This is a genomic window from Aquabacterium sp., from assembly GCF_016234775.1.
Lineage (GTDB): Bacteria > Pseudomonadota > Gammaproteobacteria > Burkholderiales > Burkholderiaceae_C > Aquabacterium.
Window position 1 is genome coordinate 1 of sequence record NZ_JACRAH010000062.1, and the last position, 57,426, is coordinate 57,426.

Annotated in this window: 49 protein-coding genes, 2 pseudogenes and 2 riboswitches (1 of these 53 only partly in view); of the genes and pseudogenes, 27 read left to right on the top strand and 24 right to left on the bottom strand. The window is 62.1% G+C overall.

Going from position 1 to position 57,426, the window contains the following annotated elements; translation table 11 throughout:
- From HY836_RS17605 to ppsA, 4 genes and pseudogenes are all read right to left on the bottom strand, one after another.
- Positions 1-110 (bottom strand): annotated as a pseudogene (locus tag HY836_RS17605) (30S ribosomal protein S18); the annotation flags it as partial.
- A gap of 30 nt (positions 111-140) precedes the next feature.
- On the bottom strand, positions 141-431 hold the full coding sequence (gene priB / locus HY836_RS17610) for a primosomal replication protein N (RefSeq protein WP_290678832.1): 291 nt from the start codon (positions 429-431) through the stop codon (positions 141-143).
- A 64-nt stretch (positions 432-495) separates the two neighbouring features.
- The gene (rpsF, locus tag HY836_RS17615; RefSeq protein ID WP_290678835.1) at positions 496-861 is read right to left on the bottom strand and encodes a 30S ribosomal protein S6; all 366 of its coding nucleotides are present in this window, start codon (positions 859-861) and stop codon (positions 496-498) included.
- A 193-nt stretch (positions 862-1,054) separates the two neighbouring features.
- Positions 1,055-3,469, bottom strand: a complete 2,415-nt coding sequence (ppsA, locus tag HY836_RS17620) for a phosphoenolpyruvate synthase (RefSeq protein WP_290678838.1) — start codon at positions 3,467-3,469, stop codon at positions 1,055-1,057.
- A 251-nt stretch (positions 3,470-3,720) separates the two neighbouring features.
- Between ppsA and HY836_RS17625 the strand changes: the two genes are divergently transcribed.
- Entirely contained in the window at positions 3,721-4,539 is an 819-nt protein-coding gene (locus tag HY836_RS17625) for a pyruvate, water dikinase regulatory protein (RefSeq protein WP_290678841.1), read from the top strand.
- On the opposite strand, the gene HY836_RS17630 is transcribed toward HY836_RS17625, so the two are convergent.
- The 7 genes from HY836_RS17630 to HY836_RS17660 form a co-directional block, all read right to left on the bottom strand.
- Positions 4,533-7,181: an ATP-binding protein gene (locus HY836_RS17630; RefSeq protein ID WP_290678845.1), complete on the bottom strand. Its 2,649-nt coding sequence runs from the start codon at positions 7,179-7,181 to the stop codon at positions 4,533-4,535. The two genes, HY836_RS17625 and HY836_RS17630, sit on opposite strands and share 7 nt — an antisense overlap.
- Before the next feature lie 316 nt (positions 7,182-7,497).
- Positions 7,498-10,404, bottom strand: a complete 2,907-nt coding sequence (gene gcvP / locus HY836_RS17635) for an aminomethyl-transferring glycine dehydrogenase (protein ID WP_290678848.1) — start codon at positions 10,402-10,404, stop codon at positions 7,498-7,500.
- 35 nt (positions 10,405-10,439) lie between these two features.
- A complete protein-coding gene (gene gcvH / locus HY836_RS17640) occupies positions 10,440-10,814 on the bottom strand; it encodes a glycine cleavage system protein GcvH (protein WP_290678851.1) in 375 nt (124 codons plus the stop codon).
- Positions 10,815-10,911: 97 nt separating this feature from the next.
- Entirely contained in the window at positions 10,912-12,027 is a 1,116-nt protein-coding gene (gcvT, locus tag HY836_RS17645; protein WP_290678855.1) for a glycine cleavage system aminomethyltransferase GcvT, read from the bottom strand.
- A gap of 84 nt (positions 12,028-12,111) precedes the next feature.
- Positions 12,112-12,250: riboswitch (glycine riboswitch) on the bottom strand.
- Between the two features lie 26 nt (positions 12,251-12,276).
- Positions 12,277-12,390: riboswitch (glycine riboswitch) on the bottom strand.
- 104 nt (positions 12,391-12,494) lie between these two features.
- On the bottom strand, positions 12,495-13,775 hold the full coding sequence (locus tag HY836_RS17650; protein ID WP_290678858.1) for a TRAP transporter large permease: 1,281 nt from the start codon (positions 13,773-13,775) through the stop codon (positions 12,495-12,497).
- 11 nt (positions 13,776-13,786) lie between these two features.
- Positions 13,787-14,386, bottom strand: coding sequence for a TRAP transporter small permease (locus HY836_RS17655; RefSeq protein WP_290678861.1), 600 nt, complete (start codon positions 14,384-14,386; stop codon positions 13,787-13,789).
- A 68-nt stretch (positions 14,387-14,454) separates the two neighbouring features.
- On the bottom strand, positions 14,455-15,456 hold the full coding sequence (locus HY836_RS17660) for a TRAP transporter substrate-binding protein (protein ID WP_290679040.1): 1,002 nt from the start codon (positions 15,454-15,456) through the stop codon (positions 14,455-14,457).
- Between the two features lie 167 nt (positions 15,457-15,623).
- Here HY836_RS17660 and HY836_RS17665 point away from each other — a divergent pair, with 167 nt between their 5' ends.
- The 3 genes from HY836_RS17665 (at position 15,624) to HY836_RS17675 (ending at position 19,476) form a co-directional block, all read left to right on the top strand.
- Positions 15,624-17,636: a sensor histidine kinase gene (locus tag HY836_RS17665; protein ID WP_290678864.1), complete on the top strand. Its 2,013-nt coding sequence runs from the start codon at positions 15,624-15,626 to the stop codon at positions 17,634-17,636.
- A complete protein-coding gene (locus HY836_RS17670; RefSeq protein WP_290678867.1) occupies positions 17,633-18,262 on the top strand; it encodes a response regulator in 630 nt (209 codons plus the stop codon). The genes HY836_RS17665 and HY836_RS17670 overlap by 4 nt, the downstream gene beginning before the upstream one ends.
- Before the next feature lie 122 nt (positions 18,263-18,384).
- Positions 18,385-19,476, top strand: a complete 1,092-nt coding sequence (locus HY836_RS17675) for a putative solute-binding protein (protein WP_290678870.1) — start codon at positions 18,385-18,387, stop codon at positions 19,474-19,476.
- A gap of 44 nt (positions 19,477-19,520) precedes the next feature.
- Here the strand turns inward: HY836_RS17675 and HY836_RS17680 are convergent, their stop codons facing one another.
- Positions 19,521-20,159, bottom strand: coding sequence for a riboflavin synthase subunit alpha (locus HY836_RS17680; RefSeq protein WP_290678873.1), 639 nt, complete (start codon positions 20,157-20,159; stop codon positions 19,521-19,523).
- A gap of 270 nt (positions 20,160-20,429) precedes the next feature.
- On the opposite strand from HY836_RS17680, the gene HY836_RS17685 reads away from it, so the two are divergent.
- Positions 20,430-24,014, top strand: a complete 3,585-nt coding sequence (locus HY836_RS17685; protein WP_290678876.1) for an indolepyruvate ferredoxin oxidoreductase family protein — start codon at positions 20,430-20,432, stop codon at positions 24,012-24,014.
- Positions 24,015-24,026: 12 nt separating this feature from the next.
- Here the strand turns inward: HY836_RS17685 and HY836_RS17690 are convergent, their stop codons facing one another.
- Positions 24,027-24,623, bottom strand: a complete 597-nt coding sequence (locus HY836_RS17690; protein WP_290678878.1) for a DUF2314 domain-containing protein — start codon at positions 24,621-24,623, stop codon at positions 24,027-24,029.
- Positions 24,624-24,725: 102 nt separating this feature from the next.
- Between HY836_RS17690 and HY836_RS17695 the strand changes: the two genes are divergently transcribed.
- Positions 24,726-25,760: a DMT family transporter gene (locus HY836_RS17695; protein WP_290678881.1), complete on the top strand. Its 1,035-nt coding sequence runs from the start codon at positions 24,726-24,728 to the stop codon at positions 25,758-25,760.
- Here the strand turns inward: HY836_RS17695 and ybiB are convergent.
- The 4 genes and pseudogenes from ybiB to HY836_RS17715 form a co-directional block, all read right to left on the bottom strand.
- On the bottom strand, positions 25,700-26,692 hold the full coding sequence (ybiB, locus tag HY836_RS17700; protein ID WP_290678884.1) for a DNA-binding protein YbiB: 993 nt from the start codon (positions 26,690-26,692) through the stop codon (positions 25,700-25,702). The genes HY836_RS17695 and ybiB overlap by 61 nt on opposite strands.
- Before the next feature lie 63 nt (positions 26,693-26,755).
- Positions 26,756-29,617, bottom strand: coding sequence for a nitrate reductase (locus HY836_RS17705; protein ID WP_290678888.1), 2,862 nt, complete (start codon positions 29,615-29,617; stop codon positions 26,756-26,758).
- A gap of 200 nt (positions 29,618-29,817) precedes the next feature.
- Positions 29,818-30,624 (bottom strand): type IV pili methyl-accepting chemotaxis transducer N-terminal domain-containing protein, encoded by an 807-nt coding sequence (locus HY836_RS17710; RefSeq protein WP_290678891.1) that lies wholly within the window; start codon positions 30,622-30,624, stop codon positions 29,818-29,820.
- Positions 30,625-30,670: 46 nt separating this feature from the next.
- Positions 30,671-31,924, bottom strand: a pseudogene (locus tag HY836_RS17715) (NAD(P)/FAD-dependent oxidoreductase); the annotation flags it as partial.
- A 208-nt stretch (positions 31,925-32,132) separates the two neighbouring features.
- Here HY836_RS17715 and HY836_RS17720 point away from each other — a divergent pair.
- A complete protein-coding gene (locus tag HY836_RS17720) occupies positions 32,133-33,869 on the top strand; it encodes a bifunctional protein-serine/threonine kinase/phosphatase (RefSeq protein ID WP_290678894.1) in 1,737 nt (578 codons plus the stop codon).
- Positions 33,870-34,026: 157 nt separating this feature from the next.
- Here HY836_RS17720 and HY836_RS17725 read toward each other — a convergent pair whose 3' ends face one another.
- Complete coding sequence (locus HY836_RS17725) at positions 34,027-35,286, bottom strand: nitrate/nitrite transporter (RefSeq protein ID WP_290678897.1); 1,260 nt, start codon at positions 35,284-35,286, stop codon at positions 34,027-34,029.
- A 232-nt stretch (positions 35,287-35,518) separates the two neighbouring features.
- Between HY836_RS17725 and dcd the strand changes: the two genes are divergently transcribed.
- The 4 genes from dcd to HY836_RS17745 all read left to right on the top strand — a co-directional run bounded on the left by dcd (position 35,519) and on the right by HY836_RS17745 (position 38,360).
- Positions 35,519-36,088, top strand: a complete 570-nt coding sequence (gene dcd / locus HY836_RS17730; protein ID WP_290678900.1) for a dCTP deaminase — start codon at positions 35,519-35,521, stop codon at positions 36,086-36,088.
- A gap of 297 nt (positions 36,089-36,385) precedes the next feature.
- Positions 36,386-36,781 carry an iron chaperone gene (locus tag HY836_RS17735; protein ID WP_290678903.1) on the top strand — a complete coding sequence of 132 codons (396 nt, stop codon included), beginning with the start codon at positions 36,386-36,388 and terminating at the stop codon, positions 36,779-36,781.
- A gap of 47 nt (positions 36,782-36,828) precedes the next feature.
- Entirely contained in the window at positions 36,829-37,686 is an 858-nt protein-coding gene (locus HY836_RS17740) for a 3',5'-nucleoside bisphosphate phosphatase (RefSeq protein WP_290678906.1), read from the top strand.
- A 47-nt stretch (positions 37,687-37,733) separates the two neighbouring features.
- Positions 37,734-38,360 (top strand): L-threonylcarbamoyladenylate synthase, encoded by a 627-nt coding sequence (locus tag HY836_RS17745; protein ID WP_290678909.1) that lies wholly within the window; start codon positions 37,734-37,736, stop codon positions 38,358-38,360.
- Here the strand turns inward: HY836_RS17745 and HY836_RS17750 are convergent.
- Both HY836_RS17750 and plsY read right to left on the bottom strand, forming a co-directional pair.
- On the bottom strand, positions 38,321-38,746 hold the full coding sequence (locus tag HY836_RS17750) for a glutaredoxin domain-containing protein (RefSeq protein ID WP_290678912.1): 426 nt from the start codon (positions 38,744-38,746) through the stop codon (positions 38,321-38,323). The genes HY836_RS17745 and HY836_RS17750 overlap by 40 nt on opposite strands.
- A 21-nt stretch (positions 38,747-38,767) precedes the next feature.
- The gene (gene plsY, locus HY836_RS17755; RefSeq protein ID WP_290678914.1) at positions 38,768-39,403 is read right to left on the bottom strand and encodes a glycerol-3-phosphate 1-O-acyltransferase PlsY; all 636 of its coding nucleotides are present in this window, start codon (positions 39,401-39,403) and stop codon (positions 38,768-38,770) included.
- Positions 39,404-39,565: 162 nt separating this feature from the next.
- On the opposite strand from plsY, the gene HY836_RS17760 reads away from it, so the two are divergent.
- The 11 genes from HY836_RS17760 to HY836_RS17810 all read left to right on the top strand — a co-directional run bounded on the left by HY836_RS17760 (position 39,566) and on the right by HY836_RS17810 (position 48,758).
- Positions 39,566-40,309, top strand: a complete 744-nt coding sequence (locus HY836_RS17760; RefSeq protein ID WP_290678917.1) for a hypothetical protein — start codon at positions 39,566-39,568, stop codon at positions 40,307-40,309.
- A 50-nt stretch (positions 40,310-40,359) separates the two neighbouring features.
- Entirely contained in the window at positions 40,360-41,454 is a 1,095-nt protein-coding gene (locus HY836_RS17765; protein WP_290678920.1) for an AI-2E family transporter, read from the top strand.
- 15 nt (positions 41,455-41,469) lie between these two features.
- Complete coding sequence (locus HY836_RS17770; protein ID WP_290679044.1) at positions 41,470-42,240, top strand: DnaA regulatory inactivator Hda; 771 nt, start codon at positions 41,470-41,472, stop codon at positions 42,238-42,240.
- Positions 42,237-42,908 carry an HAD family phosphatase gene (locus HY836_RS17775; protein ID WP_290678923.1) on the top strand — a complete coding sequence of 224 codons (672 nt, stop codon included), beginning with the start codon at positions 42,237-42,239 and terminating at the stop codon, positions 42,906-42,908. The genes HY836_RS17770 and HY836_RS17775 overlap by 4 nt, the downstream gene beginning before the upstream one ends.
- A complete protein-coding gene (gene pcnB / locus HY836_RS17780) occupies positions 42,905-44,461 on the top strand; it encodes a polynucleotide adenylyltransferase PcnB (protein ID WP_290678926.1) in 1,557 nt (518 codons plus the stop codon). Before HY836_RS17775 ends, pcnB begins: the two co-directional genes overlap by 4 nt.
- A gap of 68 nt (positions 44,462-44,529) precedes the next feature.
- On the top strand, positions 44,530-45,009 hold the full coding sequence (folK, locus tag HY836_RS17785; protein WP_290679047.1) for a 2-amino-4-hydroxy-6-hydroxymethyldihydropteridine diphosphokinase: 480 nt from the start codon (positions 44,530-44,532) through the stop codon (positions 45,007-45,009).
- A gap of 414 nt (positions 45,010-45,423) precedes the next feature.
- Complete coding sequence (gene rpsU, locus HY836_RS17790) at positions 45,424-45,636, top strand: 30S ribosomal protein S21 (RefSeq protein WP_012346814.1); 213 nt, start codon at positions 45,424-45,426, stop codon at positions 45,634-45,636.
- A 134-nt stretch (positions 45,637-45,770) separates the two neighbouring features.
- Complete coding sequence (locus HY836_RS17795) at positions 45,771-46,217, top strand: GatB/YqeY domain-containing protein (protein WP_290678929.1); 447 nt, start codon at positions 45,771-45,773, stop codon at positions 46,215-46,217.
- A 100-nt stretch (positions 46,218-46,317) separates the two neighbouring features.
- The gene (locus HY836_RS17800) at positions 46,318-46,668 is read left to right on the top strand and encodes a TIGR01244 family sulfur transferase (protein WP_290678932.1); all 351 of its coding nucleotides are present in this window, start codon (positions 46,318-46,320) and stop codon (positions 46,666-46,668) included.
- Between the two features lie 12 nt (positions 46,669-46,680).
- On the top strand, positions 46,681-47,211 hold the full coding sequence (locus HY836_RS17805) for a TRAP transporter small permease subunit (protein ID WP_290678935.1): 531 nt from the start codon (positions 46,681-46,683) through the stop codon (positions 47,209-47,211).
- Positions 47,211-48,758, top strand: coding sequence for a TRAP transporter large permease subunit (locus HY836_RS17810; protein WP_290679050.1), 1,548 nt, complete (start codon positions 47,211-47,213; stop codon positions 48,756-48,758). Before HY836_RS17805 ends, HY836_RS17810 begins: the two co-directional genes overlap by 1 nt.
- Before the next feature lie 75 nt (positions 48,759-48,833).
- Here HY836_RS17810 and HY836_RS17815 read toward each other — a convergent pair whose 3' ends face one another.
- From HY836_RS17815 to pmbA, 3 genes are all read right to left on the bottom strand, one after another.
- Complete coding sequence (locus tag HY836_RS17815) at positions 48,834-49,193, bottom strand: hypothetical protein (RefSeq protein ID WP_290678938.1); 360 nt, start codon at positions 49,191-49,193, stop codon at positions 48,834-48,836.
- A 158-nt stretch (positions 49,194-49,351) separates the two neighbouring features.
- Positions 49,352-50,434: a TRAP transporter substrate-binding protein gene (locus HY836_RS17820; protein ID WP_290678941.1), complete on the bottom strand. Its 1,083-nt coding sequence runs from the start codon at positions 50,432-50,434 to the stop codon at positions 49,352-49,354.
- Positions 50,435-50,619: 185 nt separating this feature from the next.
- Entirely contained in the window at positions 50,620-52,038 is a 1,419-nt protein-coding gene (gene pmbA / locus HY836_RS17825) for a metalloprotease PmbA (RefSeq protein WP_290678944.1), read from the bottom strand.
- A gap of 42 nt (positions 52,039-52,080) precedes the next feature.
- Between pmbA and yjgA the strand changes: the two genes are divergently transcribed.
- The 3 genes from yjgA (at position 52,081) to HY836_RS17840 (ending at position 54,647) form a co-directional block, all read left to right on the top strand.
- A complete protein-coding gene (gene yjgA / locus HY836_RS17830) occupies positions 52,081-52,722 on the top strand; it encodes a ribosome biogenesis factor YjgA (protein ID WP_290678947.1) in 642 nt (213 codons plus the stop codon).
- On the top strand, positions 52,722-53,357 hold the full coding sequence (gene mog / locus HY836_RS17835; RefSeq protein ID WP_290678950.1) for a molybdopterin adenylyltransferase: 636 nt from the start codon (positions 52,722-52,724) through the stop codon (positions 53,355-53,357). The genes yjgA and mog overlap by 1 nt, the downstream gene beginning before the upstream one ends.
- Before the next feature lie 249 nt (positions 53,358-53,606).
- Positions 53,607-54,647 (top strand): hypothetical protein, encoded by a 1,041-nt coding sequence (locus HY836_RS17840; RefSeq protein WP_290678953.1) that lies wholly within the window; start codon positions 53,607-53,609, stop codon positions 54,645-54,647.
- On the opposite strand, the gene HY836_RS17845 is transcribed toward HY836_RS17840, so the two are convergent.
- Positions 54,625-55,575: a LysR family transcriptional regulator gene (locus HY836_RS17845; RefSeq protein WP_290678956.1), complete on the bottom strand. Its 951-nt coding sequence runs from the start codon at positions 55,573-55,575 to the stop codon at positions 54,625-54,627. The genes HY836_RS17840 and HY836_RS17845 overlap by 23 nt on opposite strands.
- Positions 55,576-55,675: 100 nt before the next feature.
- On the opposite strand from HY836_RS17845, the gene HY836_RS17850 reads away from it, so the two are divergent.
- Complete coding sequence (locus HY836_RS17850) at positions 55,676-56,905, top strand: acyl-CoA dehydrogenase family protein (RefSeq protein ID WP_290678959.1); 1,230 nt, start codon at positions 55,676-55,678, stop codon at positions 56,903-56,905.
- Positions 56,906-56,951: 46 nt separating this feature from the next.
- Positions 56,952-57,426 carry the beginning of a phosphotransferase family protein gene (locus HY836_RS17855; RefSeq protein ID WP_290678962.1) on the top strand. Its footprint extends 599 nt past the window's final position, so the window shows 475 of its 1,074 coding nt (coding positions 1-475); it begins with the start codon at positions 56,952-56,954; the stop codon falls past the right edge of the window.

Consider the following 57,426-nt stretch of genomic DNA (forward strand, 5'->3'; position numbering starts at 1 on the left):
GCGACGGTGAAGCGGCAGAAGCGCTTGCGACGGAACAGCAGGGATTGCGTGTTGCGCTTGCCCTTGCGGTCTTTGGAGAACTTGCCGTTCTTGGAGCGGGGAGCAGCCATGATGACCTCTCAGTATCCGAATGGATGTGTTTAAACGATGTCGTTGAGTTCGGTGATGTGGAGCAGTACGCCACGTCCGTTTCGCGGAGCACCCAGGAAGCCGGCAATGCCCAAGGGCACGCCAACTGGCTGCAGGTTCAATTGCTGTGCAATCGGACCCATCGCCACGGCCCTGATTTCCACCTTCACCTTGCGGGGAAGCTGGGCCTCGGTCACTTCGGATTCGTGCTCAAGCACGATGTCGAGTGCGGGCAGGCCGGCGGGTGTGTATCTCAATGCCTTTCGCTCAATGATCTGGGCTGTCAACAGCACACGGTTCATGAACGTCTGGCTCGCAAAAAAACTACTTGCGGACGCGTTGTCTGTCGACGCCTTGCGGCATCAATCAGGCAGCGGCTTGCTCTTGCTGGGCCTTGCGGGCCTCTTCACGCTCAACTTGCTTCATCATCACGGAAGGAGTGGTCTCAGCCTTGTCCTTCAGCACGGTGAGGTGACGCAGCACGGCGTCGTTGAACTTGAAGCCGGTTTCGATTTCAGCCAAGGTTTCCTTGCTGATTTCGACGTTCAGGCACAGGTAGTGCGCCTTGGCCAGCTTGTTGATCTGGTATGCCAGCTGACGACGGCCCCAGTCTTCAAGACGGTGAATCTGGCCGCCAGCAGCGGTGATCACACCCCTGTAGCGCTCCAGCATGGCGGGAACTTGTTCGCTTTGATCCGGGTGGATCAGCACGACGATTTCATAGTGACGCATGGATACTCCTTGTGGATTCCAGTTGATGGAAGCCGCTACGAAGCGTCAAACCCGTAAACGGCAAGGGCTGCTCAAGAAATGAGCAACTGATGGAAAGCCTGCGATTGTAGCAAGGAAAACGCCACCCGCAGGTGGCGCTCAGTCGGGAAAAGCTGGATTTCTGATGGAAATCCAGCCAGTTTGTCCGAAAAACTTATTTCGCAGCCAGGCGCTGCCAGGTGTCGACAACCGTGTCCGGGTTCAGCGACATGGACACGATGCCTTCGTCAGCCAGCCATTCGGCGAAGTCAGGGTGGTCCGAAGGGCCCTGGCCGCAGATGCCGATGTACTTGCCGTGCGCGCGGCAGGCCGCGATGGCCCGCGAGATCATGGCCTTCACGGCCGGGTCGCGCTCGTCGAAATCCTGAGCCAGCAGTTCCAGGCCGGAGTCGCGGTCCAGTCCCAGGGTCAACTGGGTCAGGTCGTTGGAGCAGATGGACATGCCGTCGTAGAACTCCATGAACTGCTCGGCCAGGATGGCATTGGACGGCACTTCGCACATCATGATGACGCGCAGGCCATCGGTGCCGCCCTTGGAGGCGCGCACCAGGCCGTGGTCAGCCAGCATGCCGGTAACACGTTCCGCCTGCTTCAGGGTGCGCACGAAGGGCACCATGATCTCGACGTTGGTCAGCCCCATGTCGGAGCGCACGCGCTTGAGTGCCTCGCATTCCATGGCGAAGGCCTCGCCGAACTCGGCGCTGATGTAGCGCGATGCGCCGCGGAAGCCCAGCATGGGGTTTTCTTCCTCGGGCTCGTAGCGCGAACCACCGATCAGCTTCTTGTACTCGTTGGACTTGAAGTCCGACAGGCGCACGATGACGGGCTTGGGCCAGAAGGCGGCAGCAATCGTAGCGATGCCTTCAGCCAGCTTGTCCACATAGAAGGCGCGAGGCGAGGCGTGGCCGCGCGCGACCGACTCCACGGCCTTCTTCAGGTCGCTGTCGATGTTCGGATAGTCCAGGATGGCCTTGGGGTGGACGCCGATGTTGTTGTTGATGATGAACTCGAGACGAGCCAGGCCGACGCCGTTATTGGGCATCTGGCAGAAGTCGAAGGCGAGCTGCGGGTTGCCCACGTTCATCATGATCTTCAGGCCGATGTGGGGCATCTCGCCGCGGGTCACTTCGGTGACTTCGGTTTCAAGCAGGCCTTCGTAGATGTAGCCGGTGTCACCCTCGGAGCAGGCCACGGTCACCAGGGTGCCGTCGGTCAGGCGCTCGGTGGCATTGCCGCAACCCACGACGGCAGGGATGCCGAGTTCTCGGGCGATGATGGCGGCGTGGCAGGTGCGGCCACCGCGGTTCGTGACGATGGCCGAAGCACGCTTCATCACGGGTTCCCAGTTGGGGTCGGTCATGTCGGTGACCAGCACGTCGCCAGGCTTGACGGTGTCCATCTCGGAGATGTTGTGCACGATGCGCACGGGGCCGGTACCGATCTTCTGACCGATGGCGCGGCCTTCAGCCAGGATGGTGCCGGTGCTCTTGAGCTTGTAGCGCTGCTCCACCTTGCCCTGCATCTGGCTCTTGACCGTTTCAGGGCGAGCCTGAAGGATGTAGAGCTTGCCGTCGGTGCCGTCCTTGCCCCATTCGATGTCCATCGGGCGACCATAGTGCTGCTCGATGATCACGGCGTAGCGGGCCAGTTCGGTGACGTCTTCGTTGGTCAGGCTGTAGCGGTTGCGGGCCTCGACGGTGGTGTCGACCGTCTTGACCAGCTTGCCGGTGGCGGCCTTTTCTTCGGCGCTAGCGAACTCCATCTTCAGGAGCTTGGAGCCCAGATTGCGGCGGATCACGGCCTGCTTGCCTGCCTTCAGCGCTGGCTTGTGCACGTAGAACTCGTCAGGGTTGACGGCGCCTTGCACCACGGTTTCACCCAGGCCATAGCTGGAGGTGATGAAGACCACGTCCTGGAAGCCGGACTCGGTGTCGATCGTGAACATCACGCCGGCGGCGCCGAGGTCGGAGCGCACCATGCGCTGCACGCCAGCCGACAAGGCCACGACGTCATGGGCAAAGCCCTTGTGCACGCGGTAGGAAATGGCGCGGTCGTTGTACAGCGAGGCGAACACTTCCTTCATCTTGTGCAGGATGTCTTCGATGCCGACCACGTTCAGGAATGTTTCCTGTTGACCGGCAAACGAGGCGTCGGGCAGGTCTTCTGCCGTGGCGGACGAACGCACGGCAAAGGATGCCTGCAGGTTGTCGCCAGCCAGCGTCACGAAGGCACCACGGATGGCCTGTTCCAGGTCGGCAGGGAAGGGTTGCGCTTCAACCCAGCTGCGTATTTCGGCGCCGGCTTCGGCCAGTGCGCGCACGTCTTCGGTGTTCAGGGCTGCCAGGCGCTTGCTGATGCGGTCAGCCAGGCCGTCGTGCTTGAGGAACTCGCGGAAGGCGTGGGCCGTCGTGGCAAAGCCGGTGGGTACGAGTACGCCGTTCGGGCCGGTCGGCAGTTGCGAGATCATCTCGCCCAGGCTGGCATTCTTGCCGCCGACGGACTCGACGTCCTCCATGCGCAGTTGCTCGAAGGGCACGACCAGGGCGGTCGGCTCAAAGCGGTTGGTCATAAAAGCTCCAGGATGGTGAAAAAAATGCTGGTGGCATCCATGGCCCGGCGTCGGTCTGTTGGTGTTTTTGGGTGACCTTCATCGGGCGTCCGTGCGGCATCTGACAACACGTGTGGACACGAGATGGACTGATTGTAGGGTCAGGCCTATGATGATGGGTTCACCAAATTGAAATCCTGGGGCCCTCATGCGGGTGATTGGCGGGCGTTTGCGTGCATACCTCGCAGGTCTTGGGCAAAACTAGTCTGCTTATGTCTGATCGCAGTGTCTTTTTCGTGTCCGATGGCACGGGTATCACGGCCGAAACCATGGGGAACTCCATCCTCGCGCAGTTCGCCATCAAGCCTCGGCACGTTCGCCGCCCGTTCATCGACACCGTCGACAAGGCGCATCAGGTGGTGCGGGAAATCAACGCCGCCGGCTTGCGGGAGGGCAAGCGTCCGATCGTGTTCACGACCCTGGCCAATGACGACGTGCTGGACATCCTGCGCGGCTGCGAGGCACGTGTCTTTGATGTGATCAAAACCTTCGTGGAACCATTGGAAGATGAGTTCAACATGAGGTCCAACCACCGGGTGGGTCGATTCAGTGACGCCAGCGTGGACCGTGAATACAACGACCGTATCGAAGCCATCAACTTTGCGCTGGAGCACGATGATGGTCAGTCTTCCCGCAACCTGGAAACGGCCGATGTGGTGCTGGTGGGCGTGAGCCGTTGTGGCAAGACGCCAACCTCTTTGTACCTGGCCATGCAGCACGGCATCAAGGCGGCCAACGTGCCCTTGATTCCCGAAGATTTTGATCGGGGCTTTTTGCCTTCGATGCTCAAGCCCTACAAAAAGAAATGCTTTGGCTTGACGATCGAGCCCAATCGCCTCAGCCAGATCCGCAACGAGCGCCGTCCGGGCAGCAAGTACGCCAGTCTGGAGAATTGCCGACTGGAAGTGGCGCAGGCCGAGTCCATGATGCGCCGCGAGGGCATTGCCTGGCTGTCATCCACGCACAAGTCGATCGAAGAGATCGCAACGACGATCCTGCGAGATATTCGCCCAGACCGCCTGATTTATTGAGTCGAGGCTGACTGGTGGCGGCTGGCCATGCCAATGAATTCACCCAGTCGCACTGACAGCGTGTCTGCGGTGGTCAGCGCAGCGTCACTTTGCTGGCGCGCCAGCTCCTGGGTCTGAACAGCCAGCCGGACCAGTTCGGGCGTGTGCAGATTGAGTGCCGTGCCTTTGACGTTGTGGGCCACTTTGGCCAGGGCGTCCATATTGCACTCGCGTCGCGCTTGCTCCAGTTCTTGCTGGATGCCTGTTAATGTGGGGGTCAGCATGCCAATCAGCTTGTCCAGCAACTGGGGCTGGGACTGAAAGTACTGCTGCATCGCTTGCCAGTCAGTGATGTCCTGCTGCATGGAGGGCTCGGGCATGTTGCCGCCGGTGGGAGGCTCGTCGTCTGATGGGGTTGGATCACCTGGGCGCCGACGGGCAAAGCGCCTGATTTCATCGACCAGTGTATCGAGCATATAGGGCTTGGTGACGTAGCCAACCATGCCGGCGCGTCGGGCTTGTTGTTTGGCGGTGTCAAAGGCGTGGGCCGTCAGGCCAATCACCGGCAGGGACGGGGCAATGTGCCCTAATGCCTGCGCGGTTTGATAGCCGTCCATGATGGGCATCTGGATGTCGCACAGCACCAGGTCGAAGCTGGCCGGGCCTTGCACGCGGACCTGTTCCAGTGCGTGTGCGCCATCAAAGGCAAAGCTCATGACGGCACCTTCCTGCTCCATCATCTGCTGCAGCACCAGGCGGTTGACCGGGTTGTCTTCGGCCGCCAGGATGCGGATGCCTTCCAGGCGACGGGCGCTGTTTGGCGGCAGGTGCCCCAGTCGTGTCCTGACGATGTTGATGAGGCGCAGGGGAGTGAGTGGTCCCGCCACCACGGGCAGATCGTCAGGTATCGACTCGGGAAAGGCCAGAGCGGTGCTGGTTGGCGAGCTCACCAGGATCGTATGGCCCTTGTCTCGATGTTGTGCGATGACCTCAGGCGCACATTGAGGCAACAAGTCTGCGTCGATGATCAACATGGCCGCGGTTGCGTCATCGGCGCCTGGCAGGCTGTCGCACAGCTTGACGTGCGCGCCACGAGCCTCCAGAGCCAGGCACAGCGCATTGCGCTGAACACCAGGCGCGGACAGCATGGCCACCTGTCGAATGCTGGGGCTGTGACCGGATTCGGGATGCAGCAAGGGCAGCTTGATGGTGAAGGCGGTGCCCTGATCCGGCGTGCTTCGTACCTCGATGCTGCCGCGCATCATGTCGGTCAAGCGCTTGGTGATGGCCAGTCCCAGGCCGGTTCCACCTGTTTGCAGAGGGTGATGGCCGTGCACTTGGACGAAGGGCTTGAACAGTTGCGCCAGCTTGTCGGTCGACATGCCCATACCCGTGTCCTTGACCTCTATGACCAAGTCCGGCGCTACGTAATCCAGGCTGAGGGTGATCTGACCTTGTTCCGTGAACTTGATGGCGTTGGACAGCAGGTTGAGTAGGATCTGCGACAGCCTGGTCGCATCGCCTTGAAAGTATTGGGGCACGCTGGCAGATTCATTCACCACAAGGGGCAGCCCCTTGGCCTGCGCGAGGATGGCCTTCAGCGTTAGCACGTGTTCCAGAACTTGCCCGAAGTTGATGCGCTCGTAATGCAGGCTGAGTTTGCCTGACTCGATCTTGGAGAAGTCCAGCACGTCGTTAACCAAGGTCAGCAGGTGCTGTGCCGAGTCCAGAATTTGCCCAAATGTTCTGCCAACCGGTGTATTGGCGGCCTGGCGCGCGCCCAGTTGGGCCAGGCCGAACATGGCGTTCAGTGGGGTGCGGACTTCGTGGCTGATATTGGCCAGGAATTCACTCTTGGCCAGGTTGGCAGCTTCGGCTGCCAGTTCCGCTTGCTTGATCTGGCTGATGTCAAAGACAATGACCAGGAAGCCTTGAACGACGCCATTGACGATGTCGGGCAGGTAATGTGCTTCGCTGTGTCGCGCCTCGTCGGGGCGGCCTGGAACGGGAATTTGGCGTTCGAATCGCTGGCGTTCACCGCGGAGCACGGCCTGAATGTGAGGGCGGTTGAGTTCGTAAAGATTGGGCCCGAGCAGTTCTTTGATGTGCTTATTGCGCAGGTCTTCAGGCTTCAGGCCGAACCATTCGCCATATGCCTGATTGGCAAAACGGTTGTAAAGGTCCTTGCTCCAATAGCCAATCAGGCCCGGTACCCCGTCGAGAATGTTCTGGAGAAGGCGCTCGTGTTCGGACAGTGCTGCTGTGCGCTCCTTGACGCGCTCCTCCAGTGTTTCCGTGAGCTTGAGCACCGCTTGCTCCGCCTTCTTGCGTGCGGTGATGTCCATGACGATGCCCGTGTAGGTGGCCCGTCCATTGTCCTGCGGCTTGCCGGGCTGCCCCCGAGACAGGATCCAGCGCACGGCGCCGAGTGCTGGGTTGGTGCGCCACTCGATCTCGAACGGCACGCGGCACTGGCTTGCTGCGCCGATGGTCTGGCGGGCATAGGTTCGATCCTCTGGGTGGATGCTGTAGAGCCAGGCGTCGTAGCTGGCAGGCGTGTCCCGACTCAGTCCGTAGAGCGGCCAGATTTCGCTTGACCAGGTGTTCTGGCCCGTGTCGATGTGCCATTCCCATATGCCGGCCTGGGCTGCAGCCAAGGCCATCTTCAACCCTTCTTCTGTGGGAGTGAAGCGCGTGGACTCAAGCTGAGGTTCCGTCAGTGCCGGCATAGGCCTCCCATTGCATTTTGCTGAAGGCTCGCCGTTCTATGCGGCGAGTCTGAAACAGAGGGCTCTGTATTGCATTGGGACTGACGAGGGTCGGGGAGCCCGCGCCGACCTCAGGCGCACATTAGCGCCGATTTAGCGGCTTGGCAACGATCGGGCCTAGAGGCGCAGGGTGGTGTTGGCGCTGTGAAACAAACGGCCCGCCGGGTGCGATGCACTTCGGCGGGCCGCGGAGGCGGGGATTCAGCGAGGGTCAGGCCTGGTAGTCGCTCACCGGCACGCAGGAGCAGAACAGGTTGCGATCCCCGTAGACGTTGTCCACACGGCCTACGGGCGACCAGTACTTTTGCTTGAGCAAGCTGGGCACTGGGTAGGCGGCCAGTTCACGGCTGTAGGCGTGAGTCCAGTCGGCTTTGAGCAGGCTGGCGGCCGTGTGGGGCGCGTTCTTCAGCGGGTTGTCGTCTTGCGGCAGCTTGCCTTGCTCCACCAGGCGAATTTCCTCGCGGATGGCGATCATGGCGTCGCAGAACCGGTCCAGTTCGGCCTTGGATTCGCTCTCGGTGGGCTCCACCATCAGCGTGCCCGCCACCGGGAAGCTCAAGGTCGGTGCATGGAAGCCGTAGTCGATGAGGCGCTTGGCCACGTCTTCGGCGCCCACGCCACTGGCGTCCTTGAGCGGGCGGATGTCCAGGATGCACTCGTGGGCCACGCCGCCACCCTTGATGGTCTGGCTGCCACCGCTGAAGTGGATGTCGTAGTGATCAGCCAGGCGGGCCGCCACGTAGTTGGCGTTGAGGATGGCCACTTCGGTGGCGGCCTTCAGGCCATCGGCACCCATCATGCGGATGTACATCCAGCTGATGGGCAGCACGGCGGCGTTGCCCAGCGGTGCGGCGGACACGGCGCCCACTTGCACCTCGGTACCGATGCCGGCAGAGCGGTGAGCCGGCAGGAAGGGCGCCAGGTCTTCGACCACGCAGACGGGGCCGACACCTGGGCCGCCACCGCCGTGCGGGATGCAGAAGGTCTTGTGCAGGTTGAGGTGGCTCACATCGCCACCGAACTGGCCAGGTGCAGCCAGGCCGACCAGGGCATTCATGTTGGCGCCGTCCACGTAGACGCGGCCGCCATGCTGGTGAACCAGCTTGCACAGCTCGGTCACGCGGGTTTCGAACACGCCGTAGGTGGAGGGGTAGGTGATCATCACGGCGGCCAGGTTGGCACTGTGTTGTTCGCACTTGGCCTTCAGGTCGTCGAGATCGACGTTGCCTTCGCTGTCGCACTTGGTGACCACCACCTTCATGCCGACCATGTGGGCGCTGGCAGGGTTGGTGCCGTGTGCCGATTCCGGGATCAGGCAGATGTCGCGGTGGCCCTGGCCCTGGGCTTCGTGATAGGCCTTGATGATCAGCAAGCCGGCGTACTCGCCTTGCGAACCGGCATTGGGTTGCAGGCTGATGCCGGCGTAGCCTGTGGCCTGGCTCAGCCAGGCGCACAGTTGCTCGTTGAGCAGCTCATAGCCCTTGAGTTGGTCTTGTGGCGCAAACGGGTGGATGTGCGCAAACTCGGGCCAGGTGATGGGGATCATCTCGCTGGTGGCGTTGAGCTTCATGGTGCACGAGCCCAGCGGGATCATGGTGCGGTCCAGGGCCAGGTCCTTGTCGGCCAGGGCGCGCAGGTAGCGCAGCATGTCCGTTTCGCTGTGGTGGGTGTTGAACACCGGGTGCGTCAGGAAGGCGCTGGTGCGGCGCAGCGTGGCAGGCAGGCCCAGGGCCACGCCGTTCTCGAATGCGGCGAACGAGGGCAGGGCCTTGCCACCGGAGAACACCGTCCAAAGGTCGATGATGTCGTTGCGGGTGGTGGTCTCGTCCAGCGAGATGCTGATGCTGTCGTTGCTGGCGTCACGCAGGTTGATGCCGAGCTTGCGGGCGGCTTCGAGCACGGCCTCGCGGTCTTCGGCCAGCACTTGCACCGTGTCGAACCAGGTGTCGTGCACCAGCTTGCGGCCCAGCGACTTCAGGCCTTCGGCCAGGATCGAGGTGTAGGCGGCCACGCGCAGGGCAATGCGCTTGAGGCCTTCGGGGCCGTGGTAGACCGCGTACATGCTGGCCACCACCGCGGGCAGCACCTGGGCCGTGCAGATGTTGGAGGTGGCCTTCTCGCGGCGGATATGCTGCTCGCGGGTTTGCAGGGCCAGGCGGTAGGCGGGGTTGCCATGGCTGTCCACGCTCACGCCCACCAGGCGGCCGGGCATGGAACGCTTGAACTCGTCCTTGGTGGACATGTAGGCCGCGTGCGGGCCACCATTGCCCATGGGCATGCCGAAACGCTGGGTGGTGCCGCAGGCGATGTCGGCGCCCAGTTCGCCCGGAGGTGTCAGCAAGGTCAGGGCCAGCAGGTCGGCGGCCACGATGGCCAAGGCGCCCTTGGCGTGCAGGGCATCGATCAGGGGCTTGAGCTCACGGACCTGACCGTTGACGCCAGGGTATTGCAGCAAGGCCGCAAAGCAGTCGTTGCCTTGCAGGTGTTCAACCAGTTGCGCGGCATGAACCAGGTCCACGGTGATGCCCAGGGGCTTGGCGCGCGTCTGGATCACTTCCAGGGTCTGCGGCATCACGTCGTGGCAAACCACGAATCGGGTGGACTTAGCTTTGCCGCCACGTGCGGCCAGCGTCATCGCTTCAGCAGCAGCCGTGGCTTCGTCCAGCATGGAGGCGTTGGCAATCGCCATGCCGGTCAGGTCGGTGATCATGGTCTGGAAGTTCACCAGCGCTTCCATGCGACCTTGCGAGATCTCGGCCTGGTAAGGCGTGTAGGCCGTGTACCAGGCAGGATTTTCCAGAATGTTGCGCAGAATGACGCCAGGCGTCAGCGTGCCGTAGTAGCCCTGGCCGATGAAGTTGCGCATCAGCTTGTTTTGCTGGGCGATGGCCTTCAGCTCGGCCAATGCCTGCGCTTCGGTCAGGGGCGCGGGCAACTCCAGGGGGTTGCCGCGCTTGATGGTGCCGGGCACGATGCCGTCGATCAAGGCCTGGCGCGAGGCCACGCCAATGGCGCTGAGCATGAGTTGCTGCTCGTCGTCCCAGGGGCCGAGGTGGCGGGCCTGGAATTCGGTCGCGTTTTCAAGTTCAGCGAGGGTGGGCAGGTGGGTGTTCAGCATGGCGTTCGGCGGCATCGTTCAGGCGGGGCGCGGGATCAGGCGTTCTTCAGCAGGTCGTCGTAAGCGGTTTTGTCCAGCAGGGCGTCCAGCTCGGCCGGGTTGCTCAGCTTGACCTTGAAGAACCAGCCGGCGCCGGTGGGGTCGGTGTTGGCCAGGGCAGGGTCGTCGCGCAGGGCTTCGTTGACTTCGGTGATCTCACCGGTCACGGGCATGTAGACGTCAGCAGCGGCCTTCACGGACTCGACCACGCCGGCCACATCCTTGGGGTTGAAGGTGGCGCCCACGGTGGGCAGGTCCACGAACACCACGTCGCCCAGGGCGTCTTGGGCGTGGTGGGTGATGCCGACGATGGCGGTGCCGTCAGCTTCGATTTGCAGCCATTCGTGGTCGGGCGTGTACTTGATGGTCATGATGGACGTCCTATGTATGAATTGATTGGGGGGTGTGCCGAACGGCCGAGAGTATCCCTCAAGAGACCCTCAGGCCGTTGCGGCCATGTCAGCGGTTTCAGCCGCGGTAGTAGCGGTTGGGCACGAAGGGCAGGTTGGTCACGGTCATGGCGACACGCTTGTCGCGCACGATGGCGAAAACCGGGGTGCCAATCGCGGCTTGAGCGGTGGCCACGTAGGCCAGGGCAACTGGCTGGCCCAGGCTGGGGCTGGGCGAGCCGCTGGTGACGATGCCGATGTCGGCGCCGTTGGCATCCACCACCTTGGCGCCTTCACGCACGGGCATGCGTTCGGTGCTGATCAGGCCGACGCGCTTGCGGGCCGCGCCGTTGGCGAGTTGGCCGTCGATCACGCCGGCGCCAGGGTAGCCGCCGGCACGGGCACCACCAGCGCGGCGCACCTTCTGGATCGCCCAGGTGATGCTGCCTTCAACGGGCGTGGTCGTGGTGTCGATGTCATGGCCGTACAGGCACAGGCCGGCTTCCAGGCGCAGGGTGTCGCGGGCGCCCAGGCCAATGGGCTTGACTTCCGGCTGGGCCAGCAGGGCGCGGGCCAGTTGCTCGGCCTTGGCGGCAGGCACCGAGATCTCGAAGCCGTCTTCACCGGTGTAGCCCGAGCGGGTCAGGAAGCAGTCAATGCCGTCGAGCACGAAGTGGCCGCCGGTCATGAAGGTGAGCATTTGCACGTCGGCGTTCAGACGAGCCAGGGCGGTCACGGCTTGTGGGCCTTGCAGCGCCAGCAGGGCCTGGTCGGGCAGGGGCTGCACGGTGCAGCGGCTGCCGATGTGCTGCTGCATGTGGGCGATGTCCTGCGTCTTGCAGGCGGCGTTGACGACGACGAACAGGTCGTTTTCGCGGCGGGTGACCATCAGGTCATCCAGGATGCCGCCTTGTTCGTTTGTGAACAGGGCATAGCGCTGCTTGAACCTGGGCAGGTCGACGATGTCCACGGGCACCAGGGATTCCAGTGCGGCGTCGGCGCCTTCGCCCTTGAGCAGGACCTGGCCCATGTGTGACACATCAAACAGGCCGGCAGCGGCGCGGGTGTGCTTGTGCTCGGTGAGGATGCCGGTGGCGTACTGCACGGGCATGTCATAGCCGCCAAACGGGACCATCTTGGCGCCGAGTTCAACGTGCAGGGCGTGCAGGGGTGTCTTGAGCAAATCTGCGGACATGGCGAAAGCTGGCTGCTAGGCCAGTGGAGGGCATTCAATGTGAATCCGCCCCGGCACCTCAACTTGCGTTGAAACCGGTTTGGTGCTGCCCTCTCTGTCCGCTTTACCTGAGAGATTGACCCCTCGCAACGACTTCAGCCGTCGCGTTATGGGCTTGCCCCTTCGGTGGCCGGGCTCACCTTGCAGAATGCAAGGTCACCAGACTCTCTCCAGCGAGGATCATGGCGGCGCGCCTCAATGACGCCGCCGCCATGTTTGCCAGTCCTTTTGCCTGAGCGTTCGGGCGGTCAACTCTCGCTGATGGGCCCTGCGCCTTCGGCGGCCGCAGCACTTGGGCAGACGGCTCTCTCCTGACAAGTCGCGAGTGTATCAGCGTGTACGCCGCTCGCGCGTGAAAAAAGCCGCGCTGCAGGGGGCTGCGGGCACGGCTTTGAGGGGGTAAGTGGTCTTTTGATGCGCTGTTTTGCTTACTTCATCAGCAGGTTGGGCAGCCACAGTGACAGCGGCGGCCAGTAGGTCACCAGAACCAGGAAGCCCAGCATGGTCAGCAGCCAGGGCCACACAGCTACCGTCAACTCCGTGATGCCCATCTTGGTGATGCCCGAGGCCACATACAGGTTCAGCCCGACCGGTGGGTGGCACATGCCGACCTCCATGTTCACCACGATCAGGATGCCGAAGTGGATGGGGTCGATGCCCAGCTTCACGGCCACGGGGAACAGGATGGGCGCCATGATCAGCACGATCGACGAGGGCTCCATGAAGTTGCCCGCCACCAGCAGCAGGATGTTGCACACCAGCAGAAAGGCGATCGGGCCCAGGCCCATCCCCACCAGCCAGTCGGCCAGTTGCTGCGGGATGTTCTCGTTGGCCAGCACGAAGCTGAACAGCACCGCGTTGGTGATGATGTAGAGCAGCATCGCGCTCATGTTGGCCGAGTTCAACAGCACGCGGGGCACGTCCTTCAGGCCCATGTCCTTGTAGACGAACACGGCGATGATGAAGGCGTACACCGCAGCCATGGCGGCCGCTTCGGTCGGGGTGAACAGGCCGGTGTAGATCCCGCCCATCACGACCACGATCAGCAACAGACCCCAGAACGAGTCCTTGAGTGCCTTCACGCGTTGCGCAAAAGTGGCCTTGGGTTGACGCGGGTAGCCGAACTTGCGGGCACGCCACCAAGTGGTGAGGCCCAGCAAAAAGGCCAGAACGATGCCGGGAACCACACCTGCCAGGAAAAGGGCGCCGACGGAGGTGTTGGTGGACACCGAATACATCACCATCACGATGGATGGTGGGATCAGGATGCCCAATGCCCCGGAGGTGGTGATCACACCTGCGCCGAATTTTTTGGGGAAGCCCGCCTTGGCCATGGCCGGCAGCAGGATGGAGCCGATGGCCACTACCGTGGCAGGCGAGGAGCCCGACACCGCTGCAAACAGCGCGCACGCCAGCACGCCGGCCAGTGCCAGCCCGCCATGCCAATGCCCCACCATGCTGGTGGCGAAATTGATCATGCGTTTGGCCACGCCCCCGTGGGTCAGGAAGTTGCCGGCCAGGATGAAGAAGGGGATCGCCATGATCTCGAACTTCTCGATGCCGGTGAACAGTTTGAGCGCCACGGATTCCAGGGGGACTTCAGTGAAGCCAAAAATGAAGGTGAGAACCGTGAGGCCCAGCGAGATGGACACGGGCATGCCCGTGAGCATCAGTGCCAGCAGCACGGAAAAGATGATGATGCCGTTCATGTGCTGCTCCTTCAGGCCTTGGCCACTTCTTCGTCCAGACCGTCCACGTGACCGTGGTCATGGTGTGGTAGCTCGCCCGTCTTGGCGAAGTGCCAGGCCACCTGCAGGAAGCGGAAGCACATCAGCGACGAGCCCAGTGGGATGGCGGAGTAGATGATCCAGGTCTGCCATTCCAGGTCAGGCGTGGTCGGGCCTTCAATGAGATCGGCCATGTCCATGTGCAGGGCGTTGAACAGGGCGTAGTGCAGGCCGTTTTCCCACACGAAGCTGGCGCCCATGGCTGCGACAGTGCCCGTGAACAGGGCACCCGACAGCAGGCCAAACAGCACAAAGACCTTGCGTTTCGGGCTGGACAACTGGTTGATGAGCACATCCACTCCGACGTGAATGCCGGTGCGCACGCCGTAGGCGGCGCCGAACTTGGCCATCCAGACAAACAGGTAGATGGTGGCTTCCTGGGCCCAGGCGAAGTTCAGCGACAGCAGCCAGTCTTGAATAGGGCTTTGCACGCCCACCAGATAGCGGTGCAACACCGAGGTAAAGATGATCAAGGTGGCGGCGCCCATGAAGGACGCGATCAGCCACTCTTCCAGATGGTCAAGCCATTTCATGAAGGGCTCTCCTGCTCAAAAAAAAGCCCACGACCTGGCGTGGGCTGAGGTGTCGTCAACCCACCAGATCACATCTTGCTGGGATCGAAGTTGGTTTCCTTGTAGATGGCCTGAATGATGTCGTCGCCAATGCGGGAAGCCATTTGCTTGTGGACGGGCATCAAGGCCTTCTTGAGCAGGAAGCGCTCACCGATGGTGGGCTTGTAGATCACGGTCTTGCCTGAAGCTTGAACCTTGGCCAGGGCATCCTGGTTGTCCTGGAAGGCGACATCGTTGGCCACCTGGGTCGACTCCGTCATGGCCTTGCTCAGTGCCAGACGAATATCAGACGGTAAGCCCTCCCAGAACTTCTTGTTGACCACAACGGCATAGCCCAGATAGCCGTGGTTGGTGACGCTCAAGTGTTTCTGAACCTCATGCATCTTCTGGGTGTACAGGTTGGATGGCGGGTTCTCGGTGCCATCCACCACGCCGGTTTGCAAGGCCTGATAGGTCTCAGAGAACGCCAGTACCTGGGGCAGGGCGCCCAATGCACGCATTTCGGCATCCAGCACCTTGGAGGACTGAATGCGCATCTTCAGGCCCCGGAAGTCCTCCAGGTTCTTGAGCGGTTTGTTGGCGGACATGACCTTGAAGCCGTTGTCCCAGTAGGCCAGGCCATGAATGCCTCGCGAATCCAGCTTCTTGAGCAGCCCTTGGCCGATGGGGCCGTTGGTGACGCGGTGGAGCGAGGGGTAATCGTCAAAGATGAAGGGCAGGTCAAAGACCTCGAATTCCTTCACACCCAACGGCGCGAACTTGGACAGGGACGGGGCCAGCATCTGGACGGAGCCCAGTTGCAGCGCTTCCAGCTCTTCCTTATCCTTGTAGAGCTGGCTGTTGGGGTAGACCTCGACCTTGACTCGGCCCTTGGACAGCTCCGCCGCACGTTTGGCAAAGAATTCGGCGGCCTTGCCTTTGGGCGTATCCACAGCCACAACATGGCTGAACTTGATGACGATGGGAGATTGCGCGAAGGCGGCAGGCGAGAGCGCGACCGATGCTGCGATCGACGCGGCCACCGTCAGCATGTTGCGGCGCAGCAAATTCTTGGACTTCCGGTTGAACATGATGGCGTCTCCGTTTGGTTTTGGATAGGCTCATTGTTCAACCTGTCGGGGGCGCCGCAAATTGTGGAGTTCCACATTCCTGCACCACATGCCAGCACCCGATCCGATCCAGGTCCTAGACTGACACCATGACAGAACAGTCCACCCGGCCAGAAGCCCCCAGCGTGCGTGTTCCGGAGCGCCCGGCGCTGGCCGTTCCGCCCAGGCCACGCCTGCAGTTGTGGGGTTCTCGCATCGCGTTGATGCCATCGCTGTGGGCCTGGCCTCTGGTCCTGTCGATGTTGTTGGTTGCTGGCGTGATGGTCTGGTTGCACGCCAAGGAGGTCACCGATCTGGAGTCTCAGCGCGCCGACATGATTTCCGACGCCTTGTCGCTGGAAGCCCAGATCTCCAATCGTCTGGACGATGAAACCAGCAAACTGCGTGTGCTGGCAGAAGACATCCAGTCGCATGCCTTGACGTCGGATGGCTTCTCCAGGCACGCCTTGGTGCTGGACGGCCTTCGCCGTTTCTGGGTCAGTGTGACCTGGTTGGGCGACGATGGTCAGATCATGGGACATGTGCCGGACGATTCACTGCCGGCACGGGACGCCTTGCGCAATATCGGCGATGAAATGGGCATGGCAGGGCACCTGTCCGTGGCGCTGCCGGGGCATGACGATCACCCCGGCGGGATGCTGGTGGCACGGTACTCTGCAGGCGCATTGCTGCGGCAGAAGGTGCCCTGGTGGCTTGCAGCCAAGTACGACATTCGCCTGGTCGATGAGTCTGATGAGGTGATTGCGTCCACGGTCGATGGCCCGCGTCGTGCCGCACAGGCGTGGTACCGGGTTTCCATGGCGCCAACCATGCCGAATGCGTGGCTGGAGCTGACCTCGCGAGAGCGCATCACCCCGTGGTGGCGCACGATGCCGATGGCCTTGATGGGGGGCTTTGTGCTGTTGCTGGGAGCGGCCAGCTTCATGCTCAGGCGGCAGATGCAAAGTGTGTCACGCGCGGAAGAGGCCTGGCGCACGGAGGCAGCCTGGCGATCGGCCATGGAGGACTCGCTGGCGGTGGGCATCCGAGCCCGGGATCTTCAAGGACGCCTGGTCTACGTCAACAAGACCATGGCTGACATGGTGGGCTACCAGCCAGACGAGTTGATCGGCCTGATGCCGCCCATGCCCTACTGGGTGCCTCAGGAGTTGGAGCAAAGCATGAACCGCCATTTGCGTAACATGGCAGGCAAGGCACCCCGTGATGGCTATGAGTCGCACTGGCAGCACCGGGATGGTCGGCTGGTGGAGGTCATGGTGTTCGAGGCCCCCTTGGTGGATGCCAAGGGCCGGCAGATCGGCTGGATGGCGTCGGTGCTCAACATCACGGAACGCAAGCGCATGGAAGAGCGCGAGCGCAAACAGCTTGAGACCATGGCCCACCATGCGCGGCTGACCATGCTGGGTGAAGTGGCCTCGACGTTGGCACATGAACTCAACCAACCCCTGACAGCGATCGCCAGTTACAACGCCGGTCTGATCAATGCGCTCGGTGCACATGAAGACATGGACCCGCTGGTGATGAAGGCCCTCAAGACCATGGGTGAGCAGGCGACGCATGCTGGCCGCATTGTCATGCGCATACGTGAGTTCCTGACTCGGCGCGAACCTCAGCGGGAGCCCTGCCGCATCATGGATGTGATCCAGTCTGGCGTGGACTTGCTCAAGAGAGACTTGTCGCGCCACCAGGTGAGGCTCGACATCCATGGCGACGGCGCCTTGCCGCAGGTCATGGCCGATCCTGTGCTGATCGAGCAGGTGGTGGTCAACCTGGTTCGCAACGCGTCGGATGCCTTGTCGACACAAACGGGGCATCGGCGCATTTTGGTCACCGCGACACAGGCAGGTGACTTTGTGCGCGTGAGCGTCACCGACAACGGCCGGGGCCTCAACGGGCAGGGCAGCGAGCGCCTGTTTGCGCCTTTTTTCTCTACCAAGGTGGAGGGCATGGGCATGGGTTTGGCCATTTGCCGTTCGATCATCGAATTGCACTACGGTGCCCTGGACGCCTGCGATGCGCCTGAGGGGGGCGCCGTCTTTTCTTTCAGTTTGCCGGTTCACCATGATGTGCCGGAGGGGCATGGAGAAGGAGATCAGCCGTGACGATCAAATCGACCCCATCGCACAAAGGCGTGGTCTATCTGGTGGATGACGAGGCCGTGGTGCGTGACGCACTGGTGTTCCTCCTGGGCTCCAGAGGGCTGGTGGTGCACGCGTTTGACTGCGGGCAGGCCTTGTTGGACTTCCTGGCACGCTGCGGGATGCCCGTACAAGGCGTGTTTGTGCTGGATGTGCGCATGGAGCCCATGTCAGGCCTGATGCTGCATGAGTCCTTGCTGTCCATGGGGGTGCACAACCCCGTCTTGTTCCTCAGCGGCCATGGCGACATTCCCATGGTGGTAGAGGCGCTGAAGAAAGGCGCATTCGACTTTCTGGAGAAGCCCTATAGCGACAACACCTTGGTGGACCGCATCGAGCAGGCCCTGGCTGTGGAGTCTGCATCCAGAGCACAGAACGCGCAATCTCAGGAGCGTCAGGCTCGGCTTGCCAGCCTCAGCGAGCGCGAGGTGGAGGTCATGAACCGAGTGGCCGCCGGCAAGCTCAACAAGGTGATTGCCGACGAATTGCACATTGCAGTTCGCACGGTAGAGGTGCACCGGGCACGTGTTTTTGCCAAGATCGGCGTTCGATCGGCGGCCGAATTGGCCGGCTGGCTGGCTTCCGGGTGAATCGGCGACGGGCATGGGGCGGCTCGCGACAGCGTTATGCGTGTGAGCAGGTGAAACCCTTTGCAGCTGGGCGTGGCGCGTTTGGTAGATTGGCGCCAATGATTTCAAGGATGGACTTTCCGATGCCCCGTATTCTTTCTCGCACCCGTTTCGGCACGCTGCTGGCTGTCAGTCTGGCTGGTCTGGTGAGCACGTCCGCCTGGTCCGCTCAGACCGCCTGCGTGTTCGACATCGTGGGCACCACGGGGCCAGCATATGCCGCGGCCAAGGACTTCGTGCTGGCCATGCAGAAGCTCAACATGGGCATCGACATCGAACTCAAGGCCTACACCGACGAACGCGTGGCGGCCGAGGACTTCCGCAGTGGCCAGTGCGATGCGATGGCGGTCACGTCCTTTCGCAGCAAACCCTACAACCTGGTTGCCGCGACGGTAGATGCCATGGGGGCCACGACCTTCGCCCGCAATGGCAAGATCGACATGGACGCCAGCTACGAGATTCTGCGCAAGGCCATCGAGATCTTTGCATCGCCAGCAGCATCCAAGATGATGGTGCAGGACAAGTACGAGGTGGCGGGCATCATCCCCATGGGCGCGGCCTATCCCATCGTCAATGACCGCAAGATCAACAGCGTCGAAGCGGCGGCCGGCAAGCGCATCGCGGCGCTGGATGTGGACCGTGTGCAGACCATGGCCATCACGCGCATCGGGGCGCAGCCTGTACCGGCCGACATCACCAACTTCGCCAGCAAGTTCAACAATGGTCTGGTGGACGTGATCTTCGCGCCAGCCCTGGCTTACAAGCCGCTGGAGCTGTACAAGGGCATCGGCACCAAGGGTGCCATTTCGCGCATGCCGATCACCTTCCTGACCTACCAGATCATCATCAACAAGAGCAAGTTCCCGGCAGGCACAGGCTTGAAGTCGCGCCAATACTGGTTGACGCAGTTCGAGCCCACCATGAACATGATCCGCCGCGCCGAGGCAGAGTTGCCCGCCAAGGTCTGGATGGAGATCCCTCCGGCTGATCTGGCGCGCTACATCCACATGCTGCGCGATGGCCGCGTCGAGATCGCGGAAGCGGGCCTGTATGACAAGAAGGCCCTCAAGGTGCTCAAGCGTATTCGTTGCGACATGAATCCTGCCGATTCGGAATGCACCAGCCCGCTGGAAACCGAGTGGCCGGACAAGCCCAAGGCTGCGCTGTCCAACTGATGTGATGACGGGGCAGGGCGGGCCAGGGCCCGTGCCTGCATGATTTACTTGGGCTGAAGGGCGAATTTGCCCGCATTGCGCTCCAGCACCCGCTCGATGACGTCAACGAGCACCTGCGTCTGCTGTTCCACCTCGATGTTGAGACGATCACCCGTCCTGTACTGGAACAAACCGGTGACACGGATGGTTTCCGGGATCAGGTTGACCCGGCAGTAACCACGCTCCGCATCGGCTTCGGCCAGTGTCAGGCTGCAGCCGTTGATGGACAGAAAGCCCCGAGGGAACAGGTAACGCCGCCAAGGATCGCGTACGTGCAGCTCAACGTGGGCGCGGGGGCCTTCCAGCACGATGGAGCTGATGCGGGCGGTGTCGGATACATGCCCGTACATCGCGTGTCCGCCGTTTTCATCGCCTTGACGGGCGGAGCGCTCGACGTTGACCACATCGCCCACGCGGCGGTCGCCGAGGTTGGTGCGCTCTAGCGTGGCGTTGATGGCGTCAAACGAGATCAGCTCGCCGTCGATGGTGACCACGCTGAGGCACACCCCGTCGACAGACACGCTGGCGCCAATCTGCAAGTCGTGCAGCAAGGCCTGCGCAATGCGCAGGGTGAGGTGCAAGCCGCTGATGGTCGGGGTGAGGGTGACGACGCGTCCGAGGCCCTGGACGATACCGGTATACATGATCGGGCAATCCTGTTGTTCAAGCCAATACGCCATTATCGTTGCAGCGCAGCATGGTGAGCTTGAGTGTGGGTGTATGCCCGCGCTGTGAAATAGGTCCGGTCTGGGCCATTACAAGGGGCGAGATGCCTGGTTTTTCCCCCGTGAAAGCGATAGACCACAAGGTGATATGGCGTCCTACACTGGGCCATATTCAGGTTTCCTGCTGCGCGGCGAGCCTGTCGATCGTGATCAGGCATGATGCGGTGCAGCAGACCCGAGGAGGACGTGATGAACGCTCCGCTGCCTGCAGAAGTGCTCAAGGCCCTGGCGACGCTCTCGCTGGACGACAAGTACGCGCTTGATCGAGGCCAGGCCTTCATGAGCGGGATCCAGGCGCTGGTTCGCCTGCCCATCCTGCAACACACCCGTGACGCCATGCAAGGCCTCAACACGGCGGGTTTCATCAGTGGTTATCGCGGCTCGCCCCTTGGTGGCTATGACCAGGCCTTGTGGCAGGCCAAATCGCACCTGCAAAAGCATCACATCGTTTTTCAACCCGGCGTGAATGAAGAACTGGGCGCCACGGCTGTGTGGGGTACTCAGCAACTGCCGCTGACGCCGGGCCCGCATCGCTTTGATGGCGTGTTCGGCATGTGGTACGGCAAGGGCCCAGGCGTGGACCGTTGCTCCGACGTTTTCAAGCACGCCAACATGGCGGGCACGTCTCAACATGGTGGCGTGGTGGCCGTGGCGGGTGACGATCACGTGGCCAAGAGTTCGTCCGTGGCGCACCAGAGCGACCACATCTTCAAAGCCTGCGGCTTGCCGGTCTTCTTCCCCAGCACGGTCCAGGAGATCCTGGATCTGGGCTTGCATGCGTTCGCCATGAGCCGCTTCTCGGGCTTGTGGGCCAGCCTCAAGGCGATTCAGGAGGTGGTGGAGTCATCGAGCACGGTCAACGTGGATCCGGATCGGGTGCGCATCATCCTGCCCGAGGATTTCGTGATGCCCGACGGTGGCGTGCACATCCGCTGGCCTGATACGCCACTGGCGCAAGAAGCCCGCTTGATGGACTACAAGTGGTATGCCGCACTGGCCTACATCCGTGCCAACAAGCTCAACCGCACGGTGCTGGACAGCGAGCATGCGCGCCTGGGCCTGATCGCCAGCGGCAAGGCCTACAACGACCTGCGCCAGGCCCTGCATGACCTGGGGCTGGATGACGATATTTGCCGGCGCATCGGTTTGCGCATTCACAAAGTGTCGGTCGTGTGGCCACTGGAGGCCAGCAGCACGCGCGAATTCGCCACCGGCCTGCAGGAGATCCTGGTCATCGAAGAAAAGCGCCAGATGATCGAATACCAGCTCAAGGAAGAGCTGTACAACTGGCGTGAAGACGTACGGCCCAATGTGCTGGGCAAGTTCAGCGAACCTGACGGCGATTTCACCGGTGGTGAATGGTCCATGCCCAACCCGGCCTCACGCTGGTTGCTGCGCGCCAAGGCTGATCTGAATCCCTCGCTCATTGCCAAGGCTGTGGCCCAACGCATTGACAAGCTGGGCCTGCTGCGAGACATGGATCCCAGCGTGCGCGAACGCGTGGCCGAACGCCTGCGCGTGATCGAAGCCAAGGAGCGTGCGCTGGAAAGCCAGGGTGCCAGTGTGGAGCGTGCGCCCTGGTTCTGCAGTGGTTGCCCGCATAACACCTCGACCCGCGTGCCCGAAGGCTCTCGTGCCATGGCGGGCATCGGCTGCCACTACATGGCCATGTGGATGGACCGCAGCACAGGCACCTTCACGCAGATGGGCGGTGAAGGTGTGAGCTGGGTGGGGCAGGCACCGTTCACGGATGAAAAGCACGTGTTCGTCAACCTGGGAGATGGCACCTATTTCCATTCCGGTTTGCTGGCCGTGAGGCAGGCGATCGCGGCCAAGGTCAACATCACCTACAAGATCCTGTTCAACGACGCCGTGGCCATGACCGGTGGCCAGCCTGTGGACGGTACCTTGTCGGTGTCGGCCATGACGCGGGAGCTACATGCAGAAGGCGCTCGGCGCATCGTAGTGGTCAGCGATGACCCTGACAAGTACCTGAGCATCGAAGATCTGGCGCCCGGCACGGAGGTGTTCCACCGCGATCAGCTGGATCAGGTGCAGAAGATGCTGCGTGAGGTGGAAGGCTGCACAGCCATCATCTATGAGCAAACATGCGCCACCGAAAAGCGCCGCCGCCGCAAGCGCGGCACCATGCCCACGCTGGCCAAGCGCGTGGTCATCAACGAGCTGGTGTGCGAAGGCTGCGGCGATTGCGCCGTGCAATCCAACTGCCTGAGCGTGGAGCCGGTGGACACCGAGTTTGGTCGCAAGCGCCGCATCAACCAGAGTTCCTGCAACCAGGACTTCTCATGCGTGAAGGGGTTCTGCCCGAGCCTGGTCACCATTGAAGGTGGTCAGCTGAGAGCGCCCAAGGCCAAGGAGAGTGCACCAGACCTCAGCAAGCTGCCGCCCATCCCCGAGCCTGATGTGCCTGCGGCCGCGACGGCTTATGGGATCGTGGTGGGCGGTATTGGCGGCACAGGTGTGATCACCATTGGCCAGTTGCTGGGTATGGCCGCGCACCTGGAAGGCAAGGGCGCTGTCACGCAGGAGTCTGCGGGGCTGGCGCAAAAGGGCGGTGCCACCTGGAGCCACATCCAGATTGCCGACACACAAGAGGCTATCTTCACGACGAAGGTGGGCATGGCCGAGGCAGATCTGGTGATCGGGTGTGATCCGATTGTGGCGGCGCACGCCACCACAGTGGCCGTGATGAGCCAAGGGCGGACCAGGGTGGTGCTCAACACACATCACACACCCACTGCCGCCTTGATGCACGATGCCAACTGGCAGTTCCCGGCCGGCCATTGCGACAAGGTGCTGGGCGATGAGGTGGGCACACAGGCCATCAAGCGGCTGGATGCCGTGGTGCTGGCCAATCGCTTGCTGGGGGATGCGATCTATGCCAACCCCTTGATGCTGGGATATGCATGGCAGATGGGCTGGGTGCCGCTCAACCTGGCCTCATTGACCAGGGCGATCGAACTCAATGCGGTGCAGGTGGAGCGCAATCTGGCTGCGTTTGAGTGGGGCCGCCGCGCCGCGCACGACCCCGTGTTTGTGGCGCGCATGAGCATGCCGGCTCAGCCTGTGCAGTGGTCGGCTCGGCCGCTTCGTTATGGCAAGGATGATCTGGACACGCTGGTGCAGCGTCGCATGAACTACCTGGCCGAATACCAGGACGAGGCCTATGCCGAGCGCTATCGTGCCTTGGTGGGCCGCGTGCGTCAGGCTGAGTCCACCTTGAACAGCACGCGACTGACCGAAACGGTCGCGCGGCAGTTGTTCAGGTTGATGGCCTACAAGGACGAGTACGAGGTGGCCAGGCTGCTGACTTCAAAGGCCTTCAAGGCGCAGTTGGATGAGCAGTTTGAAGGCGACTGGCGCATGGTGTTGCATCTGGCGCCTCCCTGGATGGGCGGTGGCAAGACCCCGTCGGATCGACCGCCCAAGCACGATTTCGGGCCCTTCTGGCAATGGGCCATGCAAGGGCTGGCCAAGTTCCGTGGCTTGCGAGGCACGTGGTTTGACCCCATGGGCTACACCCGGGACCGGCGCGAAGACCGGGCCGTGCTGGCCGAGTACACCGCTTTGCTGGAGCAGATCATGCGCAAGCTCCACGCAGGTTCGCTGGAGCACGCGTGTCGCATGGCAGAGTTGGCTGACAAGATCAAGGGCTACGGCCCTGTGCGCCACGCCCAGGTTCAGGCTGTGCGCACTCAGTGGTCGGCGATGAGTGAGGCCTGGCCTGGGGACGACAAACGCCAAGCCAGGTAGTTGACCGGTGACTTACTTGCCGCAGGTCAGGCCGTACATGCGCTTCATCTCGTCGCGGTCGGCCTGTGGCCCCTTGGTCAGTTTGGCGCATGTCGAGTAATTGCCATGCATCTTGCCGCCGGCGGTGTCGTAGTACATCCAGTCGACCACATCTTTACGGGTGAAGGACCATTGCTGGCCTTGCTTGAAGTTGCTCACGACTTCGGGCGTGTCAACGATCGTGCCTGTGAAGCCGTTCTTGCCATTTTTGCCTTTTTGCGTGAATGGCGTGACCCAGACGTGCTCGACCTTTGAGCCTTCTCGGATGGCGATCTTCAAGGATACCGCCTGGTTATTGGCCTCGTCCTTGGCTGCAATGGGCAGGAACTTGTCCAGCGTGGCTCGAGCCTTCTTGATGGACGCCAGGATGGCCGGGTCGTTGACGCTGATTTCGACCGGTTTGGGGTCAGCGGCAGGAGCGGAAGCCTTGGCTGCGGCCGCGGGGCTGGATGCCGCAACCGAGGCGGCAGGGGCGGGCGCCGAGGCCGCTTGTTGCGCTTGTGCGGCCGAGATCAACGCCAGCAGGAGCGCGGGAATGAGGCTACGTGTGATGCGATGGTTCACAAACATGGTTTGAGTTGTGGGTGCTGAAGCACCGATTTGTCACCCGGAATCGCTGGTGAGTCTACTGGGGGAATCACGATCCTGCGCCGAATGCGCTAAGGTGCTGGCATGATTTCGTTGACCTCCCCCCGGAAGTCGCTCCATTTTCAGGGGCTTGTTTTCGCTGTATCGGGCGCCGTGGCGTTTTCCGGCAAGGCGATCGTGGCCAAGCTGATGTACCGGATGGGCGCCGATCCTTTTGCAGTGGTCGGCCTGCGCATGTTGATGGCCTTTCCCATGTTTCTGGCCATGGCCTGGTGGGCCGGCCGCCAGCAACACGCCGAGCGCGGCGGCGATGCAGAACTGACGCGCAGGCAGTGGTGGCAGATCCTCGGTTTGGGTTTTACTGGCTACTACCTGGCCAGCACGCTGGATTTCATGGGTTTGAAATACATCAGCGCCAGCCTGGAGCGGGCGATTCTTTACTTGAACCCGACCATCGTGTTGCTGTTGTCAGCCGTATTTCTGCGCCAGCCGGTGCGGTGGCCGCAACTGGCTGCCATGTTGCTGTCCTATAGCGGCGTGGTGTTGGTCTGGCTGCATGACTGGGATGCAGCCGCCTTGGTGGCTCACCATGGCGGTGGCATGGATGCACGGCACGCCATCACGGTGGGTAGCTTGCTGGTGTTTTTCAGTGCCGTGTCGTATGCCGTGTACCTGATGGGCAGTGGCCAGCTGGTTCAGCGAATGGGCTCCATGCGCCTGGTCGGGCTGGCGTCGTGTGCGGCTTGCTTCATGGCTTTGTTGCAATGGTGGCTGGTTTTTCGGGCCACCGATGGCCAGCAGGGCGCGACGGCTCATCTGCCCTGGCAGGCCTGGGGCCTGTCTCTGGTGAATGCGACCCTGTGTACCGTGCTGCCGGTATGGCTGGTGATGCGTGGTGTGCAATTGGTAGGCGCCTCCATGGCATCCCAGGCTGGCATGGTCGGCCCTTTGTCCACCATCTGGATGGCGGCCTGGTGGCTGGGAGAGCCCGTCACGTGGCGCCTGATGGTGGGGACCGGCGTCGTGTTGGCCGGCATCGTGATGCTGGCTCGGACGAGTCAGGCCGGCAAGCCTGCCCCCATTCCGGCGGCAGGTGCTGCGATGCGGGCCAAGGCCTGAACCAACGCATTGGCCTGGGCCTGTATGGCCGATGGCATGGCCTGCTGGCCAGACAGGATCGCGGCGATGTAGTTGGCGGTATCTGCGGCACTGTGGCTGGCAGGCAGTTCAGGCAAGGACGTGAGCACGCCCTCTTCAGGTGCCAGGCAAAGCTCATCCACACGAGTGCCGCTCAGGAATACGTCGCACTTGGGTTGTCGGCGTGCGTCGGCCACGGGCTCACCTTCGGTGCCGCGCATGAGCATGGCGTTGGCCTGAACGTGCTGGAGAAACGCCGCCATCGCGATCGCGTACTCCGGATGGGTGTGGTTGACCACGCGAATGCTTTTCACGCCTGATGGCGGGCGCGCCGCAAACGGGTCCAGCAGCTTGGCCACGGAATGCGCCGGTGTGCGCAAGCCAATGGTCCAGCGAACCGCCAGAAGTTTGTCCATGGGCGGGCAGAGGTCGGCCATGTTCATGAAAGCCGCTTGCCCTGATCGCCAGGCGGCGGCGAGTGCGTCGGCGTTGTTCACCAAGGGCATGCCTGCGGCTTCAAAGACCTGAGCCGTGGTGACGCGTCCAGGGTCACGGGCGGGCCCATGCACCAGCACGCCCAGCCCTTGCCGGGCCAGTTCGGTGGCCAGCAGTGCGGTGAGGTTGGGCAACTTGCGCGCCCCGTTGTAGGACGGCAGCACGACGATGCCCTTTGGTGCTGCCGCCGCAGCAGCAGACAGATCCAAACAGCGTGCATGGCTGGCCTGGACAAACCCGTCGAGTTCCTCGGTGGACTCCCCCTTGATGCGCATCGCCAGGCAGAAGGCGCCAATCTCCAGATCGGTTACCTTGTGGTCCAGCACCTGTTCGAACAGATCCCGAGACTCTCCAACGCCCAGCGAACGTGCGCCTTCTTTGCCTCGACCAATGACCTTGATGTATGCCGCGATGCTCATGTTGCCGTGTCCACGCCGTGATGCTTGATTATCGGTGGTGGCGTGGACGCGAACATGATCTCGTCAAGTAGCCGAGGCGGTGGCTGGGTGCAGCTTGACGAGTTGGCGCAAGGCCGGGATGCACGATCCGCAGTTGGTGCCGCACTTGAGCGCCCCCTGCAATTGCTGGAGTCGTGCATCCGTGCTGCCCTGGCAGGATGCCAATGTCTCGATGATGGCGGGCTCTGTCACGTTGAAGCAGGTGCAGACCTGCCTGCCCTTTGATGCGATCGCCACAGGTGGCGTGGCGCCGGGCGCCAGCAGGGCGCGACCGTAGGCGTCCGCGACAAGCTCGTCTTGCAAGAGGGGGCGAATCCAGGCCTCCGCGCTGATGTCTCCGGCCATCAAGAAGGCGGCCAGCTTCAGTCCTTCTTCGCTGCGTTCCATGCGCATGGCGCGATGCTGGCCTCGATGCTTGTCCTGGTAGCGCAGGACGTCAACACCGTCGATGCCCATCAAGGCTTCGATGCGGGCGATGACGTCCATGCTGGCTGCTTCGATGCCTGCGGCACGGAACAGCACGCCAACCTTGCCTTTTTCATGTGGTTCGCGACCGAAGGGCACGCAACTGGTGAAGGCAAATGCCGACATCAAAGGTTTGAGTGCCTCACGTACAGCCAACGCCTCGGATTCCGGCAGCCACGCCACGGCCAGCAGACGCCAGGGCAGCGTGGGAGGCGTGATCGTGATGGCGGCGTGTTTCAGCTCCGGCTGCTTGGATTGGGGACAGAAGACCGGTACGGTCAAGGCATTGACCCCGCTCATGGCTTGACCTTGATTGTCCAGACCGCTGAGGTATTCCTCTCCCCAGTGCATGGCGATGAACGCCTGCATGGGGGCGATGGTGCCGCTCGGCTGCACAGGTATCACGATCTGCCCGCGGCGGGACGCCACCTCTACCAGATCGCCTGGCTGCAGGCCCATGCGGGTCAAGTCATCCGGGTGGATGTCGATCGCAGGCTCGCTGACATGCCCGAACAAGCGGCCCAACGTGCCAGTACGGCTCATGCCATGCCATTGATCGCGAAGGCGGCCGGTGTTCAAGCTGTACGGGTAGCGTTGGTCGGGTGGCTCGCTCACTGGTTCGTAGTTGATCGCCGCAAATCGGGCCTTGCCGTCTGCCGTTGGAAAGACACCATTGGCATACAGGCGGGCCTGTCCTGCTCCGGCGCCTTCTGGCAGGGGCCATTGTTGTGGCCCTGAGGCCTCCAGCATGCCGTAGCTCAGGCCTGTGATGTCCAGATCGCGGCCCCGCGTCGATTCCCGGTGCTCGTTCCATACCGACTCTGGCGTGTCATACGGAAAGAGCGTATTGATACCCGCGCGGTAATGCGCCGTGCGTTGGGTCAGTCGTTTTTCCAGTCGACGGCCAAAGTCCGTGAGGATGGCCCAATCGTGGCGAGATTCGCCGGAGGGCTGTACAGCAGCCTGCACGCGGCTGATCCGGCGCTCGCTGTTGGTGACGGTGCCATCTTTCTCACCCCAGGTGGTGGCCGGCAGCAGGATGTCCGCGAAGGCGCAGGTAGCTGTAGTACCAAAGGCCTCCTGAACCACCACGAATTCGGCCTTTTCAAGCGCTTTGCGCACCGTGGCCTGATCAGGCAGCGATTGTGCGGGGTTGGTACAGGCAATCCACAGGGCCTTGATCTCGCCCCTGGCTGCGGCCTCGAACATCTCGACGGCCGTTTGACCGGGTTGGGCCGGCACCTCATCAACGCCCCACAATGCGGCCACTTCCGAGCGGTGCTGCGGGTTGCTCAGATCTCGATGCCCGCTTAGCAGGTTGGCCATGCCCCCCACTTCTCGCCCTCCCATGGCATTGGGTTGGCCTGTGAGAGAGAAGGGCCCGGCGCCGGGTATGCCGATCTGGCCGGTCGCCAGATGAAGGTTGATCAGTGCCGCGTTCTTGTCGGTGCCGCGGCTACTCTGGTTGAGTCCTTGGCAATACAGCGACAGCGTAGGCGTTTGTGCGCCGAACCAGCGAGCAGCCAGAATCAGGTCTGCCACTGGGATCCCGCAAGTGCTAGCGACAGAATCTGGCGTGTAGTCTCGGACAATGTCCTGCAGGGCTTCGAAACCTTGTGTGTGCTGGTTGACGTAGGCCGCATCGATCATGCCGTCCGCGATCAGCACATGCAGCATGCCGTGGAACAAGGCGACATCCGTGCCCGGCAAAATCTGCAGGAACAGGTCGGCCATGTCGGCCGTTTCCGTGCGACGAGGATCCACCACGATCAGCTTCATGGCGGGGTTGGCGCGGCGTGCGTCTTCAATGCGACGGAACAGGATCGGGTGAGCGTAAGCCGTGTTGGCGCCCACGATGAACATGGTCTGCGCGTGGTTGAAGTCCTCGTAGCAAGCCGGCGGTGCATCGCTGCCCAGCGTGGCTTTGTAGCCGGCCACCGCGCTGCTCATGCACAGGCGCGAGTTGGTGTCGACGTTGTTGGTGCCGATCAGGCCTTTGGCCAATTTGTTGAGGACGTAGTAATCCTCTGTCAGCAACTGGCCCGAACCATAGAAGCCAACGGCATCAGGCCCATGCTGACGGATGATGGCGGCAAATTTGTCGGCCGCTTCTTCCATGGCGGTATCCCATGCGATGGGGGCGGGCGCCTCGCCGCGTTGATCCCGGCGCATGGGAACGAGCAAACGGGTTTGCTGCGTAACGGTGTCGGCTGCAGTCAGATGTAGCGTGCTGCCCTTGGTGCACAGCCGGCCGAAGTTGGCTGGGTGCTGGGGATCACCTTGTACGTTGATGATTCGGCCTTGCCTCGACTCGATCAGCACGCCACAACCTGTGCCGCAATAGGGGCAGGTTGCGCGTGTGGTCTTGGTAGATGGACTCTGAAGTGGGGTGCCGTTCGCGGCGCTGGGGTTGGCGCTCACGGCTTACTCCGCAGTCTCGATGTTGCAGACGGGCTTGCGATGGCTCATGGCTATTCTCGATTTGTTTGGTTTCTCAGCGGGTTGCAGTGCCCTGATGGCCTCTGCCTTCCATCCAACATTCATTCGTACAAAGAGCGATGCGGCTCGGGCCGCGGGTCAGGGCAGGGTGCGCGACCACCCGGCCTGACCTCTGTCTCAGGTCACGCCAGCTTGCTATACAGGCCGGTGACCTTGTCCATGACCTGCAAGATGTTCTCGCTGCTGGAGAAGACCTCACGGGCGTGCTGGCTGCTGCCACTTCTTTCCCCGACCCTGGACAAGGCGTTGTCAAAAAATACCCACTGCTGATGGGCCAGTTCAAGTTCTTGCTTGATGGCCGGCGTAGCCTGTGGTGCGACCATCAACGTGTTCAGTGCCTGTGCAAACTCCTGGCGCGCCGTGTTGAGTTCCTTGATCTGCTCCGGCACGGCTGCACCCCAACTCTGGCTGAGATAAAACTTGGCCGTGCGCTGCGACAACATGCGTTGACGCCCTGCCACGTTCACGAGCTTGCCCACTGCTTTGCCCGAGTACTGCTCCAGCTGAACAGTGCCCTGATGCGCCAGTTTCAGCACCTTGCTGTCCAGGCTCATCAACAGGGGGGCCGCACTGCGATCGGGTGGCGCGCCAACCAGGGCAGCCTTGTAATCGCTCCAGACCGGCTCCAGTGCCTTGTACGTGGACTCAATGTCAGGTGTTGGCGAGTAGGCCTTCAGTTCAACAAACTGCCGATCGAACCAGGCCATGGAGTCAAACAGAATCTTCTCCGCCCGCTTGACGTCCACACCCTGGCCCATGGCCAGCCAGGCCTTGGCCATGCGCTGTGACAGCATCCGCTGCCGCCCCGCCTTGTTGATGGCCTCATTCAGGCTGACGATCTGGGCCGAGGCTGGCGCCACCATGGCCAACCCTGCACCCAGGCCCAGGCCCTGCTTCAATAAATCTCGACGACGAATATTTGACTGCATACTGCTCCGCCCCACGGAAATAGACACTCAGACGGCGATGGCTTCAGATAGACGGGCATCGACTCTGGCCTTCATGCCCCACGCCAACGATGTTTGACTCGCCGAACATCAGCCGGTCGCGCTTGTCGTTGATGCAGGTGCCTTCGCGGATCAGCTTGAAGTAATAGCTGCCATCAGCCGTGTCGCCATACATGCAGGCGCCGACCAGCTTGTTGCCTTTGAGCACCAGCTTCTTGTAGACCCCACCAAATGGGTCGGACAACACGATTTCTTCCGTGCCTTCGCCCCCCATGAAGTCACCTGCCGAGAACAGATCGATGCCCGTGACCTTGAGCTTGGTGGATGTCTGTGACCCCATGTAGCGACCTATGCCGAACTGTGCAAGGTGGTTAGCGCAGACCTTGCCTTGTTCGAACAAGGGCGCGACCAGGCCATAGGCAATGCCACGGTGTGCAGCGCATTCGCCGACCGAATACACACGGGGGTCGGTGACCGTCTGCATCGTGTCCGTGACGACGATGCCTCGGTTGCAATGGATGCCGATCTTCTCTGCCAATTCTGTATTGGGGCGGATACCGGCGGCCATCACAACCAGATCGGCAGTCACTTGAGTGCCGTCCTTGAACTTGACGGATTGAACGCGGCCGTTTTCGTCTCCCACCAGCTCCTGAGTCTGGGCGCCGATGCGGAACTTCAAGCCGCGCTCCTCCAGCGAACGCTGCAGCAGTTTCGCCGAGACCTCGTCGAGCTGGCGCTCCATCAGCCAAGGTGCGATGTGCACCACGGTGACCTCCATGCCACGCAGCATCAGGCCGTTGGCCGCTTCCAATCCCAGCAGCCCGCCTCCGATCACGACCGCATGCTTGTGCGTTCTGGCCGTGTCGATCATGCGGTTTGTATCGGCGATGTCACGGTACGCAATCACGCCTTCCAGATCCTTGCCTGGCACGGGCAGGACGAACGGGGTGGAGCCTGTGGCCAGCAACAGGCGGTCGTATTCGGCTTCGGTACCGTCTTGTGCCGTCACCAGGCGACGTGTGCGGTCTACGCTGACGACTTTCTTGTTGCGGTGCAGCGTGATGCCATGCTCGGCGTACCAGCTCAAGGGATTGAGGATGATCTCGTCGAGCGTCTGTTCGCCAGCCAGAACAGGTGATAGCAGAATGCGGTTGTAATTGGGATGCGGCTCGGCACCAAAGACGGTGATCTCGTACAGGTCGGGTGCAACCTTCAGCAGCTCTTCAAGCGTGCGAACGCCGGCCATGCCGTTGCCCACCATCACCAGCTTCATCTTCTTCATGCGAACGCTCCGTCAGCGGGAATCGAAATAGTTATGCCTTCTACCGAGCAATAAGTGGGCCAGCGCAGCTCCAGGGGGCACCAATGTGAGTCAGCCTCACTCATTTCAGTGCGCACCTGCAATGGGCGCAAAAATTGCGGCTATCAGAGGCTCAATTCGCAAGCGCACACAGATGGTGCGCCCAACCATAAAGTGCTGAAGGACTTGAATGAGTTTTGATCTCGATGTGGGCTTCGCAAGCCTGCGTGGCCCCAGGTCGGTGCTGGAAGACCATGCCGGTGTGGGGCAGCCCGCCCCCCATGAAGAGGCATGGGGTGTCATCGCTGCCTTGGCTGATGGCGTGTCTGCAGGAGGCTTGGGCAGGGAGGCAGCACAAACCACAGTCGAAAGCCTGCTGCGGGACTACTACGCCACGCCAGCGACCTGGGATACCACCGTGGCACTGGACCGTTTGATCGCCGCGCAGAACGCCTGGCTGGTTGATCACAACCGTCGGCGTCAGGCCGTTCGGGACACGCAGGGGCGTGGGGCGGCCAGCATGACCACCCTGACGGCCATTGTGCTCAGGGGCCATGGCTACACGCTCGCCCACGTGGGGGACACGAGAGCCTATCTGCTGCGAGCGGGCGAATGTACGCCGCTGACGCAAGACCACACCTTGGGGCAGTTCGAGTTTCAGAACGGCCTGACCCGCGCTGTCGGTCTGGACGATGCCTTGCGTGTCGACTATCTGGAGGGGGATGTGCAGATTGGCGATACCTTCGTGTTGACCAGCGATGGTGTGCATGGTGTGCTCAAGCATGCCGCTTTGCAGGCATTGGCAGCCCTGGGCAGTGCGCAGGAAGCCAGCGATGCGCTGGTGGCCAAGGCCCTCTCCAGCAATGGTCGAGACAACGCGACAGCATTGGTCATTCGCGTGAAAGGGCTGGCAGCTGCTCGACTGGAAGACGCGGAACGACAGGGGCGGCAACTCCCCGTGGCCAGCAAACTTCAGGTTGGCGACGTGGTGGATGGCATGCGGGTAGAAGCCTGCGTCTTTGCCAATGGCGTGCACCGGCTCTACAAGGTTCGCAGGTTGGATGACGGTGCCGTGCTGGCACTCAAGACCCTTCATGAGGCCCGGGCGAGTGACCCCGAAGAGCGAGCCATGCTGGCTCATGAGGCCTGGCTTGGTGCGCGCGTCACCGAGCGCGATGCACGGGGCCTGGTGCGGGTGCATGAGACCCAAGACGCGACATGTTTTTATGCCTTGTTCGATTGGCACAACGGCCAGACCCTTGGTGACATGCTGAACGCCAAACAGCAATTTTCGGTGGCGGAAGTGGTCGATGCTGCGACCAATGTGGTGCGCGCGCTGGGTCGCTTGCACCAGTTTGGTGTTGTTCATCGCGATATCAAGCCGGATAACATCCATCTGGGTGATGACGGCCAATGGCGTTTGCTGGATCTGGGTGTGGCCTTGTCCGGCAAGGAGCCGGAGAGTTTGCGCGTGCTGCATGCCGGCACGCCCAGCTACATGAACCCCGAACAATGGGAGGACGACCCGGCTGTTGCGCGCGTCACGCCGCAAAGCGATCTGTTTGCGCTGGGGGTGACCTTGTACCAATGGCTGACTGGCCGACTGCCTTACGGTGAGATCGAGCCATATCAGATCGGTCGATACCGCCGCGATCCTGTGCCCCCATCGCGTTTGCGCCCGGATGTTCCCATCTGGTTGGACCATGTGGTGATGAAAGCCGTGGCCCGTGATGTCAGGCAGCGCTTTGAGACAGCAGAAGAACTACTGCTGGCGCTGGAACGGGGGGCTTCGCGTCCCTTGTCGGCGCCTTTGTCGACACCCTTGCTTGGACGGGATCCGGTAGCGATGTGGAAGATCGCCTTGACAGTGTCCCTTTTGTTCAACCTGTTGCTGGTGTACTGGTTGGTGTTTCTGCCGCGGGGTTGACCGCGGGGCATGGGCGCTGATCGGGCGTTGCTTGCTACAAAAAAGCCCTGTGCGCACGGCGTGGCGCCAGGGCTGCTGACCAGGGGTGGCGGTCAGGTCGACGCCAGCCTTGTGGGCCGGCGCTTTGATTGAACAACAAAGGAGAAGCGAAATCGTTTCAGCGGCTGGTGGCTGATCCCTGGCTGCCATAGGCCATGGACATCGCGCCGCCAGTGCGGGCGCGGCCACCTTTTTCTGCCCAGGTGCGTGTCCATCGCAGTTGCATCACACGCATCATCACGAGCACCGCTACGCCGAGCAGGGCAAAGGCCAGGAAGCCATAGAAGTAAGTACCGTAATGCTGCTTGGACAGACCCATGGCATTGGGGATGAAGCCCCCGCCCAGCGCACCCAGTTCTCCAATCATCGAGCCGGCCACGGCAGTGGCCAGAGGCCAGCGCAGTGGCACCAACTGGAACAATGCGCCATTGCCAGCGCCGAGTGCCGCAAAACAAAGCATGAACAGCAGTGTGGTGACGGCCAGTTGCTGGCCCATGGTGCCGCAGATCACGAGTGTCACGACGACCAGGCACAACACGGCTGTGAGTGTGTTGATGCCGCCCCAACGGTCTGACACATAGCCGCCCAGTACACGGGTGGCCGAGCCCATCAGGGTAGCCAGCATCGTGAGCTGACCAGCTTCGATCTTGGTCACCTTGAACTGGTCATAGAAGTAGGTGGGCAGGAAGTTGGCCAGGCCGATGAAGCCGCCAAAGGTGATCACATAGATCAGGCTGAAGGCCCAGCCGTCCTTCTCGAAGAGGCAGGCGATGTGCTCGCGGAAGGTCTGGTGCTCGCGGTCAGGCGGCTCCTTGGCCGCAATCGCCATCACGATCATGGGCAGCACCATGGTGGCGGCAGCCAGGCCATAAACGGCTTGCCAGCCGAACTTCGTGGCAAGTGGTGGCGCAAACAGCACCGCCAGCACCGTGCCGCTGTTGCCCGCGCCCGCAATGCCCATCGCCAGGCCCTTGTATTTCGGGGGGAACCAGCCCGAACCCAGTGACAAGGCAATGCCAAAGCTGCCACCGGCGATACCCAGAAGGACACCCATGGCCAGCACCTCGTTGTGCGTGTCCACAAAGACGTAGCCAAACAGCAATGCCAGGACAACGAGCCCCATCTCCGCCATCGCCGCGTTCTTGCGACCAATGTATTGCGACAGGATGCCCAGGGGGAAGCGCATCAGGGCGCCAGCCAGAATCGGCACCGAAATCATGAAGCCCTTTTGGGCCGGAGTCAGGTTGAATGTTTCGCTGATGAACGGTGCCATGGCACCGTTGAGCACCCAGATCGCGAACGTGAAATCGAAATACAGAAAAGAAGCGAGCAAGGTGGGGGCGTGCCCCGACCTCAGGAAGGCTTTGTAATCGGACATGTGAACCTCAGCGTAGCGTGCGCACCATCGTGGGTGGCACTTGGATTTGTGATGCATCCTGAAGCGAAAAACGTGCCAACGTGATGCGTGCTGATTTGGTGCGCCCTCAAAATGGGCAGCAAGTGGGCCAGATCTGGTACGTAGGCCCGTCTCGTTTTGATCTTGTAACAAGCCGACCAGAAAACACGCTGCGCTCATCAAGCACAATCACGCCTGTCAAACAGGAGTATTCATGAGCATCAAGTCAGACCGCTGGATCCGCCGCATGGCCCAAGAGCACGGCATGATCGAACCCTTCGAGCCCGGTCAGGTTCGGGCGGCAGCCGATGGCCAGAAAATCGTGAGCTATGGCACGAGCAGCTATGGCTACGACATTCGGTGCGCCCCGGAGTTCAAGGTCTTCACCAACATCCACTCCACCGTGGTGGACCCGAAGAACTTCGACGAAAAGAGCTTTGTGGACATCAACAGCGATGTCTGCATCATCCCGCCCAACAGTTTTGCCCTTGCCCGCACGGTCGAGTACTTCCGTATTCCCCGCAATGTGCTGACCATCTGCCTGGGCAAGAGCACTTATGCACGTTGCGGCATCATCGTCAATGTGACGCCGTTCGAGCCCGAGTGGGAGGGTTATGTCACGCTGGAGTTCAGCAACACCACGCCATTGCCGGCCAAGATTTACGCCGGTGAGGGATGCGCTCAGGTGTTGTTCTTTGAAAGCGATGAAGTTTGCGAAACGAGCTACCGTGACCGAGGTGGCAAATATCAGGGGCAGACGGGTGTGACCCTGCCTAAGACCTGAGTCAAACAGGCCGATAACAGTTGTATCCACCACTTTGGTGGGGTAGCTGTTCATTACGGTCTGTTACAATCGGGGCAGAAACATCGAGCGCAATCCAACGTCTGTCAAGGCGGCGCGTCTGATACGTGATCCCACTGAAACGGATCTGTCAAAAGACAGTCATCCCTGCCAGAAGTACAAAAGCAGAAGGTGGTCATGAAAAAGGGCTGTGCATTCACACAGAGGCCTTGAGGCTTCAGGGAGGGGGTGTCGAGTGTGCATTGATGTCGTTGTAGTAAATTTTTTGGGCCTACCCCCATGCGCCGACCGCTTCAGTCCCCCGCGTTGATCAACGCGTTTTATGACAGCCTTCGGCCTGAGCAGCGTGATACTGCCCAGGCCATGCACAAAGCCATCCTGGCCGCTGCACCGCACCTCCGCCCCGAAGTGAAATGGGGCAATCTGTGTTTCATGAACGATGGCGACAACGTGATGGCCATCGTGCTGCACAAGATGCACGCTCACCTTCAGGTGTTCAATGGCGTGATGCTGGTGGGCGAGTTCCCCGAGCTCGACGGCGCCGGCAAAGGCATGCGCCACATCAAGGTTCGCTATCGTCAGCCGGTCAACGAGCAGCTTGTGCGTGAACTGACCTTGGCTTGTCTGCAAGCCTGGGGCGCATCGCAAGCCCGCTCCGGTCCGCGGTGGGGTTAATTGGTGCGTGACAGCCAACAACGCCTTGGCTTGGTAGCATCCTCGACATGCATTTGATGAACGCCGATCTGCATTGCCACTCCAATGTCTCTGACGGGACGCTGTCTCCCGAGAGTGTTGCTGAGCGTGCCAGTCGCAATGGTGTCGAGCTCTGGGCTTTGACCGATCACGACGAAATCGGGGGGCAGCACCGAGCCAGACAGGCGGCTGCTGCTTTGGGCATGAGCTACCTGCCGGGTGTCGAAATTTCCGTGACGTTTGCAGGCCGAACCGTGCACATCGTCGGCCTGGGCTTTGATCCAGAGAACCCGGACATCGTTCAAGGCCTGGCGGACACGCGGGGAGGGCGGGAGCGTCGCGCGCGTGACATGGCCGCCAGCCTTGCTGGCGCAGGTATCCCGGGCGCGTTTGAGGGCGCACTGAAGTACGTCGGCAATCCGGATCTGATCTCGCGTACGCACTTTGCGCGTTACCTGGTCGAGATCGGGGTATGTGGCGATCCGCATGAGGTGTTCAAGCGCTATCTGACCGAAGGCAAGCCAGGTTTTGTCGAGCACCGCTGGGCAAGCCTGTCGGATGCCGTTTCCTGGGTGGTCGGTGCGGGTGGTGTGGCCGTGATTGCGCATCCTGGCCGCTACGATTTCACCCCCAATGAAGAGTTTGCGCTTTTCTCTGAGTTCAAGGCGCTAGGTGGCCAGGGGGTGGAGGTCGTGACGGGCAGCCACACCGTGGCCGAATACGGCAAGTATGCCGACATGGCGCAGGAATTTGACCTGCTGGCTTCGCGCGGTTCGGATTTCCATGATCCCGCAGAGAGTCACACCGATCTGGGTACCTTGCCCGATCTGCCCGGGCGCGTCACGCCGGTCTGGGAGGCCTTGGCCGCGCGCGTGTTGCATCCTTGAGGAAAATGCCGTGCGGATGCCTTGCAGGCGCGGTAGGCTAGCGGGCTATGGCCCAACTCTTCGAAGTTCACCCCGAACATCCTCAGGTCCGTCTGCTCAAGCAGGCGGTTGACATTCTTCATCACGGTGGCGTGGTGGCTTTGCCCACCGATTCCAGCTATGCGCTGGTCTGCCATCTGGATGACAAGGCGGCAGTGGACGAGCTGCGCCGCATCCGAGGTGTGGACGAGCGCCACCACCTCAGCCTGTTGTGTCGGGATCTGTCCGAACTGGCCAACTACGCACGGGTGGATAACCGCCAGTACCGCTTGCTGAAGCTGGCCACGCCGGGCCCGTTCACCTTCATTCTGGAGGCGACCAAGGAAGTGCCTCGGCGCGTGTCACACCCCTCTCGCCGCACCATCGGTTTGCGTGTGCCCGATCACAAGGTAACGCAAGCCGTGCTGGAATTGATGGGGCAACCGCTGCTGGCCACCACCTTGATCCTGCCCGATCAGGACGAGCCCCTCAACGACGCCAGCGAGATCCGCGAGGCGCTGCAAAAGCGCATCAAGGCCGTGGTGGATGCGGGGGCATGCCAGATGGAGCCTACGACCGTGATCGATCTCAGCCAGGGAGACGCCCAGGTGATCCGTCAGGGGCGTGGGGATGTGTCGGCGTTGGGCTTGGGTTGAGGTGCTGGGCGTTCCGGCGTGTTCAGCGCTTCGGCGATCCAGGCCGGATCGAATCCCAGATGCCAGTGGTGCCCGACGCGAACAACGGGCGTACCAGGCGCACCCTGGGACTCAAAGGTGGCCTTGCAGCTGAGGTCGCGCTCCACGTCGCATTCGTCCCAGCTGATCTGATGGCCGCGTAGCCACGTCTTGGCTTTGGTGCAATAAAAACACGATTGCGTGGTGTAGAGCGTGATGCGCTGCGCGCCCAGCCTGGACTTGATGCGCTGTGCAGCCTGCACGTCACGCCACCATGACAGGGCCTGCGTGCCGCCAAAAACGATGCTCAGCACGAGGGCCAGTGTCCACAAGGAGTGGGTGTTTCTGGAGCTGATGCTGACCTTCATGGTGCGCCTCTGGCCAGGGCGTCATTGCCCGCTGGGTGGGGTAGTCTTCTGGCCCAGCTTGCTTTCCTGGCCGGCCATCAGCTTGCGGATATTGGCTTCGTGGCGCCAGATGAGCAGCACGCTCATCACGATCACGCCGATGGTCATGGCACTGAATCCCCAACCTTGAATCTGGATGATCGGTGCAGCCAGCGAGGCCGTCAGTGCGGCCAGCGACGAATAGCGGAAGATCACGGCCATGCCCAGCCAGACCAGCAGCACCAGTCCACCCATGGCAGGCGCAAAGCCCAGCAACACGCCCGCTGCGGTGGCCACACCCTTGCCGCCTTCGAACTTGAAGAACACGGGCCACAGGTGGCCAATGAAGGCGCCCAGGCCCACCACGGTCACCGTCAGGTTGTCCATGCCCATGCTTTGCGCGATGACAACCGGGATATAGCCTTTCAGGGCATCGAACAGCAGCGTCAGGATGGCCGCGGCCTTGTTGCCCGAGCGCAGCACATTCGTTGCGCCAGGATTGCCGGAGCCATAGCTGCGTGGATCGGCCAGGCCGAACAAGCGGCTGACGATGACGGCAAACGACAGCGAGCCGATCAGGTAGGCAATGACCGCGCCAATGGCGGCAAGCAGGCGAGGGTCTAGGCTGGAGAGGTTCATGCGGAACGTGTTGAAGTCATCTCGTAACAGGGCGCAAGTGTAGTGGCAAGGTGACGCGGCTTCGTTCGCCGGGGTTTGTCCCATGATGGGAGACGCTATCCTTTGCGGACAATCCGCCCATCTTGTTTGCTTCCCGTTAACCGCTGGCAGGCCACCTTGTCCATGATCACTTATGAAAACCCCAAACTCTGGCAGCGTACCTGGGTTCTGGCCATGGTGCTGGGGGGCGGCGTAGGTGTGGCAGCGTGGTGGTGGCAGACGCATGCTGCTCAGCAGGCCGAGGCCGCGCCAGACGCTGCGCCGGTGGCGCCCGCCAGAACAGGCGCTCAAAAGGCTGTGGCCAACGTCGATTCGGCGTTGCTTGTTCAGCCCAGGATCATGGAAGACGGGCGCCCCTCCGATTTCACCCCTGAAGACTGGTCGGCCTTGAAAGAGGCCATGTCCAAAACGGCCAATCCGCGCAGCGAACTGGAGCGGGTGGTGAAGTACCTGCGCTTCCAGAAGGGCTTCGAGCAATGGCAAAGCCTCCAGGACAGCCCGGACGTGACCACGCGCCATCAACTGGCCAGGCGTTTGCTGGAGCAGATCCCGGATCGCTTGAAGCAGGCTGAGCTGACCATGGGCGAAGCCCTCATGCTCGAATCTGCGCTGTGGGCTGACCTGGAGCCCAACGAAGAGTTGCGAAAGCAGAAACTGGAGCAGGCGCAGAGTGCCTTGAGTGCCGCGGCGCCGCAGCCAGACGCAGAGCAGCAGGTGCGCGATGCTGGCCTGCTCAAGGAATACAAGCGCCGCGAGGCGGCCATCCTGGCGGATTTCCAGTCCAAGCCCGAAGGGCAGCGAGACCAGGTCAAACTGGAGCAGGCGCTGGAGTCGGCGCGCGTGTCGGTCTACGGCCGCAAGAATTGATCTGCTTGTGACGTCCAGGAGACGGGGAGATCTATAAAATCCCCCCGTTCATGACCCAAGCACCCGCCCACCCCCTCAAACCCATCTGGAGCCTGCTGGCCACTGCCGCCGTGATTGGCGTGCTGTGGTGGCATGCCGCCGTTCTGGCGCCATTTGTCATCAGCCTGATCCTGGCCTATGCCCTTCACCCGGCGGTGGACAAGCTGGTCAGCTGGCGCCTGCCCAAGTCGGTGGCTGTCACGGTTTGTCTGGTGCTGTTGGCGCTGGTGGTGGCCACGCTGCTGGTGTTGCTGGTGCCCATCGTGTCGCAACTGGTGCCGGCCTTGCGAGATCAACTACCGGATCTGCTGGTGGCCATCTGGAGCAAGGTGGCGCCGGTGCTGAGCCAGTGGGGCATCCAACTGCCCACCACGGTCGATGCGCTCAAGGCCGAGTTGGTGAAGCTCTTTCAGAGCCACGCGGCGCAGTGGAGTGGCACGGTGTGGACCTCCCTGCTCATCGGTGGCAGCAGCCTCATGACCCTGGCCGGGCTGGCCGTGCTGGTGCCCATGCTCGCGTTTTACTGGATGCTGGACTGGGAGGCACTGACAGGGCGATTCCGCAGCTTGCTGCCCGCACGTTGGCGCCCCGTGGCCCATGACGTCATGAACGAGTGCGATGAGTTGATGGGGCAGTACCTGCGCGGGCAGGCCCTGGTCATGCTGATCCTGGCGGCCTACTACAGCGTTGGCCTGAGCCTGTTTGGCTTCAAGCTGGCCTTGCCCATTGGGGTGTTCACGGGCCTGGCCATCTGTATTCCCTATCTTGGCTACGGATTGGGCCTGGTGTTGGCTCTGCTCGCGGGCCTGTTGCAGTTTGGTGTAGGCAACGCCGAGGCGACCTCTCCAGTGATCGCCATTGCCGTTGTGTATGGCTTTGGCCAGGTCATTGAGAGCTTCTTCCTGACGCCGCGCCTGGTGGGCGAGCGTATCGGCCTGCATCCGCTGGGTGTCATCCTGGCCTTGATGCTGTTTGGTCGGTGGATGGGCTTGTGGGGCGTGATCGTGGCCTTGCCCATGGCCGCCTTCCTGACTTTGTTGGGGCGGCGCCTGTTGCAGGCCTATCGGGCCAGTGACTTCTTTCAGGCTCAGCATGCTGGCGAATAGGGCCCTGACGTGACGATGTTCGACATCGTGGCCGAGCGCCCGGCGCCACGCACCGCCATGCGCCAGATCCCGCTGGATCTGGGGCCCGCCGTCATGCAGGGTCTGGACGACTTTGTGGTGGGCGGCAACGAGGCCTTGATGGCTTGGCTGCGTGCCTGGCCGCACATCGAGGGCACGGTGTCGCCAGCCTACATCTGGGGGCCAGCCGGTGCCGGCAAGACGCACCTCTTGCGCGCCATGGTCGAGCGCGCCTTGTCGATGGGCTTCGGCGCCATCTGGCTCAACGCACAAACCTGCCAGATGTGGGATGCGCCCGATCCCATGATGCCGACCCTGGCCGTGATTGACGAATGCGAGCGCCTGGGTGAGGACCACCAGCACCTGGCCTTCAACCTCTTCATCGAATCGGCCAGTTCGCTGGCAGCACAAGCCAGTGGGCAATTGGACGAACGCGGCAGCGGGCCGTTGCTCATCCTGGCAGCCGGTGCGGTGCCGGCGATTGACCTGCCGGTGCGCGATGACCTGCGCACGCGACTGGGATGGGGCCTGACCTTTGCCCTGAGCCTGCTCGACGAAGGTGGCCTGCGCGCTGCCTTGCACCACGAAGCCGCGCGCCGTGGCATTGCACTGGATGAGGGCGTGGTGAGCTATCTGCTGACCCGCTACAGCCGCGATCTGGGCTTCCTGATGGGGCTGCTTGACCGGCTCGACCGGTTTGCGCTGGCCGAAAAGCGCGAGGTCACCGTGCCCTTGTTGAAACAAATGCTGGCCCTGGAGACCGCATGAACAACCTCTGTCTGTTTGATCTGGACCACACCCTGTTGCCGCTGGATTCCGATCACGAATTTGGCGAATTCCTGATCCGCCAAGGCCTGGCCGATGCGGTCGAGTACCGCCAGCGCAACGATGGCTTCTACCAACAGTATTGCGACGGCACCCTGGTGCTGGGCGAGTACATCCAGTTCACCACCAGCATCTGGCGTGAGATGGATGCGGCCGGCCAGCAGGCGCTGCAGCAGGCCTTCATGGACGAAGTCGTCTTCCCAGCGATGAGACCCCAGGCGGTCGAACTCGTGGAGCGGCACCGTGCCATGGGCGACCTGATCGCCATCGTGACCGCCACCAATGAATTCGTGACCCGGCCCATCGCTGATGCCTTCAACGTGCCCGAGCTGCTGGCCGTGAAGCTTGTCAGGGATACTCTGGGGCGTGTGACAGGTGATATCGATGGTGTGCCGTCCTTCCGAGAAGGCAAAATCACACGTGTGGAACAATGGCTGGCTCAACAGGGTCGCCAGTTGACTGATTTCGATCGCGTCAGCTTCTACAGCGACTCACCCAACGACCTGCCCCTGCTGGAACGCGCCAACGACCCGGTGGCCACCAACCCCAGCCCCGCGCTGGAAGCCGTCGCCCATGAACGTGGCTGGCGCATCCTTAGACTGTTTGCATGATCAAAAGCCTGATAGACAAGATCCTGGGCAAGGCCCCGGCCAAGCGCGCAGGCGCTGCTGGAGGCAAGAGCGCCAAGGCGCCCCGCATCCCGACTGGCAAGCGCGTGGACGTGCCCGCCAGCGAGCATGGCATCGACCCCACGCTCGTCGATGACCGCGCCCGCAAGGTCGTGGAGACGCTGCAAGACGCCGGCTACGACGCCTACATCGTCGGCGGTGCCGTGCGCGACCTCATCCTGGGTCATCGCCCCAAGGATTTCGACGTGGCCACCAATGCCACGCCCGAGCAGGTCAAGGGCCTGTTCCGCCGCGCTTTCATCATCGGCCGGCGCTTTCGCATCGTCCACGTGGTGTACGGCCGTGGACGTGAGCACGAGGTGATCGAGGTCTCGACCTTCCGCGCCTACCTCGATGCCAATGCCGCCGAGCAGGTGACGGGCAACGAAAAGACCTCCCGCAAGGACCTGGCCGACAAGACCCACGTGGTGGACGCCAGCGGCCGCGTGCTGCGCGACAACGTCTGGGGCCCGCAGGACCAGGACGCCGCCCGCCGCGACTTCACCGTCAACGCCATGTACTACGACCCCCACACGGGCAACGTCGTGGACTACCACGGTGGCATCAAGGACGCCAAGAAGCGCGTGCTGCGCATGATCGGCGACCCGGAGACGCGCTACCGCGAAGACCCGGTCCGCATCATCCGCGTGGTGCGTTTTGCGGCCAAGCTGGGTTTCGAGATCGAGCCCAAGACCCGCGCGCCGCTGCAGGAGATGGCCGAGTTGCTGTCCAACGTGCCGCAATCGCGCCTGTTTGACGAGATGATCAAGCTGCTGCAGACCGGCCACGCGCAAGCCTCGCTGGATCAACTGCGCAAGCAGGGCCTGGATCGTGGCGTGTTCCCCATCCTGGATGCCGTGTTTGACGAAGCGCGCCGCCACCCCGGCCGTGACCAGTTCGTGCAACTGGCGCTGGCTGACACCGACCGCCGCGTGTCGGAAGACAAGCCGGTGGCGCCGAGTTTCCTGCTGGCCTGCCTGCTGTGGCATGACGTGCTGGATCACTGGAAGCGCAACCAGGCGCAAGGCGAGCCCCCGTTCCCGGCGCTGCAATCGGCCACGGATGCCGTGTTCGATGCCCGCATCGGCGACATCTCCGGCCGCGGCAAGCTGGCCGCCGACATGCGCGAGATCTGGACCATGCAGCCGCGTTTCGATCGCCGCTCCGGCAATGGCCCGCTGACCCTGGTGGAGCAGCCCCGTTTCCGCGCCGGTTTCGACTTCCTGCGCCTGCGCGCTGCCGCTGGTGAGGCCGATCCTGAACTGGCCAAGTGGTGGGAAGACTTCTCTCTGGCCGATATGCCCGAGCGCCGCGACCTGATGGACGTAGCCCGCCAGCAGGATCTGGCCAAACGCCAGCAGCCTCGTGCTGCCGGCTCTGATGCTGCGGGCGAAGGTGCCATCGGCGGCGATGCGCCAGCCAAGAAGCGCCGTCGTCGTCGCCGCAAGCCGGCCGGTGAGGGCGGTGCGCCCGCCTCAGGTGAAGGCGGAGATTGAGCCAGGGCGCTGATCCTCGGGTAACGGCGGCCTTGTCGGCTGTGCCGCGCCACCGTGCCTTCATCGGCATGGGTGGCAACCTGGGGGATGTGGCTGCGCGCTTGCAAGATGCTTTGCGTGGTCTGGCGGATTTGCCCGGCACGCAGGTTGAGTCTGTTTCCGCGCTGTACCGCACCAAGCCGGTTGATGCTTCGGGCCCGGATTACCTGAACGCGGTAGCGGTATTGCAGTCGTCCCTGGGGCCGCACGAGCTGTTGCAGGCCCTGCTGGCACTGGAGTTGACCCATGACCGCGAGCGCCCGTATCAGAACGCGCCGCGCACGCTGGATCTGGATCTGCTCTGGTACGGTGCGTACACCTGCCAGACGCGCTCGCTGACGCTGCCGCACCCCCGCATGATGCAGCGCGCGTTTGTGCTGCTGCCCCTGGCGGAAGTGCTCAAGTCGCTCGCTGGCCATGAGATGCCCGTGCTGCCGGATGCTGCTGCGGTGGCCGCTCTGGCCCAGGCTCAGGGCATCGAACCGGCTGGGCTCCTTGACCTGACCTGACTTGAGTCCAGGCACCAGGCCAAACGCCCCGAAAAACCAGCCGATTGCGGCGAGTTTGGGTTTTTCTGAGCCCCGAATCAGCGGGAATTCGAGCAAGTTTTGAATCCAACCCCCTCAGAGTACTGGAATGTTGTTCAAAACCGGGGTAGAATCTCAGGCTTTGTTGGTGGGGCTTGCTTGCATGCTTGCAAGGAAGTCCACCAGTTGTGAGCGTTTTGAGCAGCGCCGTGCACACCGAGACCGGTCAGCCCGTTTTCGTCCGCGAAATCCGGACGTGGAAACACGGGAGCGGGCCCAGACCCTGGTGGCTTGACGGCAAACCTCTTGCAGGTTTTGTGCAGCAAACTCGAAGCAATCCGCTGGTGGCCGTGTTGGCAGCCCTTTGAATGCATTCAATCTGAAAGCGAATTTGTAATGACGACCATCCGTGTCAAGGAAAACGAGCCGTTCGACGTGGCCCTGCGCCGCTTCAAGCGCACCATTGAAAAGCTGGGTCTGCTGACCGAACTGCGCGCCCGCGAGTTCTACGAAAAGCCCACCGCTGAGCGCAAGCGCAAGAAGGCTGCCGCCGTCAAGCGTCACTACAAGCGCGTGCGCAGCATGCAGCTGCCCAAGAAGCTGTACTGATTCGCTTCTTGCTGTCCAACCCGCACAATGCGCTGATCGCGCTGTAGCTGGGTAGGCACCAAAGCCCGCGCGGGGACGCCCATGCGGGCTTTTGCATTTTCCAGCCCCGTTTTTCTCTTACATCGAGACCGACCATGAGCCTCAAAGAACGCATCACCGAAGACATGAAGAACGCCATGCGCGCCAAGGACGCCGAGCGCCTGGGCACCATCCGCATGCTGCTGGCTGCCATGAAGCAAAAGGAAGTCGATGAGCGCGTGGAGCTGGATGACGCCATGGTGGTGTCCATCGTCGACAAGCTGATCAAGCAGCGCAAGGACGCCGCCCAGCAATACGAAGCGGGTGGCCGTCAGGATCTGGCCGACAAGGAAAAATCCGAGATCGTGGTGTTGGAGGCCTATCTGCCCCAACGCCTGAGCGCCGACGAGATCACCGCTGCCGTCAAGGCCATCGTGGTCGAGTTGGGCGCCACCGGCCCTGGCGACATGGGCAAGGTCATGGGCGCGGTCAAGCAGCGTCTGGCTGGCCAGGCTGACATGGGCCTGGTGTCCGCCGCCGTCAAGGCCGCATTGGCTGGCTGATGTCTGGCTGATTGCTTGCTAGCAACGAAGACGTGCATAGCTGGGTAGCCGCCGCTGGAGTGCGGCTACAGTCTCCGGGTTTCATCAAACAGGGTCCACCATGAGCAACGTGTCCTTGACGCCGATCGCAGAAGACGTTTACGCCGCCCCCCAACTCACGCCGGAAGCCATGGCCGCTGCGGCCGAGGCCGGCTTCAAGTCGGTGATGAACAATCGCCCCGACATGGAAGGTGGTGCAGAGCAGCCTGCCAGCGCCGCCATCGAGGCCGCAGCCAAGGCCGCCGGCCTGGTGTATGCGCATCTGCCGGTGCAGGGTGGCTATCAGTCTCCTGAAGAAATCGCCAGGTGCGCCGAGTTGCTCAAGACCCTGCCGCGTCCCTTGCTGATGTTCTGCCGCAGTGGTGCGCGCTCCAGCAGGCTGTACATGCAGGCTGTGGCCCTCGATCAATAAGGTTTGCGCTTCATGCAAAGCTACATCCGCTTGATGGATGCGGTGTCGCGTTGGTGCGGCAATCTGGCATCCTGGGCCCTGTTTGCCGCCTGCCTGATCAGCGCGGGCAACGCCACCTTGCGTTATGCCTTCAACATCGGCTCCAACTCCTGGCTGGAGGTGCAGTGGTACCTGTTCGGCATGGCCGTGTTTGCAGGGGCGCCCATGCTGCTCAAGCTCAATGAGCACGTCCGTGTGGACGTGGTCTATGGCGGGCGCTCTGGCCGCACCAAGGCCTGGATCGATCTGCTGGGCATCCTGTTCGTGTTGTTGCCGCTTTGTTTGACCGTGGCCTGGCTGGCCTGGCCTTTTGTGGCGGAGTCCTTCGCGCAGCATGAGGTCTCGCCCAGTGCGGGTGGCCTGATCCGCTGGCCCATCAAACTGGCGATCCCGCTGGGTTTCACGCTGTTGGCCTTGCAGGGCCTCTCTGAATTGTTCAAGCGTGTGGGCTACCTGCGTGGTACGTCCAACCTCGATCTGCATTACGAGAGGCCGCTGCAATGATCGAGATGCAACATCTGGCGCCGGTCATGTTCGGCTCGCTGGTCCTGGCGATGTTGATCGGCTTCCCGGTCGCCTTCACCTTGGGTGGCCTTGGGTTGGGCTTCGGCTTCTTTGCGGTGTCGCAAGGCTTCTTCCCCGAAGCCTTCATGTCGAACTTGCCGCTGCGTTTGTTCGGCATCGTCTCCAACGAGTTGCTGCTGTCCATTCCCTTCTTCACCTTCATGGGTGCCATCCTGGAGCGATGTGGTCTGGCGGAGGATCTGCTCGAAGGAACGGGGCAACTGTTCGGCAGCAAGCCGGGTGGCCTGGGCTTTGCCGTGATCATCGTGGGGGCCATTCTGGGCGCCATCACGGGCACGGTGGCCGCCAGCGTGATCGCCATGGGTGTGATCTCGCTGCCCGTCATGATGCGCAACGGCTACAACATGCGCTACGCCACGGGTGTGATCGCCGCCTCGGGCACGATCACCCAGCTCATTCCGCCATCGCTGGTGCTGGTGGTGCTGGCTGACCAGTTGGGCCGCTCCGTGGGCGACATGTACCGTGGTGCCATCGGCCCGTCCATCATGCAGACGGGCATCTTCCTGCTGTTCACGCTGGGTGTGGCGATCCTCCGTCCGCAGTGGGTGCCGCCCCTGCCGGAAGAGGCACGCACCGAGCGGGGCTGGGCGCTGTTCAAGCGCGTGATGTGGGGCATGCTGCCGTCCGTCGTGCTGATCTTCCTGGTGCTGGGCACGCTCTTCATGGGCCTGGCCACACCGACGGAAGCGGGGGCACTCGGCGCCATCGGTGGCATGGTGCTGGCTGCGCTGCACCGTCGGCTTACGCTGTCGCTCATCTGGCAGGCCATGGATTCGACCATGCGCGTCACGGCCATGGTCATCTTCATCCTGCTGGGCTCCAGCGTGTTCTCGCTGGTGTTCCAGGGCGTGGACGGCAACAAGTGGATCGAAGATCTGCTGTCGAATCTGCCAGGGGGGCCTGTGGGCTTCCTGATCGTGGTGAACATCTTCGTGTTCTTCCTGGCCTTTTTCCTGGACTTCTTCGAGATCGCTTTCATCATCGTGCCGCTGCTGGCGCCGGTGGCCGAGAAGCTGGGCATCGATCTGGTGTGGTTCGGTGTGCTCTTGTGCGTGAACATGCAGACCAGCTTCATGCACCCACCCTTTGGCTTCGCCCTGTTCTACCTGCGCGGCATTGCCGACCAGATTTTCAAGAACAAGGCCATCGAGCGGCCCATCGAGTCCAGGGACATTTACCTGGGGGCGATGCCCTGGGTGGTGATGCAATTGATGTTGGTTGCGGTCGTGATTTTCTGGCCCGAGTCCGTGACCTACTGGTTGGACAAGGAGCAGAAGGTCAACGTCGACGACGTGAAGATCGAGATGCAGATCGAGGACACGTCAGCGCCCGAGCCTGAGGCATCGGCGGGCAGTGGTGCGTCGGCCGTGGATGGCAGCATTGATCAGGTGAGCATGCCGGTTCCGGATGCGACGCCTGACGATGACCCGACCAAAGCGGTGAAGGACGCGATCAACGCGAAGTGACATCCGTCGCTGGCGGCTCAAACAAGTGGCGCCGCTGAAACGAAAAAGGCCTCCCTGTACGCGGAGGCCTTTTTTTCATGTCTGAGGGGTCGTGTCGGGTGCCTGAGGCGGCAGGCGGTGCTGCCCCCTGTGCATCCACCAGCGCCAGGGCGCGCCGATGATGGGGTGGGCGGCCAGTCTGGCGCCCAGCGTGGGATTGGCCTTGAAATGCGCCCAGATGCTGACCAGCAGCAAGCCAAGGGCGGGGCTGCGTGGCACAAAGGCCAGCGCGTAAGCCAGCGCAAAGCTGGCGAAGACCACGCTCGCCGTGCGCCAGGTGCGCTGCAAGGCGTGTTCACCCCATTGCGCATGCATGTGCAGGGCCCGCAAGGGCTGGATGCCGTGCGGCCTCCGCTGGACGGGAGGGCGACGGGCAGAGAGAGGGGCAAAGCTCATTGGCGGCTTTCCTGACGCGGGGGGACTACTGACCCCGGGTGAATCGACCGGTTCGATGCCGTACTTGAGCACGGACCGTGCCTGACATCATTGTCCAGCGACAAGCGTCATGCAAAAAGGGCCCGAAGGCCCTTTTTTGGTGATGGATTACCCGTAAGTCAGAGCTTGGCAGCCTGCATGTAGCGGTCAAACGTGGCTTCGGTGAAGCGGAACCACAGATTCTGGTCGCCACGGAACTTGGCGTAATCGGCGTAAACCTTACGCCAGTTGGGGTTCTTCTCGCTCAATTCGCTGTAGATGTCCATCGAGGCCTTGAAGGCCGCGTCCATCACGGGCTTGGGGAACTGAACCAGCTGGGTCTTGGCTGCCACCAGTTGCTTGAGTGCCAGCGGATTGCGGGCGTCGTAGCGTGCCTGCATCTCGGTATGGGCGTGCGAGGCAGCGGCTTCCACCATGGCTTTGTACTCGGCGCTCAGTGCATCGTAGGCCTTCTGATTGATGAAGAAGTCCAGTTGCGGGCCACCTTCCCACCAGCCTGGGAAGTGGTAGTGAGGCGCGACCTTGTGAAAGCCCAGCTTCTGATCGTCGTAGGGGCCGACCCATTCCGCAGCATCGATCGTGCCCTTTTCCAGGGCTTGATAGATCTCGCCGCCAGGGATGTTTTGCGGGACGGCGCCCAGGCGCTCGATGACCTTGCCGGCAAAGCCGCCAATGCGCATCTTCAGGCCCTTCATGTCGTCGATCGACTTGATAGGCTTGCGGAACCAGCCGCCCATCTGCGCGCCGGTGTTGCCGCCAGGGAAGCTGATGATGTTGTACTTGGCGTAGAACTCGCGCATCAGCTTGAGGCCATTGCCCTCGTACATCCAGGCAGACATCTGACGCGAGTTCAGGCCGAAGGGGATGGCACAACCGATGGCAAAGGTTTCGTCCTTGCCGACGAAGTAATAAGGCGCCGTGTGGGCCATCTCGACGGTGCCGTTCTGCACGCCATCGACCACGCCGAACGCGGGCATCAGCTCGCCACCAGCGTGCACGGAAATCTGAAACTTGCCGCCGGACATCTCGGCGATCTTCTTGGTGAAGACATCAGCCGCGCCAAAGATGGTGTCCAGCGACTTGGGGAAGCTGGAAGCCAGGCGCCAGCGCACGGTGGTCTGTGCGTGAACGATGGCGGGGGCTGCACCGGCAGCCAGCACGCCGGCCAGGCCTGCGTGGTTGATGAAGGAACGGCGTTGCATGTGGGGCTCCTGAGCGTCTGAGTAACGCCTCGGATTCTAGGAGCGCTGCCAGGCTGCAACGCTTCGGCCCATGCAGGGCTTACCCGCTGGTCGCGGTCCTAGGGGGACGAACGTGGCGCGGTGCCAACGCACCAACTCGCCACGCACCAGATAAGCGCACCAGATCAGCGCGCCAACTCCCAGGATCAGTGCCCGGCGATCTTCATCTTCTCGATCAGCACCGAGCCGATGGTCTTGCTGCCGTAGGTATAGGCATCGGCGCCCACCGCCACGATTTGCTTGAACATCTCGCCCAGATGGCTGGCGATGGTGATCTCGTGCACGGGGTACTGGATCACGCCGTTTTCCACCCAGTAGCCGGCCGCACCGCGCGAGTAATCGCCCGTCACGTAGTTGACGCCCTGGCCCATGAGTTCGGTGACGAACAAGCCGGTGCCGAGCTTCTTGAGCATGGCCTTGAGGTTGTCTTTGGGATCTGTGAGCTTGCTGTGCAGCACCAGGTTTTGCGAGCCGCCTGCGTGCCCCGTGGTACGCATGCCCAGCTTGCGTGCCGAGTAACTGCTCAGGAAGTAGCCTTGCACCACGCCGTTCTTGACCACACTGCGCTTGCGGGTGAGCACGCCTTCGTCGTCAAACGGCGCGCTGCCCTTGGCTTTGAGGATGTGCGGGTCTTCGGTGATGTTGATGTGCTTGGGGAAGACGGGCTTGCCCAGACTGTCCAGCAGGAAGGTGGACTTGCGGTACAGGGCGCCACCGCTGGTGGCTTGCACATAAGCGCCCAGCAGGCCGGCGGCCAGTGTGTTCTCAAACAGCACGGGCACTTCGCAGGTAGCGATTTTGCGGGACTTCAGGCGAGCCAGTGCGCGCTCGGCAGCGTAGCGGCCCACAGCCTCGGGGCGGGCCATGTCGCGGGCGTCGCGTTCGGAGGTGTACCAGAAGTCGCGCTGCATGTCGTTGCCACGGCCCGCAATCGGCGAGACCGACAGCGAGTGGCGCGAACTGGCGTAGCCACCACGGAAGCCGCGGCTGTTGCCGGCAAAGAAGTGCGATTGCTGCGCCGACACGCCGCCGCCTTCGGAATTGGTGATGCGCGGGTCGACGCTCAGCGCGGCCTCTTCGCAACGGCGGGCCAGTTCTGCAGCGGCCTCGGCATCCACCGCCCAGGGGTGGAACAGGTCCAGATCGCGGGTGGCGTGGCGTCCCATGGCCAGGTCTTCCACGTCGGGCAGGCCGGCCGCAGGGTCTTCTGCGGTGTAGCGGGCGATGTCGTAGGCGGCTCGCACCGTTTGCTCCAGCGCCTGGGGCGAGAAGTCGGAGGTGCTGGCGTTGCCGCGGCGTTGGCCCACGTAGACGGACACGCCGATGCTCTTGTCGCGGTTGCGCTCGACGTTCTCGAGCTTGCCCTTGCGCACGGAGACCGACAGGCCCGCGCCTTCGGACACTTCAGCCGCCGAATCGGTGGCACCCAGTTTTTTGGCGATGGCCAGGGTGTCTTCGATCAACTGCTGGAATTGCTCGCGGGTGTAGGCAAAGCCGGTGTCTTTTTCAGATGACGATTTGCCTGCGGTGGATTTTGGGGCGAGCTTGGGTGTTTTGGCGGCCATTTTGTGGATGCAGTGAGAGTGCCCCCGTATCATAGCGAGGACATGAATCCGAACCATATTGATCAAGACTCGGGGTTTGACCCTGAAGGCGACGCGCCACACGGTGCCGAATACGGCTACACCAAGCCCAGCAAGAGCATGCTCAAGCGCGAAAGCGCTGACTTGCAGGCGCTGGGCAAACAGTTGCTGGAACTGCCCGATAGCCGTCTGAAAGACATCGACATGCCTGAGCGCCTGCGTGATGCGCTGGACGCTTGGAAGAAGACCAAGTCTTTTGAAGGCAAACGCCGGCAGTTGCAGTTCATCGGCAAGGTGATGCGTGAGGTCGATGCAGAACCCCTGCGCGAGGCCGTTGCCGCCTTCCAGTTGGGGCATGCCCGTAATGCGTTGGCGCTGCACCAGGCCGAGCGCTGGCGTGCCGAACTGTTGGCTGAGAACGACAAGGATGCGCTGCATCGCTGGGTCGAAACCTATCCGGGCACCGATCTGCAGCAACTGCGTACCCTGATCCGCAATGCCCGCAAGGATGCGGCGCTGGTGCCCGAGAAGCGCAACGGCAAGGCTTACCGCGAGATCTTCCAGTACATCAAGCAGACCATGGAATCACAGGTGGCGGTGCCGGTAACGGGCGTGCATGCCGGTGAAGATGGCATCGACGACGCTGACGACGGCGAGGACGCGTGATGAGCGAAGCGGTGTCAGCTTTCGAGCCGGTCCGCATCGGTGTTGTCTCGATCAGTGACCGCGCCAGCTCCGGCGTGTACGAAGACAAGGGCCTGCCTGCGCTGCAGGACTGGCTGGGCAGGGCCGTGCGCAACCCGGTGAGCTGGGTGCCGCGCCTGATCGCCGATGAGCGCGAGCTGATCGCCCAGACCCTGCGCGAGCTGGTGGACCAAGAAGGCTGCCATCTGGTGCTGACCACGGGCGGCACAGGCCCCGCCTTGCGCGACGTCACGCCTGAAGCCACGCTGGATGTGGCCGACAAGGAAATGCCCGGTTTTGGCGAGCAGATGCGTCAGATCAGCCTGCGCTTCGTGCCCACGGCCATCCTGTCGCGCCAGACTGCGGTGATCCGCAAGCAGGCCTTGATCCTGAACCTGCCTGGGCAGCCCAAGTCCATCGCCGAGACGCTGGAAGGCCTGCGCAACGAGGAAGGCCAGTCCATCGTGCCGGGTATCTTCGCGGCCGTGCCTTATTGCATCGACCTGATCGGCGGACCCTATATCGAGACCAACGCGGCCGTGTGCGACGCCTTCAGGCCTAAGTCTGCACGCCGCAGCTCAACTCCTTCATTCAGGGTGGGGGACTCCTCTTCCTGATTGATGTATTGGATGCTTTCCGGATAATCCGCGTCAACAAGACACGAATTTCATTCAGGAGGGCGCATGAGCGCGATGTCATCCATGCTGGGCAGGGGCCGTGACAGGCGGCAACTCATCATTGCACTTTTTTGCACCATGCTGTTGCTGGCGTGGTGTGGTCTTGTCATCTATCACGTGCGTGCGCAGCATGGGCACGTGCTGGGTGATTGGTTGCTGGACTATCGGCAGGGATTTGTGCGCCGTGGCTTGATTGGCTCGATGTTGTCTGGTCTTGCCGATGTCACGCGGCTTCCAGTGACCGTGTGGGTAGGGCTGGCTCAGATTGCGCAATTTGTCGTCTTCATTTATTGCTTGTTGCGTGTGCTGTCCGGGCGATTCAAGCCATTTTGGTATGTGTTGTTGTTGCTGTCGCCGGCCACGTTGCTATTCAGCTTCTTTGAGGTGTCCGGTGTAGGACGCAAGGAAACCCTTTACTTTGCCTTGTTGACCTGGTTTGTTTTGGGGCTTGATCGTCAGCGGGTAACGGTGTTGCAGACACTGGTCTGGACCGCTGTCTCCGTGGCCATAACCCTGTCGCATGAGCTGATTCTGTTTTATGCGCCGTATTACCTAATTGCGGCCATGGGCGTGCCCAAACCGCAGCGTGCGCAAGCCTTGCGGGCGGCAGGGATCATGCTGCTGGGCTCGTGGATGGCGGGTGCGGCAGTGTTGCTGCTGGCCAAACCGCTGGACGGTCCCGCGTTCTGCGACACCCTGATGCAGTCCGGTTTGTCGTCAACGGTTTGTCAGGGCATCGTGTTGTGGAAGTTGCAGGATCTGCGCTCTTCCTTCGATGAGACCTTGCTGACCATTCGGTATTTCGGGTACCTCAAAACCTATGCCATGGCTTTGGTTCTGAGTCTGGCCCCTGTTTTTGTCTGGCTTCGTCGTTATCGTCCGGGAACGGTCCGCCTTCATCTGCGCTGGATGGTTGCAGCCTGGGCGTGGTCCAGTCTGGCATTCTTGCTGGCTGTTGATTGGGGGCGCTTCATTCAGATTCACCTTGTTTCAGCGTTGGTAGTTCTCGCTTTGCGATTGCGTCGAAGGGATGCGACGGCGCTGGCAGCGCCGTCGGTACCACGCCTTAATGTTCCATCGACCAAGGTGCGTTGGGGCTTGGCCATCCTGTGCATGTTGCCCCCCATCTTCTGGCACATGCCGACATGTTGCGAGTCTGGGATCGGTGGTGGCGTGGCGGGCAAGGCCGAGCACGGTGTGGTCGCGATCATGCGGCTGGCCGGGCTTTAGCCGGCGAACTGGCGCGCAACTCCGCTTGCACCGCCTCAACGACTCGCTGGCGGAACCAAAGGTTGCCGGGGTCGTCGTCCAGCGAGGCGTTCCAGTACAGGTGCGCATCCAGCTGAGCCGCTGACAGCGGGAAGGCGTGCAAGGTGTTGTTGAAATGCTGATTGGCCACCCGGGCGTACTGCTCGGGCATGGTCAGCAGCATGTCGGTCTGGCTGACCACGCGGCAGCCTGCAAAGTAGTGCCGGCAACGCAGGCCGATCTGGCGACGCAGCCCCTGGCGGCTCAATTCGTAATCCTCCAGGCCCAGGCCTTGCCGGCGGGCAGATACCAGCACGTGTGAGGCAGCCAGGTAGGCGTCCAGCCGCAGCGGGCCCTGGCCGATCACGGGGTGATCCGCGCGTGTCACCACCACGAGTTTGTCCAGCACCAGCCGTGTGTGGCTGACTTCGTTCGGGAGGGGCAGGGCGATGTCCACGGCGGCGTCGATGCGACCTTGCCGGAGCGCATCGGCGATATCGTGCCGTTCCACCTGGATGCTGTTGACGCTGATGCCGGGCGCGTGGGCGCGGATGTGCGCCATCAGGCCGGGCAGGGTGAGCGATTCCAGGATGTCGCGCATGCCGATGGTGAACACGCGATCAGAACGGGCGGCGTCGAAGCCTTGCTGCGGGCCCTTGATGCCCGCCTGCAAGGTGCTCAGCGCCTGCCTGACCGAGGTGGTGAGGCCTCGCGCATACGGCGTGGGCACCATGCGGCGGCCTTGTCGGGTGAAGAGCGGGTCACCCAGGGTGTCGCGCAGGCGCGCCAGGGCGTGGCTGACGGCTGGCTGGCTCAGGTGCAGTTCGCGGGCCGCGGCGGTGAGCGAGCCAGTCTGCACGATGGCGTCGAACACCAGGAACAGGTTCAGATCGATCTTGTTCAGATTCATTTTGTGAATGTATCCGGATTCAGATAATTCATTTGATTCATTCTGTGCTGATTTCTACACTGCGCGCAGCAAAGACTGACCGTCAGAAAGAGAGCAGCCCATGGACTTTGGCCATTCCCCCCGCGCCTTGGAATACGTCGAACGCGTCAAGAGCTTCATGCGTGACCACGTGATCCCGGCCGAAGAGGCGTATCACGCGCAGATGACCGGCTCGGCAGATTGGCGTCAATGGCGCCAGCCCGCCTTGATGGAGGACCTCAAGGCCAAGGCCAAGGCAGCTGGCCTGTGGAACCTCTTCTTGCCCGATCCGCACCACGGCGCCGGCTTGAAGGTGGTGGAATACGCCGCCCTGGCCGAACTGATGGGCTACAACACCATGGCCGCCGAGGTGTTCAACTGCAACGCGCCCGACACCGGCAACATGGAAGTGCTGCACATGTACGGCTCGCCCGCACAGCAGGACCGCTGGTTGACACCCTTGCTGGCTGGCGAGATCCGCTCGGCCTTCTGCATGACCGAGCCGGGCGTGGCGTCGTCGGACGCCACCAATATGGAAGCCACGGCCGTGCCCGAAGGCGACGAGGTCGTGATCAATGGGCGCAAGTGGTTCAGCTCCGGCATTGGCCACCCCAATTGCAAGATCCTGATCTTCATGGGGCTGACGGACCCGACCGCCGAGCGTCACAAGCGCCACTCGATGATCCTGGTGCCGCTGGACACACCGGGCGTGAAGATCGAGCGCATGCTGCCGTCGTTCGGTGTGTACGACGAGCCCTTCGGCCATGGCGAAGTTACCTTCGACAAGGTGCGCGTGCCCAAGGAGAACATCATTGCCGGCCTGGGTCGTGGCTTCGAGATTGCGCAAGGTCGCCTGGGCCCAGGGCGCATTCACCACTGCATGCGCTGCATCGGGGGCGCCGAGCGTGCTTTGGCCATGATGGCCGAGCGCGGTGACAAGCGCGTGGCCTTCGGCAAGCCTTTGAATCAATTGGGCGGCAATGTGGACGTGATTGCCAACGCGCGCATGGCCATCGAACAAGCCCGTCTGCTTACTCAGAAGGCCGCCTGGATGATGGACACGGTGGGTGTGAAGGCCGCCATGAGCGAGATCTCGCAGATCAAGGTGGTTGCGCCTAATATGGCGCAGGTGGTGCTGGACGCGGCCATCCAGATGCACGGCGCATTGGGTGTCACGCTGGACACGCCGCTGAGCACCCTGGCGGCCTATGTGCGCACCATCCGTCTGGCTGATGGCCCGGACGAAGTGCACCGCAAGGTGGTGGCCAAGTTCGAACTGGCCCGGCAGCGAGCCGCACGCGGTGAAGGCTGAGTGCACACAGGTGCCTGGCTGAGAAGCATTCAAGGAGACACAAGCAATGAGCGAGAAGTTGATCGATGCCGCAGGCAAGGTGCGCGCCGGTGAAGAGGTGGATCTGGTCCGCGTGACCGCGTACCTGCGTGCTGCAGGCCTGGCGGTGGAGGGCGAGCCGCAACTCAAGCAGTTCCCGGGAGGAGCCTCGAACCTCACCTACCTGCTGAGCTATGAAAACCGCGACCTGATCCTGCGTCGCCCGCCCTTTGGCCACATCGCCAAATCGGCGCATGACGTGGTGCGCGAGGCCCGCATCATGGAGATGCTCAAGCCTGTGTACCCGGCCGTGCCGAACGTCTACGCCATCTGTGAGGACACCGAGGTGATTGGTGCGCCCTTCTATGTGATGGAGCGCCTGGTGGGTGTGATCCCACGCCAGAACCTGCCCGACGAGCTGGGCCTGGATGCCCCCAGGACGCGACAGCTTTGCCTGAATGTGCTGGACAAGCTGATCGACCTACACATGCTGAATGTGAAGG

Coding starts and splice junctions, on each gene's coding strand:
- plsY (WP_290678914.1), bottom strand. CDS start 39,403: ATGAACCTCTCCAGCCTAGACCCTCGCCTGCTTGCCGCCATTGGCGCG.
- HY836_RS17765 (WP_290678920.1), top strand. CDS start 40,360: ATGACCCAAGCACCCGCCCACCCCCTCAAACCCATCTGGAGCCTGCTG.
- dcd (WP_290678900.1), top strand. CDS start 35,519: ATGAGCATCAAGTCAGACCGCTGGATCCGCCGCATGGCCCAAGAGCAC.
- gcvH (WP_290678851.1), bottom strand. CDS start 10,814: ATGACCATCAAGTACACGCCCGACCACGAATGGCTGCAAATCGAAGCT.
- rpsF (WP_290678835.1), bottom strand. CDS start 861: ATGCGTCACTATGAAATCGTCGTGCTGATCCACCCGGATCAAAGCGAA.
- HY836_RS17665 (WP_290678864.1), top strand. CDS start 15,624: ATGACAGAACAGTCCACCCGGCCAGAAGCCCCCAGCGTGCGTGTTCCG.
- HY836_RS17675 (WP_290678870.1), top strand. CDS start 18,385: ATGCCCCGTATTCTTTCTCGCACCCGTTTCGGCACGCTGCTGGCTGTC.
- HY836_RS17775 (WP_290678923.1), top strand. CDS start 42,237: ATGAACAACCTCTGTCTGTTTGATCTGGACCACACCCTGTTGCCGCTG.
- HY836_RS17805 (WP_290678935.1), top strand. CDS start 46,681: ATGCAAAGCTACATCCGCTTGATGGATGCGGTGTCGCGTTGGTGCGGC.
- HY836_RS17690 (WP_290678878.1), bottom strand. CDS start 24,623: ATGTTTGTGAACCATCGCATCACACGTAGCCTCATTCCCGCGCTCCTG.
- priB (WP_290678832.1), bottom strand. CDS start 431: ATGAACCGTGTGCTGTTGACAGCCCAGATCATTGAGCGAAAGGCATTG.
- pmbA (WP_290678944.1), bottom strand. CDS start 52,038: ATGGCCGCCAAAACACCCAAGCTCGCCCCAAAATCCACCGCAGGCAAA.
- HY836_RS17795 (WP_290678929.1), top strand. CDS start 45,771: ATGAGCCTCAAAGAACGCATCACCGAAGACATGAAGAACGCCATGCGC.
- HY836_RS17850 (WP_290678959.1), top strand. CDS start 55,676: ATGGACTTTGGCCATTCCCCCCGCGCCTTGGAATACGTCGAACGCGTC.
- HY836_RS17800 (WP_290678932.1), top strand. CDS start 46,318: ATGAGCAACGTGTCCTTGACGCCGATCGCAGAAGACGTTTACGCCGCC.
- yjgA (WP_290678947.1), top strand. CDS start 52,081: ATGAATCCGAACCATATTGATCAAGACTCGGGGTTTGACCCTGAAGGC.
- HY836_RS17745 (WP_290678909.1), top strand. CDS start 37,734: ATGGCCCAACTCTTCGAAGTTCACCCCGAACATCCTCAGGTCCGTCTG.
- HY836_RS17680 (WP_290678873.1), bottom strand. CDS start 20,159: ATGTATACCGGTATCGTCCAGGGCCTCGGACGCGTCGTCACCCTCACC.
- HY836_RS17740 (WP_290678906.1), top strand. CDS start 36,829: ATGCATTTGATGAACGCCGATCTGCATTGCCACTCCAATGTCTCTGAC.
- ppsA (WP_290678838.1), bottom strand. CDS start 3,469: ATGACCAACCGCTTTGAGCCGACCGCCCTGGTCGTGCCCTTCGAGCAA.
- HY836_RS17725 (WP_290678897.1), bottom strand. CDS start 35,286: ATGTCCGATTACAAAGCCTTCCTGAGGTCGGGGCACGCCCCCACCTTG.
- HY836_RS17685 (WP_290678876.1), top strand. CDS start 20,430: ATGAACGCTCCGCTGCCTGCAGAAGTGCTCAAGGCCCTGGCGACGCTC.
- HY836_RS17770 (WP_290679044.1), top strand. CDS start 41,470: ATGTTCGACATCGTGGCCGAGCGCCCGGCGCCACGCACCGCCATGCGC.
- HY836_RS17660 (WP_290679040.1), bottom strand. CDS start 15,456: ATGCTGACGGTGGCCGCGTCGATCGCAGCATCGGTCGCGCTCTCGCCT.
- HY836_RS17655 (WP_290678861.1), bottom strand. CDS start 14,386: ATGAAATGGCTTGACCATCTGGAAGAGTGGCTGATCGCGTCCTTCATG.
- HY836_RS17710 (WP_290678891.1), bottom strand. CDS start 30,624: ATGCAGTCAAATATTCGTCGTCGAGATTTATTGAAGCAGGGCCTGGGC.
- HY836_RS17630 (WP_290678845.1), bottom strand. CDS start 7,181: ATGGCCTTGGCTGCAGCCCAGGCCGGCATATGGGAATGGCACATCGAC.
- HY836_RS17650 (WP_290678858.1), bottom strand. CDS start 13,775: ATGAACGGCATCATCATCTTTTCCGTGCTGCTGGCACTGATGCTCACG.
- gcvP (WP_290678848.1), bottom strand. CDS start 10,404: ATGCTGAACACCCACCTGCCCACCCTCGCTGAACTTGAAAACGCGACC.
- HY836_RS17735 (WP_290678903.1), top strand. CDS start 36,386: ATGCGCCGACCGCTTCAGTCCCCCGCGTTGATCAACGCGTTTTATGAC.
- gcvT (WP_290678855.1), bottom strand. CDS start 12,027: ATGTCCGCAGATTTGCTCAAGACACCCCTGCACGCCCTGCACGTTGAA.
- HY836_RS17750 (WP_290678912.1), bottom strand. CDS start 38,746: ATGAAGGTCAGCATCAGCTCCAGAAACACCCACTCCTTGTGGACACTG.
- HY836_RS17695 (WP_290678881.1), top strand. CDS start 24,726: ATGATTTCGTTGACCTCCCCCCGGAAGTCGCTCCATTTTCAGGGGCTT.
- HY836_RS17820 (WP_290678941.1), bottom strand. CDS start 50,434: ATGCAACGCCGTTCCTTCATCAACCACGCAGGCCTGGCCGGCGTGCTG.
- mog (WP_290678950.1), top strand. CDS start 52,722: ATGAGCGAAGCGGTGTCAGCTTTCGAGCCGGTCCGCATCGGTGTTGTC.
- HY836_RS17720 (WP_290678894.1), top strand. CDS start 32,133: ATGAGTTTTGATCTCGATGTGGGCTTCGCAAGCCTGCGTGGCCCCAGG.
- HY836_RS17625 (WP_290678841.1), top strand. CDS start 3,721: ATGTCTGATCGCAGTGTCTTTTTCGTGTCCGATGGCACGGGTATCACG.
- HY836_RS17845 (WP_290678956.1), bottom strand. CDS start 55,575: ATGAATCTGAACAAGATCGATCTGAACCTGTTCCTGGTGTTCGACGCC.
- rpsU (WP_012346814.1), top strand. CDS start 45,424: ATGACGACCATCCGTGTCAAGGAAAACGAGCCGTTCGACGTGGCCCTG.
- HY836_RS17815 (WP_290678938.1), bottom strand. CDS start 49,193: ATGAGCTTTGCCCCTCTCTCTGCCCGTCGCCCTCCCGTCCAGCGGAGG.
- HY836_RS17760 (WP_290678917.1), top strand. CDS start 39,566: ATGATCACTTATGAAAACCCCAAACTCTGGCAGCGTACCTGGGTTCTG.
- pcnB (WP_290678926.1), top strand. CDS start 42,905: ATGATCAAAAGCCTGATAGACAAGATCCTGGGCAAGGCCCCGGCCAAG.
- ybiB (WP_290678884.1), bottom strand. CDS start 26,692: ATGAGCATCGCGGCATACATCAAGGTCATTGGTCGAGGCAAAGAAGGC.
- folK (WP_290679047.1), top strand. CDS start 44,530: ATGGGTGGCAACCTGGGGGATGTGGCTGCGCGCTTGCAAGATGCTTTG.